This is a genomic window from Waddlia chondrophila WSU 86-1044 (genome assembly GCF_000092785.1).
Taxonomy (GTDB): domain Bacteria; phylum Chlamydiota; class Chlamydiia; order Chlamydiales; family Waddliaceae; genus Waddlia; species Waddlia chondrophila.
The window spans coordinates 1669763-1727433 of record NC_014225.1; the positions used below are offsets into that span (position 1 = coordinate 1669763).

Here is a 57671-nt window from a genome sequence, read left to right on the forward strand (position 1 = left end):
AACACTATATGACCGCTATCTGATCAGAATCAGCGAACAGGTTGCTGAACTGCCTCAGTTTTTCTGGATGCGGGTGTCGATGGGCCTTGCGCTTAATGAAACAGATAAAAATAGTAAAGCCGTTGAATTTTATCACGTTTTATCCTCTTTCGATTATATTTCCAGTACCCCTACCTTGTTCAATAGTGGAACATGCCATCCGCAATTGTCCAGCTGCTACCTTTCCACCGTTCAGGATGACCTAAACGATATTTTCCGCGTCATCAGTGATGACGCCAAACTCTCGAAATGGGCTGGAGGGATCGGCAACGACTGGACAAACGTCCGCGCCACCCAAGCGCATATTAACGGAACAAATGGAAAGTCTCAAGGAGTGATCCCTTTCTTAAAAGTGGTCAATGACACAGCAGTCGCTGTCAATCAGGGCGGAAAAAGGAAGGGAGCTATCTGCTGCTATCTTGAAACTTGGCACCTTGATCTCCCTGAATTTCTCGATCTTCGGAAAAATACCGGAGACGACCGCCGACGCACCCATGACATGCACACGGCAAACTGGATTCCGGACCTCTTCATGAAAAGGGTTGAAGAAGATGGAGAGTGGACGCTGTTTAGTCCCGATGAAGTTCCAGACTTGCACGACTTATACGGCAGGGCATTCGATAAGAGATATGAACACTATGAAAGAGAAGCAAAAGCTGGCAAGATCAAACAATACCGCACATTTAAGGCAATTGATCTATGGAGAAAAATGCTGTCGCGCCTATTTGAAACAGGACACCCATGGATCACCTGGAAAGATCCTTCGAATATCCGAGGAAACCAAAAACATGCCGGAGTCATTCATTCGTCCAACCTTTGTACAGAAATTCTTCTGCCTACCTCCAAAGAAGAAACTGCTGTCTGCAACTTAGGCTCTGTCAATCTCCGCAACCATATCAAGGAAGGGAAATTGGACGTTTCCCATCTTGAAAAAACCATTGCAACAGCTATTCGCATGCTGGACAATGTCATCGATATCAATTTTTATCCGACACCGGAAGCGCGAGAGTCTAATTTACGCCACCGTCCGATCGGCTTAGGGATGATGGGATTCCAGGACGCTCTTTATTTAATGGAGATCCCCTACTGTTCACAAGAAGCAATTGCTTTTGCCGACTCTTCGATGGAAACGATCAGTTATTTCGCAATCAAAGCTTCCTCTTTGCTCGCCAAAGAAAGAGGCTCCTATCCAAGCTTCAAAGGATCGAACTGGGACTTGGGGCTGTTTCCACATCAAACAATGGCTCTTTTAGAAGAGGAGAGAGGAATTAAGATTCCGATCGACCAATGCTCATCAAGGGATTGGAAAACACTGCTAGAAATCATCCGGCAAAACGGCATGCGCAACAGCCACGTTCTGGCCATTGCTCCGACAGCAACAATCAGCCAGATCGTTGGAGTCTCGCAATCTATTGAGCCGCAATACACCAATTTATTTACCAAAAGTAATCTTTCAGGAGAATTTACTTCAGTCAACCACTACCTGGTAGAAACGCTGAAATCGCTCAATCTTTGGGATCAGGAGATGCTGGACGAGCTAAAATATCACGACGGATCCGTTCAAGCAATCCCTCGCATCCCTCAGGAAGTCCGAGAGCGATTCCGCACAGCATTTGAAGTGGGGGCAGAGTGGCTGATCCGATGCGCTGCGGCAAGGCAGAAATGGATCGATATGGGGCAATCTTTAAACCTCTATCTGACCGAACCTTCAGGAAGAAAACTTGACGAAATGTATCGCTTGGCATGGAAATTAGGGTTAAAAACCACTTATTACCTGCGTACAAGGGCTGCAACTCAAGTAGAAAAATCAACTTTAGATATCAACAAATTCGACATTCAACCGAAATGGATGAAGAACAAAAGCGCATCGAGCAGCATCGCTCCCAGACAGGGGCAATGCAGCATTGACGATCCCACTTGTGAAGCTTGCCAATAAAGGAGGAAAATATGCAGCAATTCCACACAAAAAATACAGGACGCTTTCGCAGCGACCAGAAGAAATTGATCAATTGCTCTGAAGTAGACGTTAACCAATTGCTTCCATTAAAGTACAAATGGGCTTGGGAACATTACCTTAATGGGTGTGCCAACCACTGGATGCCCTCCGAAGTTCCCATGACCAAAGATATCGAAACCTGGAAATCTGATTCAATATCAGAGGATGAAAGACTTCTCATCAAGCGCAACTTAGGTTTCTTTGCCACAGCGGAAAGCTTGGTTGCTAATAACCTTGTCCTTGCCATTTTTAAACATGTCACAAACGCTGAATGCCGCCAATACCTCCTGAGACAAGCCTTCGAAGAAGCTCTTCACTCCCATGCGTTCTTGTATATCGTCGACAGCTTAGGACTCGAAGAGCAAGAGATCTTCAATATGTATCGGGAAATCTCCACAATTTCAGAAAAAGATGAATTCGAAATGCAACTGACAAAAGGGTTGATCGACGGCGAAACAAAAACGCTGGCAGGAAAACAGCAGTTTCTGAAAAACCTCGTTGGCTACTACATCATCATGGAAGGGATCTTTTTCTACAGCGGATTTGCAATGGTCCTCTCTCTTCATCGACGCAATATCATGCCCGGCATCGGTGAACAGTTCCAGTATATCTTGCGGGATGAAACAATCCACTTAAATTTCGGAATTGACCTCATTAACGGGATTAAAGCGGAAAATCCTGAAATCTGGAATGAGGACTTGACCGATGAGATCAATGGATTGGTTCAACAAGCTGTTGAATTAGAAATCGCTTACGCCAAAGAGTGCCTGCCCCATGGTGTGTTGGGGCTAAATGCCGGATTATTCGTTGAATACGTCCAATACGTGGCAGACCGTCGCTTAGAAAGAATTGGACTCTCTGCAATCTATAAATCGAGCAACCCTTTTCCCTGGATGAGCGAAACGATGGATTTGACTAAGGAGAAAAACTTTTTCGAAACGCGAGTTACGGAATATCAAAGCGCGGCGGTTTTGAGCTGGGATTAGCTTTTTTCCAACCTCTGGCGCAGGCCATTAAGCTCTTCTTTAATCCCTTCAGGAAGCCTGCTGCCAAACATGCTGAAATACTCTTCCAGTTTGGCCGCTTCCTGTTTCCAAGCTTCTTTGTCTACAGAAAGAAGCTCTTTTAAATGTTTAAAGGAAATATCCAACCCCTCAAGATCCAAACCATCTACAGTCGGCAGATATCCGATTGGACTCTTTTCAGCTTTTCCACCCCCTTCAGTCCGTTCAAAAATCCACTTCAATACACGGCTGTTCTCGCCAAATCCGGGCCATAAAAATTCACCTTCTTCGCTTTTTCTAAACCAATTGACATAGTAAATACGGGGAAGCTTAGAGACATCCGACTGTTTTCCCATATTCAGCCAATGACCAAAATAATCTGCCATGTTGTATCCGCAAAAAGGCAGCATCGCAAATGGATCGTGGCGTAAGCAGCCCACCTCTCCTGCCGCTGCGGCAGTGGTCTGAGAAGAAACGCTAGCCCCTAAGAACGTTCCATGCTGCCAGTTAAACGCCTCGTAAACAAGCGGCACAACAGCTGCGCGGCGCCCCCCGAAAAGAATCGCAGAGATCGGCACACCCTTTGGATCTTCCCATGCAGGATCGATCGTCGGGCACTGGGAAGCAGGAGAAGTGAACCGCGCATTTGGATGGGAAGCTTTCTCTTTACTTTCAGGAGTCCAATCCCTTCCAAGCCAATCTGTTAAATGCTTTGGAGGTTCCTTAGTCATCCCTTCCCACCAAACATCTCCTTCATCCGTTAAAGCAACATTGGTAAACAAGCTATTCTTCCTGAAAGAGAGCATGGCATTGGGATTGGATTCCATAGAGGTTCCGGGCGCAACCCCGAAAAATCCCGCTTCCGGATTGATTGCATACAAACGGCCGTCATCACCGAATTTCATCCAGGCAATATCATCGCCAACCGTTTCGACTTTCCAACCAGGAATCGTTGGAGTCAACATCGCTAAATTCGTTTTCCCACAAGCGCTTGGAAATGCTGCGGCAATATATTTTTTCACTCCTTCAGGGTTTGTTATCCCCAAGATCAGCATATGTTCTGCCATCCATCCCTCATCGCGAGCCATCGCAGAAGCTATACGCAGCGCAAAACATTTTTTTCCAAGCAGAGCATTGCCTCCATATCCGCTTCCATACGACCAAATTGAGCGTTTTTCAGGGAAGTGAACAATGTACTTGTTATCTGAATTGCACGGCCAGGGAACATCTTTCTGGCCGGAATCAAGAGGAGCTCCGACAGAATGAAGACAGGGAACAAATGTGCCGTCTTCCAAAACCCCCAACACCTCTTTTCCCATGCGAGTCATGATCCGCATATTGCAAACAACATAAGGAGAGTCTGTGATCTGCACACCGATATGCGCAATGCTAGATCCCAGAGGACCCATGCTAAAAGGGATCACATACATCGTCCTGCCTTTCATCGACCCTTTGAACAACTTCAGAAGAAGATCCATCATCTCTTTCGGATCCTTCCAATTATTCGTAGGTCCGGCCTCCTCTTTTTTTTCCGAACAAATGAACGTGCGTCCTTCTACACGCGCAACATCGTCTTTCGTCGACCTGCAGTAATAGCTATTTGGACGGAGAGATTCGTTCAACTTGACCAATGTACCAGCCTGTACCATTTCCTGGCACAACTGTTGGTATTCTTCATCCGATCCGTCGCACAAATGAACCCGATCCGGCTGACACAATTCGCGTATTTCGCGAATCCAGTGAGTCAATCCTTCATGTGCTGTCCACTCCTCCAATTGATGCTTTACTGTCATTATGCTGTCGCCTTCCTTTTCTTAAATTTATCCAAATATTCCAACGCCTTGCCCGTCCCTAAGCACACGGCAAGCAAAGGGTTTTGCGCTAAAATGACCGGCAAGCCTGTCTCTTTGATTAAATATTTATCCAAACCCTTAATCAAAGCACCGCCTCCGGCAACAACCATTCCCCTTTCTACCAGGTCTGCCGCTAATTCCGGAGGGCATTTTTCCAAAGTCAGTTTGACGCTTTCAATAATCTGTTGGATCGGCTCAGAAAGGCACTCTCGAATTTCCACAGAATTGATCCTCTTAGTCACAGGAAGACCTGCAACCTGATCGCGTCCGCGAACCTCCATTTCAAGTTCATTTTCTCCTAGAGGATAAGCTGAGCCGATCGTCATCTTAATTTCTTCTGCCGTCCTTGGGCCAATCATCAAATTGTAAGTGCGGCGCATGTAGTTGATGATGCACTCGTCAAATTCATCTCCGGCAATACGAAGAGATCTGGACTCAACAATGCCTCCAAGGGAAATAATCGCAATTTCAGTTGTTCCCCCACCGATATCGATAATCATGTTTGCAGAGGGTTCATGAACAGGAAGATCCACCCCGATCGCAGCAGCCATCGGTTCCTCAATCAAAATCACCTCCTGAGCTCCTGCGTGAAGCGCCGAGTCTTCCACAGCCCTCTTCTCCACTCCCGTAATTCCAGAAGGAACCGCAATAAGAATTTTAGGACGAAACAAGCTTCTAGAAGGCGTCACTCTTTTAATCAGGGCTTTTAGCATCCCCTCGGCGACTTCAAAGTCAGCAATCACTCCATCTTTCATAGGACGGACAGCATGGATTTTCCGCGGAGTCCTTCCCAGCATCGCTTTAGCTTTATGCCCGACGGCAAGCACCTCGTTTGTATTGGAATCAACAGCAACAACAGAAGGTTCTGCAAGGACAATCCCTTTGCCGCGTACGTAAACCAGTGTGTTTGCCGTCCCTAAGTCAATCCCAATATCATTGGAAAATACGCCTCGGAAATTTTTAAAATTTCCCAGAGATGTACGCATTTTGTTCATAGATTCTCTCAATCCGGTTTCCGTTTTTTTATTCATTTTTCACCTTATTATTATGTTTGCAATAACTCCAGCACCTCTTCCCACGTCAGTTTAGAGATAGCTTCTTCATCTGTATTGATCACCTTTTTGACCAATCCTTTTTTTCTTTCCTGAAGTTCAAGAATTTTTTCTTCGATTGTTCCCATCGTCACGAGTTTATAAGAAGAGACCGAACGCGTCTGCCCAATACGGTGAACACGGTCGGTCGCTTGATTTTCAACAGCTGGATTCCACCACATATCGTAATGGATGACCGTGTCCGCACCAACGAGGTTGAGCCCGGATCCCCCCGCCTTCAAAGAAACCAGGAAAACAGGAATATTGTGATCTTCATTAAATTTCTTCACAATGTTCATGCGGTTCTTGGTCGCTCCGTCCAAATACTCGAAGCGAATTCCTAAAGTCTGCAAGTCTTTGCGCATGATCTGAAGCATTTTCGTGTACTGGCTGAAAATGACCGTCTTGTGCCCCCCTTCAATAAGCGTCTGTAGAAGCTCGACTAACATATCATACTTTGAAGAATCCCCATCTTCCGCTTTTTCCTTGGCAAAGATGGCCGGATGGCAGCAAATCTGCTTCAGCCTCGTCAGCGTGGCCAGCACATGGATCTGAACTTTGTCAAATCCCTCTTTTTTCACCAGCTGGGAAAGCTCTTCCCGCGCAGATTTGGCATAAGAACTGTACAGTTCCTTTTGCTCCTGGGAAAGATGGCAATGGTAAACGATTTCCGAAACTGGAGGAAGCTCAGCTAAAACATCTTTTTTCATACGACGCAAAATGAATGGAGAAAGCTTTCTTCTAAGATTTTCCAGATTATCTTTCGCTCCCTGGCTCGGGTGCCGGATATATTTTTCAACAAAGCGGTCATAAGAGCTAAGCAGCCCGGGCATCAAGAAATCAAACAGGCTCCAAAGCTCTTCAAGAGAGTTTTCAATAGGCGTTCCTGTTAAAATCAAACGATGAGCACAATTGAGCATTTTTACAGACTTGGCATTGCGCGTTGCCCTGTTTTTAATGTGCTGCGCCTCATCGAGAATCACATATCCAAAATCAATTTTTTTATATTCTTTAATATCTTTCTGTAGAAGGCTGTAGGATGTAATTGCAACGTCATACTTTTTAAGACCGTCGATCAACTTCTTACGCTGCTGCGGAGTGCCGTCAATAGGCAGCACTTTCAGCTTCTGATTGAATTTTGTGAACTCCTCCTTCCAGTTGTAGACAAGAGAGGTCGGGCAAATGACAATCGACAAAGAGTCCGGATGATCTTTCTTATACTGGGTCAAAGAAATGATCGCCTGCAAAGTTTTTCCAAGCCCCATATCATCTGCAAGAACGCCGTTTAAATGCATTGTCCTTAACTGCTCCAACCAGCCGACCCCCTGCTTCTGGTATTCTCTGAGCTCTGCATTAATCTCTTTGGGAACAACTTTGACCTCGGAAACTTCAGTACTAATCATCTGTTTCTGAATTTCCCTTAGCTTTTTGCTCATTGAAAACTCGATAGGCAACCGCTCAAATTGTTTAAAATTAATGCTGGCTAAGCTCCAAAGCGGCTTTTGCTCCTTGTGGTCGTCCAGTTGATTGATCCCTAATTCGTCAAAAATTTGAACGACCGGCGCAAGACGGTCAAGGTCGAGAACGAGAATTTTATTCTTTTTAGCCTCTCCTTTCTTTGAATTGGACCTATCCATTTCAATGAATGAACGCCTTGACGCCAAACACTCCCAAAGCAGATCCAATGTCAACCCGTTTAGATATCCATTAACTTTCAAATCAACCTCGTAAAGGTCAATGCGGTCAGTCTCTTTCAGCTTTAAGGTAAATGTTGTGTCATCGTAAAGGAACTGATCCAATAAATTTTCCGGACATATGAATTGGACAATCTCCTGATTTTGCGGAATCACTTCCGTCATAAATTCGACGATTTTTTTCTCCGACTTAACAGAGAAACATCCCTGCTTGGCATCAAAAATAAAATCCTGGAACAACGCATCGATAATCCGTCTTTCCTCTGTCAAATTTCTGGCCACAATTCCATCCTCTGTGACAAAAGGATCGACATCGGATAACTCTAAGTGATTCGATGATGCGGGAACCTTGATCTTGTCATAAAGAAAATGGAGAGTCGCTTCAAGTTCGCCGTCGAGGTAGCAAATTTCGCATTCAGCCTCCAATTTGCCCGCAAAAGGAAGGGTCACAAAGTTTTCAATCGTTTCCTGATTGGCAACTTCGGCAAAACGGAGAAGCTCCGGCAAGGAATTTTCGACAAACGTGCCGAAAAGAGGTTCTGGAATGACCATATCCCGAATCGGGAACAGGTTTTTCAAATGGCAACGTCTGATGGCAGGGTCGAATCGATAATACGTTCCCTGATAAATCATTCCCGGTTCAGAGCATTCAAATAGAAGGGCATCTTCGAGGACTTTAATCAGCTTATCTTCGACAACCAAAGTAGGATTCAGCAAAATTTTCGGTGAAGAAACCTCTAAATATTCCAGCTCGAATCTCAGCAAAGCTGAACAGTTCGAAGTTGTCAGCGGCTCTTCCAAGGATTCGCGGTATATTCCTTGTACAACCAGGCTTCTCCTCTCCCCTTCTTCGCTTCCCACTAGCGTCTGAAGGTTCTCAGTTGCCTGTCGATGAGCATGCGCAAGAATACTCCCGAAAGCTTCCATATTCATATATCCGATGCGCGCTGCCTTATCCTCTGTTTCAGAAGAACACTTCAAATGGTCAAGCAAAATTTCAAGAATGCCAAGACCCATTTTGTTGAATGATTTTTTTGAAAAATGAAATCTTTTGTTTCCGATAAAAAGCTTTTCGGAGTATCGGATTGAATCCAGAAACGCAGCGATATTCGGGATATTCAAAGGCTTTGATCGGGAAGGCAGCCTTAAAGCCAGCTGAATATCAACTTTATTAGAAACATTTTTATCGATGGAATAGATCAAAAGAAGTTCTGCTTTATCTTCAGGGATCTGCTCTTCCGGGACAAAAAATGGCGATTGTCCCAGAATCATGGAGGCGCTCACATACTCTTCAAGAAGCTCTTTCTTTTGCTTATTCCCTTTTCTAAGGACTTCTTTGGTCTTCGCTTCTTCAATTGTTTTCATAATCGTTTCTTTTTCGTCGTCATCGATATCTTTGGAATCCTCTATTGAAGACTCGTTCGAATACACCACAACAAGCTTATCAAGATACTCTTCAAGATAAAAGACAACAGCTGCCAAATGTTGGCAATCGTATTTGTAAGAGCAGTCGCAATCAGAGTCGATTACAGAGGAATCAAGACGGTCGATCTCGATTTCACATTCATAAGAATTATCGTAATTGCCAAGCACCCGGCAACTCAGCCGTACAGCATCAGCTGTCAAACTTAGGATTTTCGCAGACAATACTGTTTTCTGCTCGAAAAGCTGCTTGCCTTCATTAAGGATGGCTGGAGAAAAGTCCTTCTTAAGGGTACGAAAGTTGATCATGACTACTATCCTTCCAAACGTAAAAACGGATCATATTACAGGAGTGAAGATAATGTCATTAACTTTGTCCATTCTCTTTTCAGGAGGGGGCTGACATTGCTCTTTAAGTATATTAAGCATATAAAATCATGTTTTTTAATCAATTATTAATAATTTTAATTGATTTTAATAACAAAACAGGTTAAAATAAAACAAAATTCGCCGGTTCTAAGTCAAAGTTTCCTCCATTCTTGGATTTAGAACTGGCTCTTTTTTATACCGAACCAATTCTTGGACGCGGATTTCTTATGAAAAAAATCTCAAAACCGCTTGCAAAAAAACAGGCCATTCAATTAACCTTCTTTTTTCAGTTTCTTGCAAATGCGGGTGTAGCTCAGCGGTAGAGCATCACGTTGCCAACGTGAGGGTCGTGAGTTCAAATCTCATCACCCGCTATAACTGAAATAAATTTAAAAAATTCGAGTAATTTTTGTATTCATTCCACGTAGTTTCTTCCCTTATCAAAAATCAAGGCAATCATGAACGACAAACAAACTGATTCGAATCAAAAAGAAGAAATCTTTGAAAATGATCACCTTAGCGTTTCAGTAAGCCGATCTCCCGGCTGCAAGGTCCGCATGGCAATCCAGGTCACTCCCTTAGCATCTGAAGCCGCTTATCAAAAAGCAATTAAAAAGATCAATAAGGAAGTTTCCCTCCCCGGGTTCCGAAAAGGAAAAGCGCCAGCCAAAATGGTCGAGGACAACTACAGCAAATATGTCAACCAGGAATGGCAAGACATTATGGTTCAGGCAGCTTTTCAAGATGCGATTAAGTTGACAAGCATCTATCCCTTAAGCAGAGAGACTATCCAAAAGCCGGAATTGCAGGACGCCTCCCGAAAAAATGGAGGACAGATTGTTATCGAATTTGAATCTTCGCCCGAAATTCCTGAAATCGAACCAAAAAAACTCAAACTGAAAAAAGTCGAGAAAAAAGAGATCAAGGACGAGGATCTCGGAGAGGCCCTTAAAGACATTCAGCTTCACCATGCAACTTGGGAAGAGATCGATAATCGTGGAGTGGAAAAAGGCGACTATATCGATGTCGACATCGAAGATGCATCTGCTCCCGGAACTTTTATTTGCAAAGACACCCGTTTCGAAGTAGAAGAGGGAAAAATGGGCGCCTGGATGCTCAAGCTTGTGATCGGAAAGAAAACAGGCGATGTCGTAGAAGGCACTAGCGAACGCTCAGAAGATCTGGATCCCGATACGGAATTTACACCAACCGAATGCAAAATCACAATTAAATCGATCAAAACCCCTAATTTGCCGGAAATTGACGAAGAGCTTGCACAAAAAATTGGCGCCGAGTCTGTTGAAGACCTTAAAACGAAGCTGACATCCAATCTCAACTCTCAAGCTGAAGAGGAAGTGAGGCACAAGCTTCGCATGCAGGTGGAAAATTCCCTGGCCAAACACTTTCCATTTGAAGTTCCCGAGTCTTTAATTTTAAGCGAAACCAATAACCGCCTCAACCATCTTAGGCACAAGCTGAAAAACGCTGGAGAAACAGAAGAGGCCATCTCATCTAAACTCAACGAAGACAGAGAGAAAATTCGAGACGATGCAATCCGTGCATTCCGCCTATTCTTTATCTCGCGCCATATCGCCGAAGAAAACAAAATCTCTGTCTCTCAAGACGAACTCGTCCGCGAGCTTGTAGTACAGATGTACAGCCCGTCTTCACCGATCGATACTTCCCTTGATCCTGAAGAGGTTCGCAGCAAAGTTTATGTGAATCTTCTCTCCCAAAAGGTCAAGGACTTTCTCATCGAACAGGCGGCAATGGAAGATTAATTCGACAACATTATTCGATTTTTTTCGTTGCTAGAAATTCTCTAGTCGTGTGAACCTAAAGTGTGTCTTTAAAAGATGAATGTTTTTCTCTATTAAGGGCACTCCCTGATCATGAGAGTATACTTTTAAGGATTAAATCATGCTTAAAGAACAGACATCTGAACACTCTATTCCCTTCCCCGAATTATCCTCTTTGACACCATATGTCATTGAGGACACAGGACGCGGTGAAAGGTCGATGGATATTTTTTCCCGCCTTTTAAAAGACCGCATCGTTTTTATCGGGCAAGACATCGACGACCACGTTGCAAATATCGTTGTTGCCCAACTTCTCTTTTTGCGCATGGAAGATCCTAAAAAGGACGTCAACATCTATGTCAATTCCAGAGGGGGTTACATCACCTCAGGTCTTGCGATCTACGACGTTTTGAAATGGCTCCCCTGCCCGGTTTCCACTTACTGCATTGGGCAAGCCTCTTCCATGGGAGCGCTTCTTCTTACCGCCGGAGATAAGGGAAAACGGTATGCGCTTCCCAATAGCCGCATCATGATCCATCAACCTTCAGGTGGTGTGGGAGGCACATCGGCAGACATCGCGCTTCAAGCTAAAGAGATCCTTTTTCTAAAAAAACGGATGAATGAAATTCTGGCGGAGTGCACGGGGCAAACTGAAGAGAAAATTGCCAAAGATCTGGAAAGAGACCTTTTCATGAGCCCTGAAGAAGCGAAGGAATATGGATTAATCGATAACATCATTGAGAAAAAGACAGGTCAAGATGACAACTAAATCATCGGCTACTAAAGAAATCGCTTCCTGCTCCTTTTGCGGGCGTACTGAAGAGGGAGTTGAAAAACTCATTTCCGGACCTAAGGCGTACATATGCGATAAATGCGTCCGCCTTTGCTCCAGCATTTTGGATAAAAAGAAAGCGACAAATTATGAACTCTCTGTTCTCAAACCTAAAGAGATCAAAGAGAAGCTGGACGAATACATCATCGGGCAGGAAAAAGCGAAGCGTGCCATTTCAGTGGCAGTCTATAATCACTATAAAAGGGTTCAATCCCTCGGCAAGGAATCTGACATTGAATTTAACAAATCCAATGTCCTTTTATTCGGCCCTACAGGTTCCGGAAAAACACTCATTGCGAAAACGCTTGCCCATATCCTTGACGTCCCCTTCACAATTGCCGATGCAACGACTCTGACAGAAGCGGGCTATGTGGGAGAAGATGTTGAAAATATCATCCTTAGATTAGTTCAAGCGGCAGATTACGATATTGCCAAAGCTGAATTGGGAATTATCTATATTGACGAGATTGATAAAATCAACCGTACAACTTCCAACGTTTCCATCACTCGCGATGTTTCCGGAGAAGGTGTGCAGCAAGCTCTTTTGAAAATCGTTGAAGGAACAATTGCCAACGTCCCTCCTAAAGGGGGAAGAAAGCACCCTAATCAAGAATACATCAAGGTTAATACAGAGAATATTCTGTTTATCATTGGAGGCGCTTTTGTCAATTTGGATCAGATCGTAGCCAAACGTCTGGGACGCTCCACGATCGGGTTTTCATCCCAAGAAGGAAAATCTATTGATCCGCACCAAAAATCGCAGCTCCTCTCCCAGGTTGAGCCGGAAGACCTGATACAGTCGGGAATGATCCCCGAATTTGTGGGCCGCTTCCACACAATTGCAAACTGCAATGAATTGACCGTCGACGATCTTGTCCTTATCTTGACAGAGCCTAAAAACGCGGTCATTAAGCAATACATTTCCATGTTTGAAATGGAAGATGTCAAACTGTCGTTTACGGATGAAGCGCTTCAGGAAGTAGCAAAAAAAGCGATTGAAGCGGGAACAGGTGCTAGAGCCCTGCGAATGATCTTGGAAAATGCGATGCGCGACCTGATGTTTGAAGTTCCTTCAGACAAAACAATTCAGGAGATCATCATTGACAAAGAGACAATCACCGACCAAAAGCCGCCGCATATCAAGCATACAAACAAGCGCAAAAAAATCGCCTGAGATAAGCAAATTCTTTTACCTCAGATAGGTTCATGGAAATCATAGTACTCTGTAAGGAAAGTTTTCGGTTCAAATTCCCATTCTGAGCTGTTGGAATGAGTCGATCGCAAGCGCCTTAATATAGTTAATATTAAGGCGCTTGCAAACGGCCCATAACAACGCTCATAATGAAAATTTGTTTCAAAAACTTTCCTTACAGAGTACTAGTCCTGGACACGCAAAATCTTAATCCGGAAAAGAAAAGGAAATACAGCCTTTTTACAACGCCTAAATTCAGATGCTGCCTTGAAGGGAAAGATCCTTACGATATAGGGTTTACTGAGCAAATAGCTATTGGAATCGAAAAGAATTCGGAGCCTATCGGTTTAGCGCTCGCCTCACTATTCAAAGGGCTCGACTACGCAGAAATTCACACTATTAATATAGACATACACTATAAAAAACCGAACATTCTAAAGAATTTTATCTCTGAAATCGAAAAAAAGCTATTTTCACAAAACGCAAACTACATTACTTACCGTTTTTCACCTGACACCCCTATTGTCAACTCCCTTGTTCCTGTTTTAGAGGAAAACAGCTGGGCATCTCCCAAACTTGTCATGATCCGCTACTTTTACGATGCTCAAGCATTTAATCCTCCCTGGTATGACCGCCCTCCACTCCTCCCTTCAGGATATAAAACGTTCAAATGGGAGACAATCAGAGACAGCGAGCTAGAAAAAATAAAGAAAGACTACAAACAAGGCTATTTTACAGATCACGTTTCTCCTTTCTGGGAAGCTGAAAAAATCGAGCCTGTTAACAGCATAGGATTGCGCTACAAGAATCAGGTGATCGGCTGGATGATCTGCCATCGTGTCGCTCACGATACGATCAGATACACCGCTTTTTACGTCAAACATCAGTTTGCCTTTACTGGGTATCCTTTACGCCTCCTTGTTGATTCCATGAAACTTCACCAAACCTCAACGATCAAATGGGCATTATTCGAGCTTAATTTCCAAGACCCTCCCACCTCTTGGATAAATTTTGTTCTTAAACGGCTCGCTCCCCTTGCCCAAGCACAAATCCCTGTTTACGAAACCTGGAAACAAAGAGAAACAGGCTCTTAACGACAACGTCAAAAACCTAGTCTTTGATTCAGTATATATTAATTAATTTAATAACATGTTATAATTATAATTAAGGGAAATGTTACACAACAATTGGTTGCTCACAGCCAATTGATATCTTGCAAAATCTATTCAATTAAGGAGGAAATATGAGTTCAGCACCAATAGGAGGTGAAGGCACGGGAGGAATCATCCCTGTCAACTCTGAATCGGAACAGACTCCGCAAACTCAAGAAATAGATCCTCAGGTTTTTATTGATCAAATCGAACAGATGATCGAAAGCGATGACAACATCCGCCTGCTAGCGAAAGGGCAGATCGGCCTGCCCCCCGGAAGAATTTCCATTGCGGAACTGACTGCATTAATTAACGCCGTTATCCTAAAGCTCAAAAAAGAGATTCAAGCAGCAGAGCAACTCGATGCGCTTATTTCTGAACGATTTCATCGATCTATTGCTCAAACAGCTGAAAGTTTGGAGGGTTTGCATGGAGAGCTAAATGACATTGTCGTTAGCTGGAGGAATTTCACAAATGAAAATGGAGAAACCGTCCACGACGCCTATGACAACTTGCAGCAGGCAACTGACGAATACAACCAAATGATGCAAAATTTATGGGGCGAAGACCGGGCGGCTATCCAAGAGTACAATCAAATCATCCATCAATACAACAACCTTGACTCCGATGGGGTCGATGACATTTATGACAGCCTCTCTCAAGCAGAAAGAGACGCTTTGATTGCAGGGCTTACGCAATCTGAAATTGATGCTTACGGAGGAACAAAGGAAGCTGTTGTCGCTAAGTATTTTGACAAAAAAATTGATGCGTTCAATCAATATGCGGCCAGCAGGCCAAACGTACAGGCGGCGATTAACAACTTGCAGCAAGCAACTGCCGATTACAATAACGTGGTCGATGATTACAATCTTCACATCGACCAGGTGAATGCAGAGCGTGCCGAATATGGATTGGGGCCGCTTCCTTATATGGTCAAAACTCCCACGCCCAATCCCAATGTTGCATTTACAAATTTGTCCCAGCAGCCACATGTTCAAGCTCCGCTGCTTCCCACTCCGAACCGGCAACTGCTGGCTGTCCCCAATGCCTCGCAAAAAGGAACTGTTTCCGAGCCGACTTACCCAGGCGACCCCCCTTCCGTTCCTTCCTACGAAATGATGATTTTACACTTTATCCCAATCGCACTGACCACATTCGACTACCTTGCATCCTTTAACCGCGCGCTCGACCTTGCCGATGCATACGTCCAATGGAATCGATATGCGCTTTTAACAGGAGCACAGCTCACTCTGCCTTACGGAGTGCTCAATCAGATCAATAATGTGTTTCTACAGTCAGTCAACGCAATCGGAGGGGTTGGTTTAGCAGCTCACGCGATCGGCCTTCATTCCAGAAGTCTGGAAATCATCCTTTCCCGAGCCTTATTCCAATCCCTTGCTCAACAACTTTCACTCCCAATTTCCGCTCGGCTCTTTTCAAGGCTGCAATTCACCGCTTTGGAACTGCTCTCTCGCAGCGCTCTCTTAAGCGCTTATCCCTCCATGAGATTCTTAGCTTCCCGATTTGGATTTCTTGCCGCTTCCAGTCCGTCTGTGCAAGCTGCCATTGCTTTAGCATTCGCCGGACAAATAGGAAGCCTAGTTTCAAGCGGCATTGTCAGAGGCATTATTAATGGACAAATCAACCGCCTGGGATTCTATGCACGCCACAATGTAAGATTCTCAGCTGCAGAGGTCGAATATGCAGAAAGAAACTTGGCTAACGCTATCGCTTCAGGAAATCCATTTCTCATTGCAAGCGCTGTCCGCAGGCTGACAAGCGCTCAAGTCAGACTTGCAAATGCTGTTAGATTAAGTCGAACTTTTGGCTCCCTCTCTATCGGAGGCTACGCTGCATTTACGAATCGAGTAGCTGCCGCTCTGAACATCTCTCTTCTTGGAGTCTCCACATCACTATTCGCACGCACTTTAGGACTACCAGGACTTGTCGCGCAAATTTTCGCCCATGTCACCCACCTCTCTCCTATCGATATTTTAATTGCCAGCACGGCAGGATCGAGCATTCGCGCAGTTCTCGACAATCCGTTAAGCGTGCTGTTCATCAAGCAAAATCTGGCCAATCAACTTGTCTACCGACTTGGGTTCTCAAGCAGCTATGCCGCAGCAATCGTAAACAACGCAATCAACAATGCAGTCTTTGCAAGCGTCGGGCTGCATACCTATAGCAGACTGCACAACGAACTCTACCTGCAGTTCAGAGCTGAAGGGCTTAGTCCCTATCATGCCAATAGGCTTGCCAACGAAACAACCTCTCTGATCCGTGGAGACTTAGGGGTGCAGTTTCTGAATGTTGTCTTCGGAATCCATGCAGACACTTCTTTGATTGCCAGCACTGTCGTCAATAGCATTTATGGTTTTGACAAAGGAATTGCCGGTGTAATGCTTTCAAACGCGATTGTTCGCTCTCTTCAATATGGAGGATATGGATCCCGAGTAAGGCTGCAAAATGAATTAACTGAAGTTTTCCAGTCCATGGGTAGAAGAGATGGATCGGAATTAGCTGCCCAATATGTCCGATTTATCGAAACCGTTGGATCTCTTGTCCCATTAACACGTTATCCCGGCCTCGCTTCGGTGCTGTTAGGTAATGGACTGCTTCGAAATCTCGCTCTTGGAGGTGCGTTTGTCAGAAATGAAATCAGGAACGATCTGATCATGCGTGGACTTAGTCCAACGCAAGCAGCTTTTGTTGCAGACCAACTGATCGCTCTTTCAACAGGAAACTTTGTGCGGCCCTCCGACCAGCTATTGTTTGAATTAACTCTGAATGCTGCAATTGAAAGGGCTCTGATCCATAGCGGCAGCTTTGAAACGCATCGCGAATTTAGAGATCAGCTCATTAATGAGCTGCGCAGTGTCGGCTTCCGCTTAAACGATGCGCTGTTTTTAGCAAATAGTATCGCTGCATTTGCCGCCAACGGGGAAGCTCTCTCTCTATTAGGACTAAGCGCCGGCCAGATCAATGGATTGAATATTTCGCTGGTTAACGAGCTTACTGTCAGCGGAATTTCAGGTAGTCAAGCACAAACGATTGTCGACCGAGCGTATGCCAATACCACAGCCAAGGCTCCCTTCTTCTCTCCTGATGACTTTCAAAATACGCTTAAAGAAGAGATTTTTAGACAAACTTTTCTGGCAAGTGGAAGGTTGGATGGGCATGAGATTTTTGATAAAGCTGCAGCCCACGCTCAAGATCCATCGACAATCCTTGACCTGGCAAGCTTGATCGAACAAATCAGCGGAGCTGCGCAAGGTGTCTTTCGTCCCGATCTTGGCTCGGAACTTGCACAAGAGGTGCATAACGCTTTGCTTAACGCGCTTCTGGGAGGCACGACCATAGACGAGATCAGCAACGAAGAGACGAGAAATCCATTATCTGTGTTGAATCAGCTCAATGACCAGATCGATAAGCTGACCAAAGATGAAGAAATTGCCAACTTGATCAAATTGCTCAAGAAGCTGCAAGAGCTCCTAGCAGCGCTGCTAACAGGAAGCCCTGAAGGCCACCTGCTGGGAACAAGCATTATGGATGCTGCTTCAGGGCCATTTTTTGGGGCGGCAAACGTCAGCCAAGGAGGGCAAGATTATCAAGCGATGCAAATCCCTGTATAGGGTAAATTTAAAAAAATTAATTGAAATTTTTGCCGCTTTTGAGTAAAATATAATTAGAGGAGGAGACAATGCATAGCTTCTCCTCCTCCCAAATTTAAGTAAGGAATCCAGGGAGTGTCATTTGTTTAGCTAATTAATGGCATGGCCTAAAGGAGAAAATTATGACATTTCTTCTTCCAGTAAAGATCGACGGAGCTGAATACCAAGCGCATGCCGAGTACACAAGCAATGCCGTCGGCGAATATTATAAGGAAAGGCTTAAACCTTTTGCTGACGTCTTCAACTTGGGACTTAATGATACAAGCCCTGATACTGATGCGATTCGAGCCCTGATTGAAAACGGAACTTACCATACAGAGATGGAGACAGCTTTACAAGAACTCCTCGATCTCGCACAGAATGGAATCACAGATCCGAATGATCCGGTTGACCCCAACCGCAAGCATTATTTAAGTGTTGAAATGTCAGCTTCTCTTAACCAATTGATCAAAACGTTGAAAGCTGCCGGAGCTGATATTGATGTTAGCACCGGCACCGTAAACATTACTGCAAACAATGTCGTCGAGTGGAAAAGTTTATCTGTCAACTCAGACGCCATTCGTCAAGTGATCGCTTTTACACTCGATACAGCAGGAGATCAAAACAGAACCTTGCAGGCACTTGTTGAGCTGATCTATGTGAAAACAGGAAATGAGATTTTGACCCAAAACCTCAACGATTTAGAAACTGCACTCTCCACGACAAAAGACTCTCTAAAAACATTGACGCAGTTGCAAGACCTGCACAATAAAATTGAAACAACAAAACAAGAACAATCATTTGTTTCTTTTGCTTCTCAAAACTACAGCGACGGAAACAATAGCAGACCAACTGCTTTTGTAGAAGGCAGCGGCTTTGATGGAATTGCAGGACAGGCGTCCAAATTTTTTCAGGAGCTGCAGCCAACAGTGGATGTGAACAATTTGACTAATGCCGATACCGCTCTTTTCCTTGAGCTTAGAAACGACCTCGTCCAGCAAATTTCCATCCTGACCCAAACCACTCCGGGAGCGGGCACTTCAGGAGAGGCAGGATCTCTTCTAGACAAATTGAAAACAGTAAAAAGCCATATCGACATGGCAATCGAAAAAGCCGGAGGCGTTGGAGATACAGACCAAATCAAACGAGCGTTGAGATATTGGATCCTCGACAGTCAAACAGACAATGCAGAAATCGATGGGATTGAGCCCGGTCAAATACAAAGAGAAATCACCGCAGCCCTTTCTGCTGGACAATCCTTAAACGATAGCCAAAAAGAAGAGGTTAGGAGGTATTTATTTGTCTTTGAAGAGTACTATAAATCCGCTGCAGCCATTTTAAACAAGATCACCCAACTTCTTGAACGCATGGCTCAAGGAATTGCTCGATAGCAAGATTATGCTTAATGCATAATCTTTTTATACTATATTAAATAAAATTTTATTATAATTAATATAGGGAGAAAAAACAATTATTACTAGTTAAAATACCGGAGGAGGTATGTCACACCAAGACAATGTTTTCAATGGTAAAAATTTCGTTGAAAACTATGAAATATGGGCAGAGGGAAACAATCCTGTTGTCACATCTATCGACACAGACTCCGATTTAATCCACGCTTATGACGCGCTGAACACAGCAACTGGAAATATCGACGCCTTCATTACATCCTTTAACAAAGACAATAAGCCATTCTCATCATGGAGCGCATTTTTAGAAGAGGCATCCGGAGGAGATCAATCAAAAAAAGATGCGATCTTAGCCGGATTTGTCGACTCCTATCGAGCCATCCTGAATATGGGATCCGGGGGTCCGGACGATCCGCCTGCCGGAGAGTGGTCGGATATTGTCTCTGTGCTGGGAAATTTAAATCCGCCGCAAAGTATCAATGTCAAAAACCAATTCATCAACTCGTTTGAAGCGTTTCTTTTTGACTACCCTTATACAGTAAGCAGCCAAACAACAGACCCGGGAACCGGAGATGTGACAGTTGAATACGCGCCCATCGCAGATGCAAACGAGTTTTTTGCTCAGTGGCAACGCTACATGGGAATCACAGCCAGAATTGGATCCACCGGAGGCGATGTACTCGATTATCGACAAGTTTATGATGCTTTTGGATTTGATGCTGCTGATTTTGATGCCAGAATGGCACAGTTTATTCTCGATAGACAGAATGTTTCCGAAGGAGGAAGCCCTTACTTTATTCCCAGCCATAATTTTGATGAGTGGTTTGAGAAACTGAGACAAGACTACATTCATCAAAATTTTGTGTCCTCAGTAGACACTGGAACAAATACTGAACTTCTCGTGATCGACCGCATTTTACGCCTTTTGATTTCGATCATCGACATCTTGCAACGAGTCTCTGCTGTCCAGGCGAACCGGTTGGGATTTTTAACCGATTGGCAATCCGCATATACAGATCAGCTGACAGACGTTCCTCAATTTGCTCAAGGGGACTGGCCTTTAGGAGGCGGCGACACCGATCAAAAGAATTACCGGTCGGAGACAAACGCGAGAATGCAAGCGATCACAGAAAAAATCCGTTCCTGGAGAAGCGCTGTTCAAGACCAGGCAAAGGCGATGCAAAGTACAATCAACCAGTCTCAGGATGCTGCAAACCAGCAAACGCAAATGGCAACGTCAATTATCCAGCAGCTCAGCACGATACTATCGCAGATATTCCGTTAAACGTTCGATGCCTTCACGCAGCTTAAAAAGGCATCCGGGGTGGAATGAACAGAGGTATATACAAGATCAAACGTGGAGGAGATTCACCATGAAGGGGGAACAAAAAGAGCAGGCCAAAAAGGCGATTGAAAGCTTAGGCACCGGTGTCGGCAAATCATCAGGCAAAGGGATCAGCAAGCTCTCAAAAGATGCTTTGATGCAGCAAATGCTGCCTAAAAACGCCTTGGGCTTAAGCGATGCGATGGTTGAAGGCCTATACAGTCAGGCCTACAGGCTGTACAATACGGGTAAGTACAAAGACGCAAGTCAACTCTTTCGTCTGTTAATCATGATCGATTCTTCGGAAGCGAAATTTTCCATGGGATTGGCAGCGTGCTTTCATATGATGAAAGAGTACTCAAATGCGATCAGCACTTATTCGTTGTGCGGCATCATCGATCCGGGAAGCCCGATTCCCCATTATCATGCTTCGGATTGTTATATACAAATGAAAGACTTTCTTTCCGCAATCATCTCGCTTGAAATGGCGATCAAACGCGCCGGAGAGAAACCGGAATATCAATCACTGAAAGACAGAGCGTTGATGACCATAGAAAGTCTAAAAAAAGAAGCGGAGAAGCTCAGTGGAGAACTGCCTGAGAGCGTAAAAAACAGCCCTCTGGCGAAGTTTGCCAAGGAGCCAAAGAAAAAAAATTAATTAACAAATAGATCCCTAATCACCAGATAGATCTGGTTTGATAGGCAATAGTGAAAAAGCAAGGAGAGTCTATAATGGGAGGAGTAACAGGAAGTAACGACCCTACAGTCGCCAACTGGGGAAATATTGGATTTCAGGGTGCACATATCAGCGGCGGCGCTGATGCCAGGCGATTTGAAGGATTTCAAGACGGAACAAGCAGCTTAAACGGCGTTTGGGGCAACACCCCTTACCTTCAAGATATCGGATCGCCCAAGCTTCAGCAGGTGATCCTTGGACTAAGCGATCAACCAAATGGCACTCATGGAGAAACTCAGTATACACCCACTCATGCATACTACGATTCATTCAGTGAAAATCTTGAACAGCTCATTGACAAATACGGATTAAGCGAAGAGCAAATCAACCAACTTGTGATGGCTCATTTAACAGATACGCCTGCAGATGATAACTTCATCAACAGCGTTTTGAATGAATTAGATTCAGCAGTTGCCGGTGATTTAGCCCAATTGTTCGAACTGCCATCGACAGCTGATCAAGCAAGCAACTTACGAGAGAGGGCCGGAAACCATTCGAGCGCCTTAAAAGGCCAAATCAGCGATCTGCAAGCGTATGCAGATTCCCTTCCGGAAGGAAGCGAAAAACAGGCGATTCAGGAAAAAATCAATGAGCTGACTCAAAATTTAGACAGCTTTAATGAGCACTTGGCTTCGTTGCCGGAAAACCCTTCAAGAGAGCAGTTGGCAAAACTCGCAACCGAGTTGGGAATGTCAGGGGAAAACTTAAGATCAATTGCGGGGGAACTTAGCGAACTGGCAGGAGACAGCCCTGAACTGAAATCACTGCTGGCAAATTTCCAGCATTCTGTCAACAGTTCAACAACCACTTTGGACGGTCTACTACAAGAGCTCTACGTCAGCTGGGAAATTTCAACCGGTGACTTTAGTTCGCTGACAAACTCGTTCAAAGAAACATTCGCCAACAAATTAACCCAAGAATTCGACAAAGCATTTGAAGCGGAATTAACAAAGTTTACAGACGATCCCGAACTGCAAGCGCAATTGCGCTTTGTACACTACAATCCAGACGCGGAAATTCCAGAAAATATCAAATCGATGACTCAGACAGTTGAACAAAATGCCATCAATCAAATGAATGCCGAAGGGTGGAATATCCCGCAAAGCTATACTCCGCCGTCGAATGGTCTAAGCTATAATATGCGCATGCAAAACTCTGCTGATGAGATGTTTGAAGGGATGCTGCAAAATTGGGATCCCCCTCTGACGCCGGACCAGCAGAAAGCTTTGCGCAACATGTATTACGGAGTGGAAAAACCAGCCGGAGACCTCGCCGCAGTTCTGCAGCAGATAGAATCCGGAGTTGCAGCCGAGTTGGCGGCAGCCTTTGGATTGCCAGACGGTTTTCCCGTGCCAAAGGGAAGTTTTTCCCATCAGGGAAATATCAACGGCCAGTTTCAAATGAAGTTTTTAGAGCTTCTCAATGCACTGCCCGCAGATCAAAAAGCAGCGGTTCTGCAAGCGATTAATGATCCAATGAATCCAGCGATATCTGCTGAGACAAAAGCGCTGCTCAATAAGCTGTTCAATCAAGCTGCCGGCTCGATCCGAGCTCAATTTGGCCTTCCGGAAGGATGGACACCTTCTGCGAGTGTCTTGCGAGAAATCGGCACCATGTCGCCGGAAAATCAATCCATTGCCACTCAAATCTCCGAAATGGAAACAGAGGTTGCTCTTGCGATCTCCTATGTCGAGCAATGGCCCAACAGTCCAACCAAGGCAGTGTTGCTTAATGTTCTTAAAATTGTCTCTGAAGCGATCGCTACTTTAAAAGCGCAGCTTGCCATCATCATGCAAAAGGATGCGGAACTGGCGACAAAACTTGGCCAGGCACAGCTGGATACCGCATTGCTTAAAGTTCATGAAAACCTGAAAAAACTGGAAGAGATCAAAAACAAACAAGCAAAAATGAAGGCTTTGGGACCTCTATTTAAAATATTTAAAGTGATCTCATTCATTTTTACGGCGGTTTTATGTTTAGCAGCAGGTCCTGTGGGTTGGGCAATTTTAGGGGTGCTGATCGCCGACATGGCAATAAACGGGCTGGACAGTGACAAGAGCTTAATTGGAAAAGCATTTGAAGCAGTCTCAGAGGCAATCACCGGTTTATTAGAATCATGGGGATTTCCTCCAGAACTTGCGCAAATGTGCGCCCTTGTCGTGAACCTGATGATTTGCGTGGCAATTTCAATGGCAGGCAGCCCCATGCTTGGAATGCAAATCTTTTTCGAGCACTCGGGAATCATTCAATCGTTTTTCACAGACGTTTGCGGATGCGATCCCATGGTTGGAGAAATCATCGCCATGGTCACTCAGATGGTCGTTGAAATCGTTGTCATGATCCTTCTGACAATCGTTACCGGCGGTGCGGGAGCTACCCTTCTCGTCGCAAGCGTTGTCGGCAGGGTTGCTATGATGGTTGGAAAAGTGGTGCAGAAGATCGTAACGATCATCATGAGAGTTGCCCAGTTAGTGATGAAAATCGCTCAAGCAGCGCAAAAATTTGCAAGACTTTCTCAAACGCTAATGAAAATTTCTATGGAACTCATGAACTTCGCATTAAAAGTGAATAAGATCGCTACAAAGATTATCCAGTGGGCGCAAAAAACGCTGCGGCTGACAAAACAGGTCACGCAAAGCATGGGTAAGGTCAAATGGACAAAATCATTGAAAAATGCATTTAGTAAAACCAGTAAAACAGGCGTACAACAGTTTGATGACGCCGTTAATGCGCTGAGAAAACAACTCGACGTTGCCAAGTGGTTATTTAGAGGCATAGGCGTCACTTTCGGTGTTTTACAGACGACAGTCGTTGTTGCCCAATTCCGCAACTCGCTGCTTGCAGCAGAAATTGCCCGAATTCGGGGCGACATGGAAGCGATGATGACAGAACTCGAAGCCTTTATTCAAGTACTGAAGAAAATGGTCGCAAAAATCCTGGAAGCTCTCTCAGGCATTGGAGAATGGATCGGACAAATCGGCCAACAGCAAGGCTCGATGTGGAAAGAAGCATCAGAGACAATGGATGCAGTTGCCGCTTCGAATCAAGCCAGCTAGAAAAAAGAGGGAGGGAGAAATGGCAAAAACCAAGAAAAAGGATCAAGGCAAGTTAACAGAAGAGATGGTCGAAAACTTCATTGATGAAAAACTCGAACAGTTCAAAGGAAAACTGAATCAAGAAGAATTGGAGATGCAGAGACAGGCGCTAAAAGAGGTGTTTATCAAAGGAAGACCTCCTCGTCATGCGATGGGGATCTCTCCTGACTTTATGAACGTCCTCTATGCATTTGCCTATAACGCCTACAACGCAGGAAAATACGAAGACGCACACAATACATTCAAGATGCTCAACTTTCTTGAACCTTTGACTCCTAAATATTTGCATGGTTTAGCCGCCTCTCTCCACAAGATGAAGAAATACAATGAAGCTGTCGAAATGTACTTTACGCTTGCTATGGTCGAAGAAGAATCTCCCGTCCCCTACTTCCATATCGCAGATTGTTATGAGAAACTGGGAAATCCCGGAGGCATTCTTATCGGGCTAGGTGGAGCGATTTCCCGCTGTGGAGAAGAGAACAAATACGCCAAGATTAAGCAAAGATGCTATGCCATGATGAGCAAAACGAAAAAAGAAATGGGGATCGCAGACGAAACACCGGTCTTGGAATCAGAAGAAGAGCAGGACAGCGGAATTTTCGAAAGGCTAAAAGAGGAAGCGGGAAGTGGATTAGACACTTAAATATCGTGATTCAAAAATTGGTGTTTGAATCACGATCGCTATAGAAGGAGGAATTACCATGGGTTTTCCAGTGGGAGGAACAGGAGTTGGAGGCTCGCCAGTCCCCCCAGGCATTTATGAATCTCAGACAAGTGCATTCAACGAGGTAATGAAGGATGTGATCGGTATGCTGCCTTTCGACACATCTGTGATTATTCCATTCACTCAGCAAGAATACGACACCGTATTTCATTACCGATCCGAGCCTGGCAAACCTTCGCTGCATCCTCTCTTATTTTTGAGAACATCCAGCGAGTATGAAAGGACTGAGGAAGACACTTTTAATCCCATTTACCAGGAACTGTTAAACCATCTTCCTCCGGATATGGCTGAGTGGCTGAGCAGTCAAATGCAGCAACCCTTTGCGGAAAGGGACCCAGATGCAGTAGCGCTCCATCATACGTTGAGTACAGCAGCAAGCGCTCTCGGCTGGCTGGCTGTTGTCACAGCCCCGATCGCACCGAACAGTGCAAAAGCTGCCAATTTGTTGAGGAATATTGCTCTGCCCTATGTTGCTTTTGGCGAAGCTCTTGGACAAGCCCAATTCATTGTCGGCAAAGCGTTCGGCTTCCTTGACCAAGCAGGGCCTAACAATCGCTATTTCGATTTTTTCAACAACTCGCTGACAGAAATTCAAAACGAAATCGTTGAAGCCATGGCCGCTCAAAGAGAAATTGAAAAAGGGCTGATTACCGAAGATATACGGCAAAGGTTGATCCAATCTGCACACCTCGCGCATGAGATTGCCAGCAGACTGCAATCGCTTTCAACAGAGAACACGCTCACAATCCTTGGCATACAAATGGAAGCCCTAGCCACAGCAACAGCAGCATTAGCGCTATCGCATGGAACACCTTCCCTGGCACTTGGATCTGCGGTCGCGTTGATCGGCATTAACCGGCACAACAGCGTGCTAGGGCCATTCGGCCTTGGATTGGATACAATCATGGATTCGGTTGTCGATGGGATCTTGCACAGTTTTGTTTATGGACCAGAAGCTGAAATTAGCGAACTTACTGCCCTTTACCACGATTTATTGTCATTGAGGGATAGCGGATAGGAGATAAAGCGATGAGTAGACGCGTGATTCTAGCCAAAAGGCCGGATTTAGTGCTTAAATTAGAAAGATACGGATTGCTGCCGCCCTGCAAACCGGGAGGCAAATACGAAGGGTGTGCAAAGAAATGGGCAAAAGAAGGAACTCCTCCTTATGATACTCCTGAAGCACAAGCGCTTGCGGAGCGGCTGCCAACAGGCTGGGAGGAACTGACTGACTTAGAGTTTAACCAACTGCTGCTCCAGCTTGAGAAAAAAATAGGAGAAAAGAAAAAAGAGAAATTTGACACACCGCAGATCGGCTCAGAGCGGATCATGCGAAACATGGTGAAAATCGCATTTATCGGCATTACATCAGTAGCTTCCATGATTGAAACCTCTGGATTGGGAATTCTTCCAGATGAGGACCAAGCGGATAAAAAACTTGCCATGCAACTTTCATTCGAGCTGATTCTGCATTTAATCAACGGAACCAACTTGCTGAAAATTGTCTTCAAAGAGATTGCAGCGACACTGAATACCTCGTCTGAAAATCAGGAAATGATCGCAGAAATCCTCAAACTATTCGCAGTATTGCTCGCCATCTTAGCAGCGGCAAAAAAAGACCGGGAACGCCTAAAAGCACTGACAAGAAGCTTCCGATCCACAATTGCCGAAGGAGTAGAAAAAACAGAACGCTTTGTTTCCGAAGCATTGGCCAATGAAACGATTTCAGGAAAAAAAGCCGAGGAGATTGGCCTACTTCTCAGCCAAGTGAACATTGCATTGGAAAAAGACGATTTTGAAGGCTTTTACGAAGCGTTCAAAGACGCTCTGGGATTAATGGAAATCTCAAAGGAAATGGTTGTCGGCGATTTTGACGACATACAGAAATTTGCAGAAAAACTTCGTTCGGCCATGACTTCAGGGATCAAGGAAGAAACAGCGGCAATCGCAAACGTTTCCCAGGCGATGTAAATAAAATAAATAATCATTTTCAGATATGACACATATCTAAAGGAGAATAATCAGATGGTAGATTTAAATTTAAACATGGATCTCCCGCCACCATCATTTTTCGAAGAACTGAATCAGCAGACAACGCAGCAGCAAATCAACACTCTGTCGGTTGCTTATCCCGAATTATCGCAAGATGAAATTGTGGCCTATGTAGAATTTTACAGCGACCTTGGAATTCCGTTCAACACCGATGCCCTGCAAAACCTTCTAGCTAGCGATCCTATTCTCACTGAACCAAGGGCGGCCAACACGGCGCTTAACGAAATTGTCGCATCAACTAAAAATATATGGTTCAGTCCAAACCCTTTTGCAACGTTTTTCATTTTATTTTTGGAACTGCAAGCAAAATTAACAGAAATTAAAGTTGCAGAAGCGGAAGTGATGTCAACGATGATTAACCTAACTCTCGACATGGCAGAAGACTTAGCAGGCATCATACACGAAATCTACGAAAACGAAGCTTGGAAAGCAATTGCATCTGGAATCTGCAACTTTATTGGAGGATTGGCGTCAGTCGGTTTCGGTATAGCAGGCTTGTCTAAAATCGGCGGAGGGGCAGCAGGAATCGCTCAAGCACAGAGCTTAGGTGCAATCGGTGGTGGAATCGGCCAAATTAGTTCGGCCATCGATAAATTCGTCACTGCCGGCTTCGATTTCAGAAGAGCGGATCTGGAATATTCAAAAACCATTATCGAAAACGCTCTGAAAGTCTTGCAGGACCGCGGAATGGCTTCAGCTTCCGAGGCGCAAAGGACCGCTGATGAATTGATTGCACAAATTTTGCAAAAACTCGATAAGATTATTGACGAAGCGTATCGGGCACACGGATTCCAAGTGCACTAGGTTTAAAATAACTCGGGGGAGAGATGTTGGATTCTTATATGCAAAAACTTGTAAAAGAAATGGAAATTGAGGAATCTTTGGCATCGGATGTTCCAGGTGTTTATCAATTTCCGATCGATGAAGAGACCACGATTCTCATTTCCGAAATCCCCCGAGGATTTGAACTTACCTGCAGCCTTAGTGCTTGCCCAGAAAAGAAACAGGAAGAATTTCTTACCTCAGCCCTATTTGCCAATCTCTTTTCACAAGGAACAGAAGGGTGCATACTCGGACTGGATGCAGAAGGAGAGATCGTTACCCTTTCAAGAGTGATTGATTATGAAATCGACTACCAGGAATTTAGGGATCTCCTTGAAGACTTCGTCAACACCGCCGCTCAATGGAAAGAAGAAGCAGCCTACTACGCGAACGCATGACCCCATCCCGTATCATGAAAGGCGCCTCCTTGCCAAATTCTGCATCCATTTCAGTAGAGTTTCCCGAATGTGGCACAAAACTTGAATAGTTTTACAAAAAGAGTAAAAATAGGAGCCTAATTCTTAATGATGATCGGAATTAGCCACTCCTCAACGCTGGATATGCGGGGAAATAAAGCAAGGTAAAAAGAAATGGGTGCTAAACTTGTCGTAAAAGATGGTGAATCAAAAGGGTTGACTCTCCCTTTGGAAGGAAGAAAGGAATGGGTGATCGGAAGCGATCCGGAAGCTTGCCAATTACTATTGGAAGACCCAATGACTGCACAAAAACATCTGATATGCCGGACTACCCCCGAAGGAATTGAACTTGAAAATCTCAGTGAAGACAACCCCGTTTCTGTGAACGAACAAATCGTTAACCATCCCCTTCTGCTTAAAAATGGGGATTCTGTCAAAATTGGCCAGAATTTCTTTACATTCTATGCCGGAGAAGAAAACGGCGAAGAGGAAAAGCCATCAATCGTCGATGAAGATGCGCCTGAGCAAGACACTATCTATGAAGAAGAATCCGATGAGGACAAAGGGATCTTGGCTGAAATCGATTTCGACCTGAGAGAGTCGGGAAGATGGCTTCTAAAAGTGATTGGCGGTCCAAACAATGGCGCTGAATTTTCTATGCAAACAGGATCCAGCTACATGATTGGAACAGACCCAACCTCTTGCGATGTCGTTTTTCACGATACAAGCGTCTCTCGCCAACATGCAAAAATTACAGTCAGCAAGAACGACGCATTAAGCATTGAAGATCTCAAAAGTCGAAACGGAACCCTAGTCGATGGCAATCCTTTAGAAGGCCAGCAAACATTCGAACCCAACACGCTTGTGACATTGGGAACAACCTCTTTTGTCGTCTATGATAGGGAGGGAGAAATGCAGACCATCATTTCTCCCCTTCTACCGTCTATTGTGAAAGTGCTGCAAGAAGAAGAGGAAACAGAAGAGAAAACTCAAGCGAAAGAAAGCGAAAGAAAAAAACTCGAAGAAGAGCTTGCCACGACCAAGGAGTCGAAAGCGCAAAACGCTCTAGGAGCTTTTATCTTAATCGGCATCATTGCCGGACTGTTCGCAGTTGTCGGTATTGGAACAGTCAGCCTGTTTCAATCATCTCCTGTACAGATTAGGGAAAAAATCGACTATTCAGCAGCTCTTGCACAAGCAATGCAAAAATTTCCGCAAGTGAGATATTCCTACAATGAAAACAGTGGAAGGCTTCTTTTAATCGGACATGTCATGACGCAGTCGGATAAAAACCAGCTGATGTACAACTTGCAAGGGCTGGAATTTCTGAAAGGAGTTGATGATAGCGGCTTAATTATCGATGAATACGTTTGGAGGGAAACCAATCAGATTCTTGCCCGAGGCAATCGCTTCCGCGGGATCAGCGTCCACTCTCCTCAAGCGGGAAAATTTGTTCTATCAGGCTACCTGAAAACACGTAAACAAGCAGAAGAGCTCTCCGATTACATTACAGCGAACTTCCCCTATCTCGATATCCTTGAAAGGCGGGTAATCGTCGAAGAAGACGTTTTGACAACAGTTGAAACCGACTTAAATAACGCCGGCTTGAGAAATTTTAATGTGCAAATCAATAATGGCGAATTGACCATTTCAGGCGGGGCTTCGCAAGAACAACTTGCCAAAGTTGATCGTCTGGTGCGTAAATTCAGGGAAATTCCGGGTGTGCGCAACGTCAAGACATATATCAACGAGATTGCTCCTGAACAGACAATGGTCAATATCAGCGACAAATACACAGTTTCAGGCTTTTCCAATCAGGGAGGAGTGAATCTCAATGTTGTGATCAATGGACGCATCTTAACAAGAGGAGATGTATTGGACGGCATGACAATTACCAGTATTCGCCCTGACGCGATTTTTTTAGAAAAAGGCGGAGTGAAATACAGGATCGACTATAATAATTGACTTATACCGAATCAACTTCAAGAATTGGAATTTTGACAAAGAGTTGCCTTGAATTTGAGTCAGGCGAAGCCGGCGTTGAAGCAACTCAACCTGAATAGGTTGAGTGATGCAAACGGGTCTCAAAATCAAAGGCTAACGATGACGTCAAAAACCGAATCTTGAAGTTGATTCGGTATATATCGATCATTATTGAAAAAATAATGCAAAATATGCTACAATAAATATTAGAGAGAAGGAAGGGGATTAACGCATGTTTGGACTTGAGGGTCACAAAAAGGGAAAGAAAAGAGAATTTGAATTTGAGCTTGAAAAGGAGTTGCTAGACCCCAAGAAGCACAAAGAACTCAAGCAGCATGTCGAAAATCGCATTCAAGAAATAAAAAAAATACTTAGAGATGGTGAGAACAAAAAAGAATTTGAACGATTTGGTCTGATTCTTCACGGATACACCTCTCTTTTAAAAGTTTTTTCCAGATTCGATCCCAAGTAAGGAGTCGGTCTGAAAATCGTCGGGCCTTAAGCTAAAAACGGAAGAGCGATTGCGAGTTTTTCCGGTAAATTTAGGCAAGACAAAATAAGTATTGAGGAGATTCAGAAACGCCGACTGTATGAGTCGGCAAGAAATGAAATTTCTAGTATGGATCCCTAGTCAAACTTATTCTCTTAAAACCAATAAACTTAAGAGTTTAGGAGGATTAGTTATGACCGCAACAGTCAATCCAGGAGATGCTGCTAACAGAGACTTTATCGGTAGTGTCAAACAGTCGGGTTTTAGCGTACAAAACCTGTTTAGTTTGGTCAACATCGCGACAACAAGCGCCAAGGCAAAGCTTCTCGAAATCCAGCAAAGACGTAGCGCCATCAGTATCGGCGATATGTTTGAAATGCAGATGTTAATGAACCACTTATCTCAGCTGTCTGAGATGTCAACATCAGTGGTCAGTGCATCTAATACAGCAATTTCATCAATGGCGAGAAACGTCAAAGGATAATTGATTGGATTGTGGGTGACTTTTGTGGGCAGGCTTGCCAAAGTCTGTCCAGGATTTTTACAAAAGCTGCCGATCAATGAAGGGTCGGTAGAATCAAAGTTTTTGAGAGCCTGAAAGTAAAGATAACAGAAGGATGACCTGAATGGGCGTTGAAGAAAAGATCGAAGAGCTGAAAGAAGATTTCTCATTGCTGATCGAGGCAGGTTTTGTCGCCGTAAAGCAATTAGATGCCATCAGCTCAAGCAGAATATTTGTGGCTGGGCAAATGATTAGTCCCGGACATACAGCACCTCAAATTGGATTAGGGTATATTGCCTTAAACCAATTAAATATGAAGGAAGCAACGCATATATTCGAAACGATCAACGAAAAAGAGCCAGAAAATTTACTGGCAAAAACGTTCCTTGGGATCTGTTACCTCCTTTCAAAGCCAAAGCGTAAAAAAGGTGAGAAAATCATCAAAGAGGCCATAGAAAAAACAGACGATTCTACCATTAAAAACCTGGGCGAAATCTCTCTAGAATGGGCGGACAAGGACCTGAATAAGGCCAAAGCCCCCTTCTTTGAGCAGCCCAAACCCGAAAAGGATTGAGCGCTTAAGCTTCAGTAAAAATCAAAAGGCCCCAATCTCAAATAAACGAGGATAATCAAATGGCCTTAGAAAAAATCGATAAAATAAAAAAGGTCTCCACAAAGCTTGAGCCGCAAACACGCATCCATGAGCCTAATAAGGATTATTTCGATGCGTTGATGCAACAACAGCGGGTAACCGCAGAAAAAGTAGAGGCTTCAAGCAAGGATGCTTCTGAGAAGGCCGGCGCTACACTGTTCGATGAGGTCCAAAACCTAAATCGGAGGCCTGATATAGCAACTCGTTCATCTCCAAATGAACTGGTGGCTCAGGCAGAAGATGTCATCGCTCAGATCGACACGCTCAAGACAAAATTGGAGACGCCAGAGCTCAACATTAAAAGCTCTGTGCAGACCTTGTTGCGTAATAAGCTCAATCATATTGACGAGAACTTAAAAGTTGCTCTGGACAAGACAGGAACCGAAGTTGCCAAACCAGAACGATCCGACGGGATGTCTAAGCCTATCGACCGCTTTTTGGGATTGTTGACACATTCTCAAAACCAACTGGAAACCCTGGCATCTGATGTCAAGGCAATGGCAGTGGAAAACGAAATGTCTCCGGCTAGCATGCTTTTGATTCAAATCAAAGTGGCAAAAGTCCAACAGGAAATCGAGCTTTTTACCAGCATGTTGAACAAAGCGTTGGAGTCTACGAAGACGATTATGAACGTTCAAGTCTAACTTGTCCGTTCACAAGGGGATGATCACTGAAAAGGAGGTGGGGAGGTTTTTTTAGCCTCTCATCATCTAGAGGAAATTGCATGGGAATCACTGAGGATTTTGACACCATTCTTAGGGAACTTGACGAAGTCCAGCTGACGACCGTCAATGGGCGCATTACCGAAACTGTGGGAATGCTGATTAAAGCAGTTGTTCCCCAGGTAAAAATCGGCGAAGTGTGCCTAATCAAACGGGAAGGCGAGCCTTTAAGAGCAGAAGTGGTGGGATTTACAAGAGACGAAGTGTTTCTCTCCCCTCTTGGAGAAATGACCGGAATTGGACCTTCTTCCGAGGTTATCCCAACCCGGCTGCCTCTTCATGTCAAAGTTGGCGATGCTCTCTTAGGACGCGTGCTTAATGGCCTTGGGGAACCCTTAGACACCAACACTAAGGGACCTTTGGTTTTAAACGAAACCGCTCCTGTCATTCAAAGCCCTCCCGACCCGTTAAAACGGCAAAGGGTCAGCGAACCCATCTCTGTTGGGGTCCGAGTGATCGATGGCACACTGACTACAGGGCTTGGACAGCGAGTGGGTATTTTTGCTGCCGCCGGAGGAGGTAAATCAACGCTGCTCGGCATGATTGCCCGCAACGCCGATGCCGACATCAATGTCATCAGCCTGGTTGGTGAACGTGGACGCGAGCTGCGCGACTTCATTGAAAAAGACCTTGGACCGGAAGGATTAAAAAAGTCCGTCTTAGTCATCTCGACTTCCGATCAATCAGCCCAGCTCAGGCTGAATGCGGCATACGTGGCAACGGCGATTGCCGAGTATTTCCGAGACAAAGGAAAATCTGTCATTTTAATGATGGACTCTGTCACTCGATTTGCCCGCGCAATCCGTGAAGTGGGACTAGCAGCCGGAGAGCCTCCGGCTCGTGCAGGCTACACGCCGTCTGTATTTTCCACTCTGCCCAAGCTTCTTGAGAGGTCAGGCCGTTCCGATGTTGGTTCGATCACAGCCTTTTATACCATTCTTGTAGCAGGAGATGATATGAATGAGCCTGTCGCTGATGAGGTGCGTTCCATTTTGGACGGTCACATCATCTTATCTGCAGAACTTGCGCACAAGTACCACTATCCGGCAGTCGATGTGCTCGCTTCAAAAAGCCGTGTCATGCAAACGATCGTATCCGAGGAGCACTTATCTCTAGCAGGTAAAATCAACGAAGTGCTGGCCAACTACAAGAAAAATGAACTGCTCATCAAGATCGGAGAATACAAACGCGGCTCAGACAAAGCTGGAGATTTTGCCATCGACCACATTGATAAAGTGAATAACTTTCTGAAGCAGGGAATTGAGGAAGAGTGCAGTTGGGACGAAACAATGCAGCTTCTTAGATCCCTATTTAAATAATTTCGAGGCTCGCGTGACAATTCCGGAATATCCCCTTGAAAAGGTGATGGACATCAAAAAAAAGCGCGTTGATGAGGCCGAAAAAGTTGTTGCCGCAAAGAAGCGGGAACTTGAGGCCGAACGGGAAAAACTGCGTAAATGTGAAGAGGAACGGGACAAAGCCGTTCAACACAAAATTGATAAACTCAATCAATTACGCGATGAATTGGACAGAGGGACGACAACCGATAAAATTCAGCAAATGAAGAACTACCTCAAAGTTGTCGAAGAAAGAATCCTCGTGGAAGAAAAAAAAGTGCAAGAACAAGAGGAGCAGGTCAACATCGCTAAGAGGAATCTTGAAATTGCTCAAGAAGAACTCAAAATGAGACGGCAGGAAGTTGACAAGCTCCAAAACCACAAGAAAGACTGGATCAAACAAATGAAAAGGGAACTCGAGCTCGCAGAAGAACGCGAGATGGACGAAATTGGCCAGGTCCTCTACTTGCGGAACATGAGAGACGCACCTTAAAAAGAGGAGTTTTAATCCCATGACAGACAGAACGCAAAACCTTAGCTTCAACCCAAACAAGCCCGAAGACCTCAAAACGGAAAAAAGCACTCCTACACCAAGAAAAGACAAAAAAGATTTCAAGAAGATCTTCGGTGAAGAGGAGCAAGAAGGGCAAGGAAGACCCAAAAATCGGGAATTTTCTGGAAAGCCCGAAACTAAAGATTCTGACTCTGCCTACGAAGATGTCGAACTTAAACTTGAGGCTTATGATCAAAAACCTAAAACTAAAGGTCTTTCCCTTTTTGATATCGCTTCAACTCCCGTAGAAAAAGAAGAAGCTGTCGAATCTCAAGCATCCGAAGGGCTTCCTCTCAGCGACATGCCTGAAGATCTGCAAAAAGAGTCGCTGTCAGCCTTGTTTAAGGGCTACGGCACAAAAGAAAAGCTTGCAATGATCCAAAAAGAAGTGAAGGAACTGCCAAACCAACCTGTAGACGTCCAGATAGAAGCTCTAAAGAAAAAAGAGACTTTAGTTGAAGGGCTGGGGGGAAACAGAACAATCTCTGCGTTAAGCACAGCAAACACCCCTCAAGACGACTTGCAAAAACCCCTAGAGAAAGCTCCGGAAAACCGTGAAAAAACAGACGCTTTTCCAAGAGAGCAAGTCGACCTTGCTGCAATCAATCCGGCAGCTGGAACACTAGCAACAGCTCCTGTTGCTCAAACACAAAAAGTCGAGCCCCCCCCCATCCGTGCTCAAGAGCTGCAAGAAGTTGTTGACCAAATAGTCAGTAAGTTGTACACCCTAAGCTCTGAAGGAAAAACTGACACGCTAATTCAACTCAAGCATCCCCCTTTATTTGAAGGATCAAGCGTTGTGATCAGGTCTTTTGACTCTGCCAAAGGAGAGTTTAACATCACTTTTGAGAACCTGACCCAAGCCGCTAAGCAAATGTTGGATATGCAAGAAAATCAAAATTCTTTAAGGTTAGCGTTAGAACAAAAAGGGTACACAGTACATATCCTTACTGCAACGACCCTATCAGAAACAACGCAAATTGTTGAAAGCCAGGATGATGGAAGAGAACGCCACGAAAATAACGACGAATCTTCCCGAGAAAGGCAGCAACAGGAGCAGGAAGAAGAAACAACTTAGGAAAAGCCGCTTGTGAGAAAAGACCCCCAACCTTATGCGTGGGTAAAAAAGATTCCCGAATCCATTGCCAAAGCAGACACGATCCCGCTTCTAGGCGACCTGCCCCCATTCCCTTGGGAAGATTTGGCTGAAAACCTCAAAAATCTTTTAGAGTTCCAATCTCTTGAGATCGTTCCTTCTGAATTTGTATGGGCAGAAGAAGGCGCTGCAACCAAAGGGATGGGGAGCCCTTTATCCATCGTCAAATTTTCCATTGCTTCCCTTGAGGGAAATGTTTACATCGCAATCCCGCAAGAAGAGATCAGGAAAATCATGGATCTGTTATTGCTGAAGGGCAGCGAACCTGCTCCTATTGACGATGATTTCCAAATCGCTTTTCTGGACTTTCTTACACTTGAAGTCATGCATGCCGTGCGGCAAATCGACTACCCCCCAAATTTACTGCCCAGGCTTGAAAAGAATGCCGAGATGCCAAACACTCCAATGCTTGTGATGAACTTGACAGTCACAGCAGACAGTTTCGTGTTTTCTCCGCGCATCATGATCTCGGAAGAGATGAACCGATCATTGAAAGAACACTACGTAAAAAGCAAAGAAAATGCCGTCTTTAAGCGTCCATTGTCAGATCAATGCGATGTCATTGTGCATCTGGAAGCTGGAAAAACGACCCTTTCCCAAGCTCAATGGAAAGAAGTCAAGCCGGGAGATTTCATTCTGCTCGATCGCTGTTCTTTAAAACCGGGAGAGAATTCCGGAACAGTCACATTGACCCTGAAAGGGCATCCCATCTTGCGCGGCAATATTCAAGATGCTAATATCAAGATTTTAGAAAATCCTTTATTTCGCGAGGATCATTAACCATGCTATTGAATTTGCCAGACGAAGAACTCGATGACGAAGATTCTGAAAATGACTTTGAGGATGATTTCGAAGAGGATTTTGAGGACGAAGAGGAAGATGATCTTGATTTCGACGATGACGAAGAGGAAGAGGAAGAGGAAGAGGAAGACGGCGATGAAGATGAAGATGAAGAGCTGACTGAGGAAAAGGAAGAAGAAAAAGAACGCCCTATCGAAGAATCTGAAGAACCGGCTCTTGCAGCTGCACAAATTGTGCCCGATGAAGAGAAGCTTTCAGCAATTTCCCCTAACGATATTCCTCTCTCCATTATCCTTGAAGTCGGCCGTTTGAAGATGTCAATGCAAACATTAATGGACCTTCAACCCGGCAACACAATCGAGCTGGATATTCGTCCCGAAAGCGGCATCGACCTAGTCGTCAACGGAAGCCGTGTGGCCAAAGGAGAGCTGCTCCAAGTAGGAGAAAATTTAGGGATCCGGATCCTGGAGCTCGGATAGACTTAAGAGTATTCGATGTCTGGTGAGAAAAAGCTTACTGAACAGTCTGCGACTGCTAATCAACTTCCCTTGCCCAAAAAAATCGGACCCTACCGAATCGAGGGTTTGTTAAGCAAAGGAGGAATGAGCGACCTCTATTTAGGCATTCATCCGACATCAAAAAATCCCATTGCGGTCAAAGTTCTTTCGCAAAAATTCATTACAAATACAGAGGTTGTGCAACGTTTCCTAAACGAAGCGGAAATCATTTCGATGACTAATCATCCGAATATCGTAAAAATGCACGGCCATGGAGAATGGGAGGGGGGCCTTTTCATTGCGATGGAATATATTGAGGGAGCCTCCCTTCGAGAATATCTTCTAAGCACTCCCCTTTCTTTAAAAAGAGCTCTGGGGATCATCATCGACATTGCTTACGCGCTGTGCCATCTGCATACTCACGGCGTGATCCATCGGGATCTTAAACCGGAAAATATTTTGGTCACAGAATCGGGCGCCATCAAGGTCATCGATTTCGGCATTGCCCAGCTATTGACAGAGAAAGTCAGCCCTGAACAAAATCTTGCACCCAGGCTCATAGGGACTCCTATCTATATCAGCCCTGAACAAAAAAAAAATCCGGAAACAGTTTCTTTTCCCTCCGATATCTATTCCTTAGGGATCATCTCTTATGAACTCATTTTAGGAAAACTCAGCCAAGGGCATTTACATCTCTCTTTGATGCCTACAGGCATGCAAGGAATCCTGCAAAAATGCCTGCTTCCCAATCCCGATGAGAGATATCAGGACATTGTCGATTTTATCACCGATGTTTCTTCCTATCTCAACTCCCCCTCTCTTCAAAAAGAACGGATGACTGGCGACCAGCTTAGTGAATTACAGGAAGATCTGAAAAATATTCAGAGTCTGCTAGTCAACAACATCCCTTCCGAATGGGAAAATGTCAATATCGGACTCTCTTCGCATAAAACCATGATGACTCCAGGAATCTACCACCATTTTTTTTCGATTGACGAGTTTCAATATGCCATCATTCTTGGAGAAATTTCCTGCGTCGGAGCGGAAAGTTACATGAAAACAGCGATATTTAAGGGAATCCTCTTAGCTTTACTCTCAAACTACAAAGAGCCAGGAGAATTTTGCTACACACTTAACCGCTTGCTTGTTGAGCATCAGATCGGCCCCATCCTCAACTTCACTTTTCTCATTCTCAATATCAAGAACCATACATTGACCTATACATCATGCGGCACCGGTCACCTCTGGATGATACAGGATGAGAGATTAACTCTCCTTCCCAGCAATGAAGATCCGCAAGCTTTAGGAATCGACCAAAATACTGTTTTTAATTCTCGAGTACGTCCTTGGAAGCCAGGAGAGATCCTATTCGTCTCAATGATTCCAAAGCTGTTGAAGAAACCCCCTCAAGCCTTATTCCAGGAACTCCTCAAGGAATATTCCCCCTCGCCTCCCCAACAGTTCGTCGACCATTTGATCAGAAACTTACGCCTTTCATTAGGCGAACAGATCAAAAGCCGGCCCATTTCCCTTCTCGCGATTGAACATATTCAAAAACCGAATTCAGTATAAAAAAGGTAGAAAGAAAATCTCCATATTTGGGATAAATGTCATTTGCATTTTCAACAATCCGGCGAATTGTTAAAATGTAAATTCATTTTTAAAATTTCGCTAAAAAAACTTTTCCGGAGAGTTTTTTCAGTTGACGCAAGATAAAATCATGATGATCAAAAATATCACTCGCAAGATATTAAAAACCAGTGCACTAATCTCTATTATTGCCCAATCTGTTTTCCTGCCTAACGCATTGTTTGCCTTAGATTCGAAACGTCAAACCTCCTCCGAACATCTCTTCGAAATTTCAGATCACCCGACAGATTTTTCGAGAAAAGATCTGCAAGAGACGGGAAAGAAGGAACCTGCTCCCTTGGAGCTGAGAGATGATCCTCATCCTTTAGGTTCTGCGGACGACTGGAATATTGGCTGGGAAAATGATGCTGCTATTGATGAAAGCGACCCCGTCACTTTTTTCCCTGAATCTGAGCAAAACCATCCATTTTCCGCATCAAAGGAAGAAACGCCCCCTGCTTCTCAAAAATATCTTTCAGACCCAGACCGGCTTGTCCCCGTCGATCAACCTCTCAATAATCCTCTTGTCGAAAAAGTGCTCTCCCTTTCCAAAAAACGAAGAGTCCCCGATTCCCCTTCTTCAGCTGATCGTAGCGAGTTTCACTTAGACAGCCAACAGCGAGTATCCAACAGCACAGCAGACATTTCATCTGTCCGAACCTCAGCTTATACAGTCGCTGAAAAGAAACCCCATCAACCAAAAGAGATCGAGGAAAAGCCCGTCTTTGCAGAACCTGTTCAACATCAACTGGGCAAAAAAATCGTCACTGTCGATCCCTACATTTCGTTGCAGGAAGATCGACAAAAAAATAAAAAACAAAAACACCCTATCAGCCCATCTAAATCACAAGAAGCGCCAGAGGAAACAGCCTTCGAGGGCTCCCTTTCAGGCTCCGCTGCTCTAAAACAGGAAATCACGGAATCTGCGGAAGACAAAGAGATCATTGCTCAAGCGCTTCCAGGCATTTCCCTCCCCTCTACCCAAGGGAGAACACCTCCAAAAACAATCCTGATCAATTTCAACAATGTCAGCATCATCGAGTACATTCGATTTATCAGCAAAATCACGAACCGCAATTTCATTTTTGACGAAAAAGACCTTCAGTTCAATGTGACAATTATCTCTGAAGAGCCCACTACCATTGAGAATGTAATGACCGCATTGATCCAGGAGCTGCGCATTCACGGCTTGCGCCTGATTGAACAGGACAACAACCTGATCATCCACAAAAATGCGCAGGAGCGCAGCATTTCGCGAGTCAACACAAACGGAGCTCCCGAAGTTTCCCCTAGGGAATCCGAACTTGTAACGCAGGTTTTCAGGCTCAATACTCTTGATCCTTCGCGTGCTCAACGGATCATCGTTCCTCTGCTATCGAGCAATGCCATCATTGAAGTTGCCGAAGACACCCGCCATCTCATCATCACAGACATTGTGACGAACATTAAAGAAGTGGAGATCTTAATCAAAGATATCGACTCTCCCAATAGCGGCATGGTGATTGGACAATACGTTGCGAGAAATGCTTTTATCGACAATCTCATTGAGCTTGCCCAGCAAATCATGGAACCGATTGCCCAAGACCAATCTCTGACGTTTGTGCCTCATCCGGCGGCAAAGAGCATTTTTATCGTCTCGTCCCCATTCATTGTGGAACGAACAATTTCCGTTCTTCAGCACCTCGACCAGTTTCAGGGAACGACGCGCATCTACGATCTGGATGAATTAAAATTTCAACAAATTGCTCCGAAAGAATCCGCTCCGGGTCTTGCTCCCGATGGAGGAGGGGTGCCAACCCCTCAACAAGGAGAATTTCCCTTGGGGCAGCCCTCTTTGCCTTCGCTTCCGCAAAGGCCAGGCCTGCCTGGATCCGGCACAGAACGCGGCAAATGGGAGCTTGGTCCGGAAGGAAACTGGATTTTTCGTCCCGGTTTCCCTGAGCAACAGAAAACATCTAAAGATCTTCCTCAAGGTCAATGGTTATTGGACCCTCAAGGCAATTGGTATTTCCAACCTGCAGGAGGGAGCGCCCCTTTCTCAAGGGAAGGCGAAGCGCCTTCCAGTCTGGGTATTCAACGAGGTACGGGACAGCAACTTTTGCCTGGAAAAACCCCTAGAGGGCGCTGGAATCTCGATCCCAGCGGATACTGGATTTTCCAGCTTGATCCCAGCGAAGAGATCAAACCGGCCCGTTTCTCCCGTCCTGCATTTACTGAGGAAGAGCTGCCTGTAGGAAACATTGAACGGACCCAGTTTTATATCCATAAACTGGAATTTCGCCGTGGGGAGGATATCGTTGATGCATTGCAAAGAATTTCCGAAAGTCTCACGCAATGCGGAAATGCCAACGAAGATCTCATCTGCACCATTCAAAGCGCACAATGGCTGGAAGCCTCCAACTCCCTAGTCTTTGCAGGAACTGCGGCATCTATTGAAAAAGTGCGTGAGCTGGTTAGTGAGATCGACAGGCCATTGAGGCAGGTCTTTATTGAAATGTTGATTTTGGAAACAACACTTGAAGACTCGCTAGATTATGGAGTGGCTTGGGGCTCGCATTCCGGAGGAGGAAGTACAGCAACTGCTCAAGCATATATCGGAGGAGCCTCCCCTCTTGTCGGCGCTTTAAACCGAGACCTTTCCGGCACCAATACTCCAGACGCTTCCAATCTCATCACAGATGTCGGCTACACGCTTGGAATCATTGGCAGACGCCTTACCCATAACGGAACGCAATTTGCAACACTTGGAGCTCTTGTCACCGCTCAGCACAACAGGCAAAATTCCAAAGTGATCCTCAATCCGAAAATCATCACCGAGGATAATAAAACAGCGGAGTTATTTGTCGGGATCAACACCCGCTTCCAAACAAACTCCATCTCTAACGATGAAGGGAGCGTCATTACCACAAACTTTGAATACCGCGACGTTGGGACAACAATTCGAGTCACCCCTTTGATCGGTAATGGCGATATTGTGACATTGGAAATTGAAGAGGAGGTCAGTCGTGTCGCTCCGCAAGCAGTGCAGGGGGGATCGGATATTCAAGATCCCAATGCTCCAACAACAAGCATCAGCCGCACATCGACAACTGTCCACGTTCCCGACCGCCATTTTGTGATCATCAGCGGCCTGATCCAGGACGAAAAAATTCACAGCCGCAACCAGTTTCCCTGTTTAGGCGGTATTCCGATCATTGGAGCAGCTTTCAGCGCCAAAATAAACGATGACGTTAAGCGCACTCAGATGCTTTTCATCAGACCTCAAATTATTGACACAGATGAAGAGATCAGGCAGCTGACCAGTGAACAGCAAGAGATGTACAAACAAAAGAGCCGTGTAAAGAAAAGCTGGAAATACGAGGTTGATGAAGGAATGGACTTCCTCAATATCAAGCCTCCATGCTGCGATGAATGTGAATAGCAAGCGCACCTTGTGTGCTCATTTATTTTTTTGCCTGCTGCTTTTTTGTAGCTGCAATCCTCGGAGCTGCAGCCTTGAGCCGCGCATCTGCTACACACCTCATCCAAAATATATGGATGCCTTGCCTTCCGCATTTTCCCCTTTAAATGAAGAGGATTTGCGTCAGGAATGGGGAAAAGAGCTTAAAATCGCGCAAGCGTTAGCTCGCGAAGGCGATCTTTACCGGGCAATTACAGGGTTTAAGCGAGCACGCATCCTCATGCCGCAGGACAATAAAGGGCGCTTGCTACAGGCGGATTTTTGCATCTTTCAAGCTTACTGGCAAGGAAGCAGATATTGCGAGGCAATTGAACAGTTCGAAAACACGCCTCTCTGTTCTGTTTCCAGCTCGTTTCCTTCATTCCGGGAAATGTTAATCATGCTCTTTGACGCTTATCATCGCACAAACCAACTGGAAAAAGCACACGCCGTCATGCTCTTAATGGATAAAGGCGACCCGGAATCAGCCTTCACCCTTAAACTTTTTTCCAACCTCGATCAAGGCAACCTCAATGCCGCGCTCTCTTATGCATACAATACTGAGGAGCAAGAAGAGATCGAACGGTTCAGCCAAACCTACAGCCTATGTGCAAAATCGGTGCGCAAAGCACAAACATTGAATGCCATCCTTCCGGGTGCCGGATACTATTACGTCGGGCAAAAAAAATCAGCATTAACCTCTTTTGTGATCAACACAGTATTTACCGCTTCAGCCTACTATTTTTTCAGAGATGGCAACTGGGGTGCCGGGATCATTGCAACAAGCCTTGAGTTTGGCTGGTATTTCGGAGGGATCAACGGCGCCGGTTTGGCAGCAAAAGAGTGGAACGAAAACCTCTATGAAAACCTGGGCCAGGAGTTGATGATTCGAAAAAAATATTTCCCCGTTCTCATGCTGGAGACCTCATTCTGATGATGGCAAAAACCGTGCTATGCTGCATTTTTCTTCACTCCGCACTCATCGCCGAAGATCCTTGGGGAAAAGGGTGCGCACTCGTTTGCAAGCCCTATGAACGGTCGAAAAAGCCGCGTTCCTTTATAGGGGAAAACCTGATCCGATTCCATAAAAGAGTAATCTCTCCTGCAGACGGCCCTCGCAGCCATCATAAGCCCAACAGCTCTCAATACACCATCGATGCCATGCGCAAATACGGATTCTTTCAAGGGTATCTTATGGGCTGCGACCGTTTAATGAGAGAAAATGAAGATCCTTGGATCTATCAAACAGTGATGGATGAAAAAGGAGAAACTTTTAAATGGGATCCGGTAAAATAACCGCTGTCCCTGGCACTTCCTCTGAGACTCTCACCTCTTGTTGTTCTTCCACCTTTGCAAGAGTTTTTGCCCGTTGCACCGCCTTATTGAAGTAAGCATTGGGATTGGCGTCATTGATGACAAAAAGATTCTCTTTTCCAATCAGCTTCACAAGACCGGATCCACTCATCACTTCCCAAACATGAAGCGTCAAACCGGATAAAATCAGGTATCTTCCGGAAGAGAGCAGATAATCGTGCAGCTGCTGCAAAGCCATGCAAGAGGTGGCATCGATATCGCGGGCATTTTTCAATTGTAAAATAATCACTTTTGTCGATGATTCATCTTCAGCAATCGATTTCAACGCTGCTTGAAAAAGATCTGCTGCACCAAAAAACAACTCCCCTTTGACTTTAATGAACCGGATCGCTGTCATTTCATCTTTGGAGCAAAACTCCAAGCTTTTGATTCTTCCGTTATCATCGACAAGATATTGCTGCACTTGAGGCACAGCGGCTTTTTTCAAATACAGTGTAATGGATAAGCTGACACCAATAAAAAACGCGACATCGATACTGAAAACAAGACAAGAGAGGAAAGTGGTCAGAAAGACAAAGGCGTCCGAACTAGTTGCTTTTAAGCAAAGGAGCAGCTGCCTTTTTTTAATAAGATTTCCAGCTGTCATTAAGAGCAGCGCAGACAACGCCGCCAATGGAATTTTTACAACATAATCTCCAAATACATAGAGAATAAAACCTACCATGCCTGCACCAAACATAGCAGCCAGCCGCGTTTGCGCTCCGCTTTCGAAATTGAGGGTTGTGCGCGATGTCGATCCTGAAATGGGCATTGCTCCGCACACTGCCGATGTTAAATTTCCCATCCCCAATCCAAGAATTTCCTGATTAATGGAAATCCGCTGCCCTGAGTTCGATGCAATTGTCTTAGCGACAGCGCTCGTTTCAAGAATGCTCAGCAACGCCACTGCAAATGCGATAGGGAGCAGTTTGTTCATGATTTTAAAATCAAAGTAGGGCAGCATCAATTTCGGCGTCAATTCACCAATATCTCCGGTATCTCCGATTGTAGCTACCTGGTCTACACCACCAATCATCAGATAGCTGCAAAGAGATAAGATTGCGGTGGTCGCGATGTAGGTGATCAGTGCATAGGGAATTCCCCTTCCCATTCTTTTCAGGCTGACAAGCAGCAGCAAACTGCCAAGACCGACTGTAAGCGTTTGCCAATGTGTTTGATGCAGATAAAAAATAAAGTAAAACGCTTTGGCAAATAGAGAGTTGACCCCTTCCATTGGAGGGATGCCGAAAAATACAAATAATTGGTTGATCACGATCGCTGCAGCAGCTCCCATAACATATCCCAATACCACGGAATAGCTGATAAATTGGGTCAGGCGTCCCAGCTTAAAACTTGCTGCCAAAAGATGGATCACTGCCACCAACCCCGCAAGCTGCGTCATCACCTGAAAGGCGATCATGTCCCTTTCAGCTCCGGTCAACTCCCGGAAATGGGCGTACAAAATCTCAGCTGTTCCGTATTGGATTAAAATCGCAATTGCATTGCTTGGTCCGACCACTAGATGTTTGGAAGAGCCGAAAAACGCAGCGATCATGCATGAAAAGATCGCTGCAAAAAGTCCTGTTGAAAGAGGGAGTCCGGCGACTAGGGCATAAGCCATCGCTTGCGGCAGCGTCAAAAGAGAAACAGAAATCCCTGCCATGAGATCTTTATGCAGCTTTTTAAAGCTGTATCCCTTAAACTCGTTTTTATACGGAAAAAAGGAGATGTCGTCAAAATAGTGGAATTTCATGCCATCGATTTCCGAGAATAATAAGTAAAATTATACGTATTACGCTAAAAATCATCAAGAAATTTTATCTTTAATTTTATTATCTATTCATTTAAAATCCCCTATAAAAATTATTATCCGCATCCTTATGTCAAACAAACCTAAATTAGCTATCGTCGGCCGCCCTAATGTGGGGAAATCTTCTTTATTTAATCGCATTTGCAAGAAGCGGATGGCTATTGTAGATGAAGCTGAAGGGATCACCCGGGATCGTCTTTACGCTGAGGCAGACTGTTTTGGCAAAGAGTTTGAGGTGATTGACACAGGGGGGATCAATCCCCGCTCTCAGGTTCCATTTAACGAACAGATCATGAGACAGGCTGAAATCGCAATTGAGGAGGCGGACGGTTTAATTTTGGCAGTGGATGCGCATACGGGAATTACCGATTTGGACCACGAAGTAGCTCGAGTACTACTCCATACCAATAAGCCTGTGACGGTAGCAGTAAACAAAATCGATCATTTGGGCCAGATTGATTTGGTTCATGAATTTTACGGATTAGGTTTTGAGCATTGTGTGGGTGTTTCGGCAGAGCAGAACTTTCAGATTGCGGAGTTATTGGAAAGCATTGTTTCACGCCTCTCTTCCCCTATTGAAAAAGAAGAAGAGCTGGACACATCGATTAAGGTAGCAATCATTGGCCGTCCTAATGTTGGGAAGTCGACATTGACAAATTACCTGCTTGACGAAGAGCGGTGTCTAGTCAGTCCAATTCCTGGAACGACACGCGACAGCGTGGATGTGCGGGTGTCTCACGATGATGAGATTTATACATTCATTGATACGGCCGGGATTCGGCGCAAAGGTGCTGAGCATGAAGCTGTGGATAAATTTGCGGCTATCCGTACCCAGAGAGCGATTGAGCGGTGTGATATTTGTCTGTTGATGGTGGATGCGCAGCAGGGGATCACAGCTCAGGAGAAACGGATTGCGAAGATGATTGAAAAGGAAGGGAAGTGCTGCATTGTTCTTCTCAATAAATGGGATTTGGTCAAAGGCTTCCGGATGGAGCATTGCTTCCGCGAGATTGAGGAAGAAATCCATTTCCTGCGTTATTGTCCTAAAATTATTCTTTCTGCTGAAACGGGGCGCAATGTAGAGAAGATTTTTCCGACAATTCGCGAGGTGCGGCAAGAGTCTTTAAAACGGGTCTCAACGGGTGAGTTGAACAAATTTGTGGAAGAAGCGATCCGGCAGAACCATCCTCCGATGATCCGAGGCAAGCGTCTGCGCATTTACTATCTGGCGCAAGTGTCTACTGAACCTCCAACATTTGTGTTATTTATCAATCATCAGGATTTAATGGCGGAGTCCTGGCGCAAGTATTTGATCAATCAATTTCGCAAAGTGTACCGATTTACAGGAGCGCCTTTAGTCTTTTATACGAAGAGCAAGCCGAAGGAATCTAAGAAGCGCGGAACGCATTCCCAGACAGCTTTAGGAGAAGCTTAAAACAGTATACTATTTTTCTAGACCTGTAAAAGAAAGAAGCTCGATCAGCTCCTGGCGATCGAAAGCTTTCATAAAACGGTGGTCATCCACGCCAATCACCTCTTCCATCAATCGACCCTTGCGCGTGATCATCTCATCGATCCGCTCTTCAAATGTTCCCAATGTCACCAACTTGAACACCTGCACCCCCCTCTGCTGACCGATGCGATGCACGCGGTCTGTCGCCTGATCCTCGCGAGCAGCATTCCACCAACGATCATAATGAATCACGACAGAAGCTGCAGTAAGATCAATCCCAAGACCTGCCGCCTGCAAGGAACCAAGAAAAACCTTGCATCGGGAATCTGCATTGAAGCGCCGCACAACCTCTCCCCGATCAAGCGTCGCTCCACGAATCGTCGCATACCCAATCCTTTGCTCATCCAGGTACTGCTGCATAATATCCAGCATGGCAAGATACTGAGAAAAAACAACGACCTTCTGATCGCTCTCAAGCGCTTCAGAAATCAATTCTTTAAATAATTCCCATTTTCCCGATTGATATTTGTCATAATCTACAGGGTTTTTTAAATAAGCTGCAGGATGATTGCAAATTTGCTTCAAACTGGAAAGGAGACTGAACACATGAAGATAAGGGATAGGAGAAGTTTGGTCGTTTAACTCCCTGATCAAATTCCCGCGCATCTTGTCCAATAACTCCGCATAGAGGATCTTTTGATCAAGAGAAAGCTCGCAATGTGCCACCTGTTCAACCTTTTCCGGCAAATCAAGCAGCACCTCCTCTTTTCTACGGCGTAAAATAAACGGCTTGATAAAGCGGGAGAGAAGCTCTCGACGTTCCTGACTCTTCTCTTTTTCTATGGGAATGACAAAAAAATCTCTAAAAGCTTTTTCCTGCATCATGTAACCCGGCAAAATAAGATCGAAAAGCGATTTTAACTCCCGCAAACGGTTCTCAATCGGCGTTCCCGTTAAACCAACTTTCACGTTTGCCCGTACATCCTTCAACGAGAGGTGAATGCGGCTTTTTTGATTCTTTGCAGACTGGATTTCGTCAAAAACCGCCACATCAAAACGAATTTTAGAAAGCGCCTTTACCTCTCTGCGCCAAATCCCGTAAGAAGTGAGCAGGATATCGTCTTCCTTATGAAATCCTTCCATCGAACGCCCTGTGCCATGGAAAGTTCTCACTGTCAACTGCGGCAAAAACTCCTTTAATTTATCTTCCCAATGATAAATCACCGAAGTGGGGCAAACGATTAAAAAAGGCTGCGGACGAACCTGCGATTTTCTGGCAGCAGCGATCAACGCCATCGATTGATGAGTCTTTCCCAGTCCCATATCATCGCATAAAAGGCCGGATAAACCGCTTTGGTAGAGAAACCAGAGCCATTTCACTCCCAATTCTTGATAAGGCCTTAATTGGCTTTTCAACAAAGAACAGTCAGGAAAGATAGCGGTTTGAGAGGAAATCAGTTCATCCAACACTCCTTTTCCACTCAAAACAGTTGGTGGATCAAATGCAGCAAGGCGGATGAGATCCAATGGCATCAAACGCATCGGCTCGCCAACTGAAGCCTCTTTCATCCATTGAAACCTTGCCTGCTTTGTATCAACAAGCCCAGCATTTGAGAAGAGAAACCGCCTTCCGCTTTTCAAAGTTTCGCAAATATCTTTAACCGAAATTCTGCCGGCAGTTGTTTGATAATACGCATTGACTTCATAAGCTTTTCCTTTTTTTACAACCGCTTCGATGACAAGCTGCATAGCAGCATCTCTTCTCAGCTGAGGATCAAGTTCTAAAATCGAATCTTTCATCTGCTCGATTTCCAAAGTCAAAAAAGCAGGGAAAGCATCTTTTGTAATCGTCACAATATGCATAAATCGGTCAGGAAGGCGCAGCTCAGGAGGAAGAACTGCAAACCCTTTTCCCTTCTGATAAACGAACTCTTCGAAATACTGGATATGCTCAGGGTCTACTCCATCGTGAAGCTTAAACATCGGCGTAATGATGATCGTCTCCGGATTGAGGAGCTCCACTTTCAATCCAGATTGCTTTACGGGACAATTTTGAGAAAACATTCCGGGAACCGCTTCTAAGTCCTCTCTGTGCTTTCTGAGAAAAAAAGGAAGCTGCGCGGAAGGGATCACCAACTGATCTTCAATCGGGAGTTGAAGATGGGACAAGGATTTTGGATAGAATCCCCTCTCCTTCAAATACACCCACTGACCAAAATCTTTTCCTTCTTCCCCATCCTCGATTAGAGCTGCCCGCGACAAAGTCAACTCCCCTTTATCAGACATTTCATAAACAAGTGTCGTTTCAATTCCAGCCAAATGGATTTGAAATCCGGGTTGCTGATCAAGCCAATGCTTATGAGAGGAAACGAAGGAAACTACCTTGTCCGCTTCAATCTCTGTTTTAACCCGATTAAAAATCACCCCATCAAGATAAAAAAAGCCTCCTGTCTTGCTATATCCCCAGTGCCCGAAAATAGCGTCAAGCATCCCAACACCGGGAAGGGTCATTTTGATCTGCAAATTCCATTCAGAATCAAAAGATAAGTCATAAGCAACATCCATAGGATGTAAATGCAGCGGCTTTGAGGTCATCAGTTCCGCAACCAGGTCTCCGTATTGATCAAGCACTTCCTCTACAGCCAATGATTTTAATAAAAGAGGGTGCTTTTCTTTCAGATAGAAACCGACCTTGGGAAGATAGATCCATTGCCCGACAACAACCCCTTGACTGATCAGTTCATCGCTCCGATCCATCGAACCAGGGACGATCTGAAACTGAAGGCGTTCGTCATCAAATGTGATCGCTTTAATGGATTCCTGCATACTCTGCACAACGAGGGGAGCATTGACAGACTCCAATACAGGAACAAGATCGGGCCACCATTTTCGATCAATCTCAATCCATCCTTCCATATCGGTAAAAAAAACATTGATACGAGAAGGAAACCCTTCTTCATCATAATTGAAGGTGACCTCAAAGGGGCGGTTCAACTCTTGTTCCAGCATCAGCCAATGAGCAAGGTCATTCCAGAATGAAAGCTCAAAACTTAAGCTTCGACTAGGTCTTCCCTCTTTCCATCGCTGAATCTCGTGAATGGACAGATTGGAAAACTTAAGAGAAGTCTCTTCTGTTTCCACCGGCCTTTCCAACAACCTTTCACGCAACTCCTTTTCTCCTTTCTCTGTCAACGGCATGATTTCGCAAAAACTGCCGATACGGATCAGCTTCCCTTGACGGGAAACCATAGAAAGGTCATCACCAAATTCCTGGTAGGCAATTTGCGCTAATGCATGCCAAAACGAACGTTCGAATCGGACGTGCAACGGACGTCGATGAGAGCCATAAATCGCAAGAAGAGCTGCCGCTAAATGCGGACAAGCGGCAACATCCCCTCTGTCTTCGCAAGAGCAGAAACAGTCTTTTAATTTATGCTTATCATCAAACTGGATGAACGACCAAACGGAATTGCCTTCTTTTGGGAGCACAATCTGGACTTGATAAGTCCCTCCGGAAAATTCCATGGCTGCCACGCAGGTTTCCGAAAGAAGCTTGAGCGCTTCCTCTTTAAAGGGCTGGAATTTTTCCGGAAGTTTTGAAGCCAACTTAGCACCTAATCATGAGAATTTTTTTCAAAAATTTTCATAGCTGGGTACTAGAGGATCTCTTGCGGCGGAACGTATGCATACCCTAAATCATGCGCAACAGAAATGTTGGTCACGCTGCCGTGATGCACGTTCAGTCCTTCAAGCAGTCCAGAATTCTCCTTTAAAGCCTTGCGGTAGCCTTTGTTTGCAATTTCCAAAGCATATTCCATTGTTGCATTCGTCAAAGCCATGGTTGCAGTTTTTGCGCATGCACCGGGCATATTTGTCACGCAATAGTGGAGCACTCCCTCTTCCACATAAGTGGGATTACCATGCGTTGTTGGCCGGGATGTCTCAGCACACCCCCCCTGGTCAATTGCAACATCAACAATCACCGATCCGGGAATCATCTTGCGAAGCATCGAACGAGAGATTAGCTTAGGAGCTTTTTTTCCTGGAATTAGCACAGCTCCGATCACTAAATCTGCCCACTTCAGCACATTTTCCAATTCTGCTGCGCTCGAATAAAGGGTTTTTAATTTCGGAGCGTATTGCGCGTCCAGATATCTCAAACGCTCAAGGCTTCGGTCTAAAATCGCCACATTCGCCCCTAAGCCCATTGCCATGCGGGCAGCTTCTGTTCCAACAACGCCTCCGCCGATCACGACAACATTGGCAGGAAAAACGCCTGGAACTCCTCCAAGAAGCAAGCCTTTGCCACCATTATTCATCTGCAAAGAAACCGCTCCTGCCTGAATGGCAATCCTCCCGGCAATCTCACTCATAGGGACAAGAAGCGGCAGCCTGCCTAGAGCATCGGTGACCGTTTCATAAGCAATTCCCACCACTTTTTTTTCCAAAAGCGCTTCGGTCTGCTCCGGATCGGGAGCAAGGTGGAGATAACAAAAGAGGATCTGGCCTTCAAAAAGAAGGGGAAACTCGCTTGGCTGCGGTTCTTTGACCTTAACGATCATCTCCGATTGATAGACCTCTTTCGGACCGGCAACGATTTCCGCGCCAGCCTCCTGAAATAAAGCATCGCTGAAACCGATTTTCTCGCCGGCGTTTGCCTCAACGACAACCCGATGGCCGGCATCAACGAAAGCGCGCACCATCTGAGGCGTAGCTCCAACGCGATATTCATGTTCCTTGATCTCTTTTGGAATCCCTATAATCATAACTTTAACCTCAATGATAAAAATGGAGATATAGTATAACTGAAAAAAGATCCGAATGTCCAGAGAACGATCTAAGACACTAAAACCGGCTCTCTTACTTCCCGTTTATCAAATTCCAGAGATAGAATTTTTGAAACCCCCCTTTCTTGCATGGAGACTCCAAAAAGGCGGTCGGCAATCGCCATGGTACGTTTATTATGCGTAATGATAATGAATTGGCAGCGATCGGTAAATTGCTTAACAACATTTAAAAAACGTTCAACATTTATATCATCCAACGGAGCATCGATCTCGTCCAAAATGCAAAACGGCGATGGCTTTACCTCGAAGATTGCAAACAGCAGCGCAACTGCCGTCAAGCACTTCTCCCCGCCGGAAAGCAAGCTGATAGAGCGCATTTTCTTGCCTGGAGGCTTGGCGGCAATTTCAATTCCAGCCTCCAAAATATCTCCAGACTCGGTGAAATGCAAATCCGCTTCGCCGCCCCTAAAAAGGATTTCAAAGTTCTTCCTGAAATTTGCCTGGATCTGATCAAATGTCTCTTTGAAAGTTTTGCGGCTCTCTCCATCAAGCTTGGTAATAATCTCAACAAGCTCCCCTTTCGATGCCGTTAAATCTCTGATCTGCTGATTGAGGAACTCGTAACGCTCCTTAAATTTCTCGTACTCATCAATCGAAGTCATGTTGATATCTCCAGCCTCTTCAATCTTCCTTCTAAGAGACCGGATCTTTCTCTCGGTCTTTTCCATCGATTCTTCGAGCTCTTTAGCACGGAACTCAGCATCCCTCATCGACATTTGAAATCTCTCGGTGAACTCAGTTTCCAGAGCCTGACGGGCAGAATCGATCTGCGCACGCTGGAGTCCTTGTTCATGCAGCTCTCTTTCAAGACGCCGAATGTCTTCCCGCTTTTGCTTAGATCTTTTTTCAATCTCTTCTACATCGCCTTGCCTGGCTCCTACAGACTCGTCCAGCTCTCTGCATTTCTCCTGAACTTTCAGCAAGGCTTGTTCAACTCTTTCGATTTTCTGCTCATAATCAGCTCGATTGAGCTGGATTCCGGCTTTCTTCTCCTGAATGCTGAGAATTTCCTCCTCAAGCCGCTTTTCCCTTTGCAAACTCTCTAAATTTTTAACTTCTAAAAGGTTGAGTTGATGTTCAATATTCCGCTTTTCAACAGCTGCCTTCTGATAAACAGACTCTTTTTCTTCCATTTGAGACTGCTGCAATCTGAGCCGCTCGAGCTTCTCCTGCAACTCAACATTTAAAACTTCTACCAACTCCTGACGCCGCTCAAGCTTAGCCCGCTGCTCAATATAGCTGGCATTAAGCTCAACCAACACCTCTTCAACTTTCCCGCTTAATTCCTGTAGAGCCGACATTTCTTCCTGTTCCTTCTCGCTCTCGATCCGGAACCTTTCCCTGTCTGCCTGCATCCTTTCGAGAAAATACCTTCTTTCGACATCTTCCCGTTCAGCTTGACGAATCTCTTGATCTGCTTCCTGTTTCCGTCCGATTAGCATGCTGTGCTGTTCGGTAAATGCATGCAACGACTCTGCGAATTCCACCTTCTTCCTTTCGCATTCTGCCAGCTTTTGATCAAGAGATTTAAGCTCTGCTTCGCGGACAAACGCATTCTCTTCCCCTTCTGAGGGAAAAAAAACAACGCGGTGCCGATCAATATAGGCGCCATCCTCCGTCCACACCTCTAGCTCGCATTTCTCACACCCTCTCGGTGAATCTAGACAATCTGCTCGACCACCTTCGCTTTCACCCCCCCTCACCTTGTCAGTTTGACAATATTCTCGGGGATTTGAAAGCAAATCTAACCGAACATCTTGCCCATCTTCACTCAAGATTCTGTGAGAAATGCGAGCTAGGCTTTCAGCATTCCATAATTCCTCCGACCTCTCTTTAACAATCACATCCTTAAGAAAAAAATTAATCAGAGGATGGTCAACCATTCTGTCGAGCAGCGAATGCTCGCGAGAAACTTTCTTAACTTCAGGAATCATTTCCAGGCAAAGAAGAGAAAAGCCGCGCACATTGTTCTCTTCCGCAAAAGCGGCGACCGCTTTAAAATCTTCAAGAGACTCAACAACAAGGGTCTCTGTGTAACGTTTCATCACAACAGAGATCGCTTTCCGATCACACCCTTCAGTAGGAAAATCCTCGTAAAGCCCCCGCACCTTTTTATACAAAAAGCTGCCTACCTGCCCCGCCTCACGAATAATCCTCTTAGCACCCTTAGAGAACCCGTCCATTTCCTCTCTTAATCTAAGAAGGGCGTTTTGGCGCGCTTTGATCTCTGCACGCTCTTGAGAAACGTGGTTGAGCTGGTGCTGCGTTTGCTTGATCAAAGCGGCTGTTTCTTCGATCTGGCTTTCAAATAAACTGAAGCGCTCTTTCAATTCGGCGATGTGATCGGCGCCTTCCGCAATCTCTTGATGCTTCCATTCAATCTGTTCATGAAGATGAGTCAAACGCTCTTTGAGCATCTGTTGATTTTCCTGCAGCCGCTGAATCTTTTCCTTGTGATGCTCTAGACGAAGCGCTGTTTGCTTGCGCTCGCTTTCAATCTTATTCTCCTCCTGTAGACACTGCACCCTTTCCTGCTGAGCAATGTGCTGGCGATCACGGATCTCGTTAACTGCGTATTCGATCTCTCTAAGCTGCTCTCGGAACTCGTTCCTAACCTGTTCCAGAGCGGAAAGCTCTTTATCGACCTTCTTTTTTCTCGCTTCAATCTGCTCAGCTTCCAACTGCCGTGCTTTACGCTTTCGGATCATTTCCTCAAGCTCTTGCTGCCACTCGCTCCCTTTGCATACCATCTCTTCAAGACGATCTTCTTGAGATTTCCACGCTTTGATTTGAATCTCTTTTTGGCTGCGCGTCTTGAACATCTCTTCTTTTTGCACTTGCAGCTCTTTAATAACGTGATTCAAATAGATATTGGCGTCCTGCCGTTCAACCTCCATTTTTTCCAAATCAAGCGCTGCCGCTTCCAGCTCACACCCTTTTGCCTGCTCCTTTTCAGCAAAGGCATCGTGTCTATTTTTAAAGTGGTTCCACCTTGCTACAGCCAAAGAGATTTCCAACTCTTCCAACTCCATTCGATTTTCTTTATACACCTTGGCTTGCTCTGCCTGCCGTTCCAGAACAATGATCTGCTTTTCCACTTCCTGATGGATGTCGCGCACCCGTTCAATATTGCTCTCCGTCTGCTCAAGCCTCCGCAAAGCTTCTTTCTTGCGCTGCAAGAAGCGAAGAATTCCTGCCGCCTCTTCAAAAATGTAACGCCTTTCCAGCGGGCTAAGCTGAATCACCTGCTCGATCTTTCCCTGCTCAAAAATGGAAAATGCGTTTTTACCAATGCCGGAATCCATAAACAGGTCGTAAACATCTCTCAGCCTCACAGGCCGCTTATTGATCAGGTAATCCGACTCGCCGCTGCGGTGGATGCGGCGGGTCACGGCAACTTCATCATATTCTGTTTTGAGTGCACTTCCTACATCCCCCAATGTGATCGTCACCTCCGATAGATTCAGCGGTTTCCGTTTGGCGGTTCCGGCAAAAATCACATCGTTCATTTTGCTCCCGCGCATCGATTTGGCCGACTGCTCGCCCAACACCCAGCGGAAAGAATCGGAAATATTGGACTTTCCACACCCGTTAGGCCCCACAATTGCTGTGATCCCCGGATGGAATTCCAGCACAGTGGAATCTGCAAACGATTTAAACCCTAGAATCTTAATCTTTTTGAGGAACAAGAATGATCTCCGAAAATGCATTTATACCGATTCATTGTTATCATAATTGCCGTTTTTTTTGAATTTAATCACAAGCTTATCTATATTTTATCGTTCAATGAGGTAAACACGCATGATAGATATCAAACTGATTCGGGCAAACAGGGAAGAGATCGAGGAAAAACTTAAGAGAAAAGAGCCTGGAATTTCTCTTTTTCCAATCTTAGAGCTCGATCAGAAAATTAGAGGCTTGAAAACAAAAGTTGAGCAGCTGAAATCCGAACGCAACCATGTCTCGAAAAAAATCGGAGAAATGAAACGCAAAGGGGAAGACTCCTCTGCGATGATGTCTGAAGTTTCCGGAAAATCAGCCGAAATTCACGCCATCGATCACGAGCTTGGCCCATTGGAAGAAAAATTCCGTCTGGAGCTCGCTAAGCTTCCCAATCTCCCGATGGATGATATCAAAATTCACGACGACCCTGCCGAAAACGTGATGATCAAGGAATTTGGAGAGAAGCGCGAGTTTGATTTCCCATTTAAAAACCACGTCGAACTCAACGAACAATTGAAGTTATTTGATTTCGTCCGCGGCGCGAAAATCGCCGGTTCAGGCTGGCCGATCTATCGTGGCTGGGGAGCGCGCTTGGAGTGGGCTCTTTTGCATTACATGATGAGCGTCAACATTAAAAATGGCTTCACGCAATGGATGCCGCCTGCGCTAGTGCGTCCCGAAGTGATGTTTGGCTCTGGGCAGCTGCCGAAGTTTGCCAATCAGCAATTTGCGATCCATGACGAAGAGTACAATCTGTTCCTCATTCCAACAGCTGAAGTCCCTTTAAATGGCCTCCACGCCGATGAAATCCTTGAAGAAGAAGAACTTCCACTTAAATATTGCGCTTACACTCCTTGCTTTAGAAGAGAAGCCGGGGCTGCAGGATCAAATGAACGCGGACTGATCCGCACTCATCAATTTAATAAAGTAGAAATGTTTTGCTTCTGCAAACCCGAAGAAAGCGGAAAAATTTTCGACGAAATGATCGCCAACGCCGAAGAGATTTTAGAAGGATTGGGCCTTCATTATCGCAACATGCTGCTTGTGACAGGAGATATGTCGTTTGCTTCTGCACGCACAGTCGACATCGAAGTGTGGCTTCCCGGACAAGATCGCTACTACGAAGTCTCTTCAGTCTCCAATTGCACCGACTATCAATCACGGCGTTCGCAAATCCGCTTTCGCAGAAAGGGGGAAAAACCGGAGTTACTGCATACGTTGAACGGCTCCGGCCTCGCCACGTCGCGGCTCATGGTCAGCCTCATTGAAAACAACCAAAACAGCGATGGCTCGATCAACATTCCAACAGTTTTGCAGCCCTACCTTGATGGAAAAACGGTACTGAATTAGAGAGAAAACCGCTTACTGATTTCCCTGTCAATCGTTCTGATCTGAGAATCGGATAGAGTCGTTTCAGACATCAGCTCACGTATAAGGGTGACTCCTGCGCTCTTCTGAATTTCTTGGTACAACGCCTTGGCCGCCTTCCAAGCCTCTTGAGGGGAAACATCCTGTTTAACGCTTAAAATTTCTAAATAGAGGCTGGCCAACAGGCAGCGCATTGGCTGTTTAATCCAACAGTTGCCCGTTTTTTGCGTGTAAAGCTTCACATTGCTTAAGAACGTCAATCCTTCTAATATCCTTCGGGCATTCGGGCCAATCCGCAAAGATGTCTTTTCAAGAAAAACCTCTGGATTTTTCAAAGAAGAAGAATAATAGATAGGATGAGCAACTTCCCCGGGAAATAATTTCAGCCCTGATAAGACTGCGCGCCTTTTATCCAACACCTTCTCATTATCATGAATCGTCACATAAAAAGGTTTGCAAATTTCGCTATCAATGCTCTCTTTAGAAGAGTTTACAAGGATTTCAAAAAACGGATAATCGGAATGATAGTTGCTGGCAATATTACCAACCATCCGGCAAACCGCATGTTTTTGCCACCCTTTCACATCTGCATCATAGCGAACCCTGTTTGTTTTCGGACGGTAACCTTCTTCAGGCTGCTTTTCCCAAAAAGGAGACTGAATCAGATCTCCGATATTTGCGAAACA

40 protein-coding genes and 1 tRNA gene (2 of these 41 running past the window's edge) are annotated in these 57671 nt (G+C 45.1%); 33 read left to right on the forward strand and 8 right to left on the reverse strand.

What is annotated here, in order from left to right; translation table 11 throughout:
• Together WCW_RS07665 and WCW_RS07670 are read left to right on the forward strand one after the other, a co-directional pair.
• Positions 1–1975, forward strand: the 3' portion of a protein-coding gene (locus WCW_RS07665; RefSeq protein WP_013182643.1) for a ribonucleoside-diphosphate reductase subunit alpha. Its footprint begins 782 nt before the window's first position; 1975 of the gene's 2757 nt are visible here — the last part of the coding sequence; its start codon lies off the left edge, out of view; its stop codon occupies positions 1973–1975.
• 11 nt (positions 1976–1986) lie between these two features.
• Positions 1987–3021 (forward strand): ribonucleotide-diphosphate reductase subunit beta, encoded by a 1035-nt coding sequence (locus WCW_RS07670; RefSeq protein WP_013182644.1) that lies wholly within the window; start codon positions 1987–1989, stop codon positions 3019–3021.
• On the opposite strand, the gene WCW_RS07675 is transcribed toward WCW_RS07670, so the two are convergent.
• From WCW_RS07675 to WCW_RS07685, 3 genes are read right to left on the reverse strand one after another with little or no spacing between them, the layout of a single operon-like run.
• Positions 3018–4832, reverse strand: coding sequence for a phosphoenolpyruvate carboxykinase (GTP) (locus WCW_RS07675; protein WP_013182645.1), 1815 nt, complete (start codon positions 4830–4832; stop codon positions 3018–3020). The two genes, WCW_RS07670 and WCW_RS07675, sit on opposite strands and share 4 nt — an antisense overlap.
• Positions 4832–5887: a rod shape-determining protein gene (locus WCW_RS07680; protein WP_338063166.1), complete on the reverse strand. Its 1056-nt coding sequence runs from the start codon at positions 5885–5887 to the stop codon at positions 4832–4834. The genes WCW_RS07675 and WCW_RS07680 overlap by 1 nt, the downstream gene beginning before the upstream one ends.
• Before the next feature lie 50 nt (positions 5888–5937).
• On the reverse strand, positions 5938–9408 hold the full coding sequence (locus WCW_RS07685) for a DEAD/DEAH box helicase (protein ID WP_013182647.1): 3471 nt from the start codon (positions 9406–9408) through the stop codon (positions 5938–5940).
• Between the two features lie 362 nt (positions 9409–9770).
• Between WCW_RS07685 and WCW_RS07690 the strand changes: the two genes are divergently transcribed.
• The 29 genes from WCW_RS07690 to yidD all read left to right on the forward strand — a co-directional run bounded on the left by WCW_RS07690 (position 9771) and on the right by yidD (position 43727).
• Positions 9771–9842 (forward strand) — tRNA-Gly (locus WCW_RS07690).
• Positions 9843–9926: 84 nt separating this feature from the next.
• Positions 9927–11249, forward strand: a complete 1323-nt coding sequence (gene tig / locus WCW_RS07695; RefSeq protein ID WP_041941587.1) for a trigger factor — start codon at positions 9927–9929, stop codon at positions 11247–11249.
• A gap of 139 nt (positions 11250–11388) precedes the next feature.
• Positions 11389–12036: an ATP-dependent Clp protease proteolytic subunit gene (locus WCW_RS07700; RefSeq protein ID WP_013182649.1), complete on the forward strand. Its 648-nt coding sequence runs from the start codon at positions 11389–11391 to the stop codon at positions 12034–12036.
• Complete coding sequence (gene clpX, locus WCW_RS07705) at positions 12026–13273, forward strand: ATP-dependent Clp protease ATP-binding subunit ClpX (protein ID WP_013182650.1); 1248 nt, start codon at positions 12026–12028, stop codon at positions 13271–13273. The genes WCW_RS07700 and clpX overlap by 11 nt, the downstream gene beginning before the upstream one ends.
• A 167-nt stretch (positions 13274–13440) precedes the next feature.
• Positions 13441–14385 (forward strand): hypothetical protein, encoded by a 945-nt coding sequence (locus tag WCW_RS09775; protein ID WP_013182651.1) that lies wholly within the window; start codon positions 13441–13443, stop codon positions 14383–14385.
• A gap of 149 nt (positions 14386–14534) precedes the next feature.
• Positions 14535–18074 (forward strand): hypothetical protein, encoded by a 3540-nt coding sequence (locus WCW_RS07715; protein ID WP_013182652.1) that lies wholly within the window; start codon positions 14535–14537, stop codon positions 18072–18074.
• A gap of 161 nt (positions 18075–18235) precedes the next feature.
• Positions 18236–19483 (forward strand): hypothetical protein, encoded by a 1248-nt coding sequence (locus WCW_RS07720; protein ID WP_013182653.1) that lies wholly within the window; start codon positions 18236–18238, stop codon positions 19481–19483.
• 109 nt (positions 19484–19592) lie between these two features.
• Positions 19593–20786 carry a hypothetical protein gene (locus WCW_RS07725; protein ID WP_013182654.1) on the forward strand — a complete coding sequence of 398 codons (1194 nt, stop codon included), beginning with the start codon at positions 19593–19595 and terminating at the stop codon, positions 20784–20786.
• A gap of 88 nt (positions 20787–20874) precedes the next feature.
• A complete protein-coding gene (locus tag WCW_RS07730) occupies positions 20875–21483 on the forward strand; it encodes a SycD/LcrH family type III secretion system chaperone (RefSeq protein WP_013182655.1) in 609 nt (202 codons plus the stop codon).
• A 74-nt stretch (positions 21484–21557) separates the two neighbouring features.
• Positions 21558–24617 carry a hypothetical protein gene (locus tag WCW_RS07735; protein ID WP_013182656.1) on the forward strand — a complete coding sequence of 1020 codons (3060 nt, stop codon included), beginning with the start codon at positions 21558–21560 and terminating at the stop codon, positions 24615–24617.
• A 19-nt stretch (positions 24618–24636) separates the two neighbouring features.
• Entirely contained in the window at positions 24637–25299 is a 663-nt protein-coding gene (locus tag WCW_RS07740; protein ID WP_013182657.1) for a SycD/LcrH family type III secretion system chaperone, read from the forward strand.
• Between the two features lie 58 nt (positions 25300–25357).
• Entirely contained in the window at positions 25358–26398 is a 1041-nt protein-coding gene (locus tag WCW_RS07745) for a hypothetical protein (RefSeq protein ID WP_013182658.1), read from the forward strand.
• Between the two features lie 11 nt (positions 26399–26409).
• Complete coding sequence (locus WCW_RS07750) at positions 26410–27351, forward strand: hypothetical protein (protein WP_013182659.1); 942 nt, start codon at positions 26410–26412, stop codon at positions 27349–27351.
• A gap of 54 nt (positions 27352–27405) precedes the next feature.
• Positions 27406–28236 carry a hypothetical protein gene (locus WCW_RS07755; RefSeq protein ID WP_013182660.1) on the forward strand — a complete coding sequence of 277 codons (831 nt, stop codon included), beginning with the start codon at positions 27406–27408 and terminating at the stop codon, positions 28234–28236.
• A 38-nt stretch (positions 28237–28274) separates the two neighbouring features.
• On the forward strand, positions 28275–28652 hold the full coding sequence (locus tag WCW_RS09780; RefSeq protein ID WP_162268154.1) for a type III secretion system chaperone: 378 nt from the start codon (positions 28275–28277) through the stop codon (positions 28650–28652).
• 192 nt (positions 28653–28844) lie between these two features.
• Positions 28845–30635 carry a type III secretion system inner membrane ring subunit SctD gene (sctD, locus tag WCW_RS07765; protein ID WP_013182662.1) on the forward strand — a complete coding sequence of 597 codons (1791 nt, stop codon included), beginning with the start codon at positions 28845–28847 and terminating at the stop codon, positions 30633–30635.
• 250 nt (positions 30636–30885) lie between these two features.
• A complete protein-coding gene (locus tag WCW_RS07770; protein ID WP_013182663.1) occupies positions 30886–31125 on the forward strand; it encodes a DUF5398 domain-containing protein in 240 nt (79 codons plus the stop codon).
• A 211-nt stretch (positions 31126–31336) separates the two neighbouring features.
• Complete coding sequence (locus WCW_RS07775) at positions 31337–31627, forward strand: DUF5407 family protein (RefSeq protein WP_049767163.1); 291 nt, start codon at positions 31337–31339, stop codon at positions 31625–31627.
• Between the two features lie 142 nt (positions 31628–31769).
• On the forward strand, positions 31770–32219 hold the full coding sequence (locus WCW_RS07780) for a CdsG family type III secretion system protein (protein WP_013182665.1): 450 nt from the start codon (positions 31770–31772) through the stop codon (positions 32217–32219).
• Between the two features lie 59 nt (positions 32220–32278).
• Complete coding sequence (locus WCW_RS07785) at positions 32279–32941, forward strand: hypothetical protein (protein WP_013182666.1); 663 nt, start codon at positions 32279–32281, stop codon at positions 32939–32941.
• Between the two features lie 80 nt (positions 32942–33021).
• On the forward strand, positions 33022–34338 hold the full coding sequence (gene fliI, locus WCW_RS07790) for a flagellar protein export ATPase FliI (RefSeq protein WP_013182667.1): 1317 nt from the start codon (positions 33022–33024) through the stop codon (positions 34336–34338).
• 13 nt (positions 34339–34351) lie between these two features.
• Positions 34352–34849, forward strand: coding sequence for a hypothetical protein (locus WCW_RS07795; RefSeq protein WP_013182668.1), 498 nt, complete (start codon positions 34352–34354; stop codon positions 34847–34849).
• A 19-nt stretch (positions 34850–34868) separates the two neighbouring features.
• On the forward strand, positions 34869–35987 hold the full coding sequence (locus WCW_RS07800; RefSeq protein WP_013182669.1) for a hypothetical protein: 1119 nt from the start codon (positions 34869–34871) through the stop codon (positions 35985–35987).
• Between the two features lie 12 nt (positions 35988–35999).
• On the forward strand, positions 36000–36845 hold the full coding sequence (locus WCW_RS07805; RefSeq protein WP_013182670.1) for a hypothetical protein: 846 nt from the start codon (positions 36000–36002) through the stop codon (positions 36843–36845).
• 2 nt (positions 36846–36847) lie between these two features.
• Positions 36848–37345, forward strand: a complete 498-nt coding sequence (locus WCW_RS10330) for a FliM/FliN family flagellar motor switch protein (RefSeq protein WP_013182671.1) — start codon at positions 36848–36850, stop codon at positions 37343–37345.
• Between the two features lie 15 nt (positions 37346–37360).
• Entirely contained in the window at positions 37361–38935 is a 1575-nt protein-coding gene (locus WCW_RS09790; RefSeq protein WP_013182672.1) for a serine/threonine-protein kinase, read from the forward strand.
• 148 nt (positions 38936–39083) lie between these two features.
• Positions 39084–42413 (forward strand): hypothetical protein, encoded by a 3330-nt coding sequence (locus WCW_RS07820; protein WP_049767135.1) that lies wholly within the window; start codon positions 39084–39086, stop codon positions 42411–42413.
• Positions 42358–43365, forward strand: coding sequence for a tetratricopeptide repeat protein (locus WCW_RS07825; RefSeq protein WP_013182674.1), 1008 nt, complete (start codon positions 42358–42360; stop codon positions 43363–43365). The genes WCW_RS07820 and WCW_RS07825 overlap by 56 nt, the downstream gene beginning before the upstream one ends.
• Positions 43365–43727 carry a membrane protein insertion efficiency factor YidD gene (yidD, locus tag WCW_RS07830; RefSeq protein ID WP_013182675.1) on the forward strand — a complete coding sequence of 121 codons (363 nt, stop codon included), beginning with the start codon at positions 43365–43367 and terminating at the stop codon, positions 43725–43727. Before WCW_RS07825 ends, yidD begins: the two co-directional genes overlap by 1 nt.
• On the opposite strand, the gene WCW_RS07835 is transcribed toward yidD, so the two are convergent.
• Positions 43705–45537 (reverse strand): SulP family inorganic anion transporter, encoded by a 1833-nt coding sequence (locus tag WCW_RS07835; protein WP_013182676.1) that lies wholly within the window; start codon positions 45535–45537, stop codon positions 43705–43707. The two genes, yidD and WCW_RS07835, sit on opposite strands and share 23 nt — an antisense overlap.
• A gap of 127 nt (positions 45538–45664) precedes the next feature.
• Between WCW_RS07835 and der the strand changes: the two genes are divergently transcribed.
• Entirely contained in the window at positions 45665–47029 is a 1365-nt protein-coding gene (gene der, locus WCW_RS07840) for a ribosome biogenesis GTPase Der (RefSeq protein ID WP_013182677.1), read from the forward strand.
• Positions 47030–47038: 9 nt separating this feature from the next.
• Here der and WCW_RS07845 read toward each other — a convergent pair whose 3' ends face one another.
• The 3 genes from WCW_RS07845 to WCW_RS07855 form a co-directional block, all read right to left on the reverse strand.
• Entirely contained in the window at positions 47039–50653 is a 3615-nt protein-coding gene (locus WCW_RS07845) for a DEAD/DEAH box helicase (RefSeq protein ID WP_013182678.1), read from the reverse strand.
• Positions 50654–50703: 50 nt separating this feature from the next.
• Positions 50704–51813, reverse strand: coding sequence for an alanine dehydrogenase (ald, locus tag WCW_RS07850; protein WP_013182679.1), 1110 nt, complete (start codon positions 51811–51813; stop codon positions 50704–50706).
• A 71-nt stretch (positions 51814–51884) separates the two neighbouring features.
• Positions 51885–55583, reverse strand: coding sequence for an AAA family ATPase (locus tag WCW_RS07855; RefSeq protein ID WP_041941590.1), 3699 nt, complete (start codon positions 55581–55583; stop codon positions 51885–51887).
• Between the two features lie 112 nt (positions 55584–55695).
• On the opposite strand from WCW_RS07855, the gene serS reads away from it, so the two are divergent.
• The gene (serS, locus tag WCW_RS07860; RefSeq protein ID WP_013182681.1) at positions 55696–56967 is read left to right on the forward strand and encodes a serine--tRNA ligase; all 1272 of its coding nucleotides are present in this window, start codon (positions 55696–55698) and stop codon (positions 56965–56967) included.
• Here the strand turns inward: serS and WCW_RS07865 are convergent.
• Positions 56964–57671, reverse strand: partial view of a hypothetical protein gene (locus tag WCW_RS07865; RefSeq protein WP_013182682.1) — the 3' portion only. 336 nt of this gene lie beyond the right edge of the window; 708 of the gene's 1044 nt are visible here — the last part of the coding sequence; its start codon lies beyond the right edge, outside the window — the gene reads right to left on this strand; the stop codon is at positions 56964–56966. The genes serS and WCW_RS07865 overlap by 4 nt on opposite strands.

Excerpts from the sequence above, each read along its gene's own strand:
- WCW_RS07670 (WP_013182644.1), top strand. The coding sequence starts at position 1,987 with ATGCAGCAATTCCACACAAAAAATACAGGACGCTTTCGCAGCGACCAG.
- WCW_RS07675 (WP_013182645.1), bottom strand. The coding sequence starts at position 4,832 with ATGACAGTAAAGCATCAATTGGAGGAGTGGACAGCACATGAAGGATTG.
- WCW_RS07680 (WP_338063166.1), bottom strand. The coding sequence starts at position 5,887 with ATGAACAAAATGCGTACATCTCTGGGAAATTTTAAAAATTTCCGAGGC.
- WCW_RS07685 (WP_013182647.1), bottom strand. The coding sequence starts at position 9,408 with ATGATCAACTTTCGTACCCTTAAGAAGGACTTTTCTCCAGCCATCCTT.
- tig (WP_041941587.1), top strand. The coding sequence starts at position 9,927 with ATGAACGACAAACAAACTGATTCGAATCAAAAAGAAGAAATCTTTGAA.
- WCW_RS07700 (WP_013182649.1), top strand. The coding sequence starts at position 11,389 with ATGCTTAAAGAACAGACATCTGAACACTCTATTCCCTTCCCCGAATTA.
- clpX (WP_013182650.1), top strand. The coding sequence starts at position 12,026 with ATGACAACTAAATCATCGGCTACTAAAGAAATCGCTTCCTGCTCCTTT.
- WCW_RS09775 (WP_013182651.1), top strand. The coding sequence starts at position 13,441 with ATGAAAATTTGTTTCAAAAACTTTCCTTACAGAGTACTAGTCCTGGAC.
- WCW_RS07715 (WP_013182652.1), top strand. The coding sequence starts at position 14,535 with ATGAGTTCAGCACCAATAGGAGGTGAAGGCACGGGAGGAATCATCCCT.
- WCW_RS07720 (WP_013182653.1), top strand. The coding sequence starts at position 18,236 with ATGACATTTCTTCTTCCAGTAAAGATCGACGGAGCTGAATACCAAGCG.
- WCW_RS07725 (WP_013182654.1), top strand. The coding sequence starts at position 19,593 with ATGTCACACCAAGACAATGTTTTCAATGGTAAAAATTTCGTTGAAAAC.
- WCW_RS07730 (WP_013182655.1), top strand. The coding sequence starts at position 20,875 with ATGAAGGGGGAACAAAAAGAGCAGGCCAAAAAGGCGATTGAAAGCTTA.
- WCW_RS07735 (WP_013182656.1), top strand. The coding sequence starts at position 21,558 with ATGGGAGGAGTAACAGGAAGTAACGACCCTACAGTCGCCAACTGGGGA.
- WCW_RS07740 (WP_013182657.1), top strand. The coding sequence starts at position 24,637 with ATGGCAAAAACCAAGAAAAAGGATCAAGGCAAGTTAACAGAAGAGATG.
- WCW_RS07745 (WP_013182658.1), top strand. The coding sequence starts at position 25,358 with ATGGGTTTTCCAGTGGGAGGAACAGGAGTTGGAGGCTCGCCAGTCCCC.
- WCW_RS07750 (WP_013182659.1), top strand. The coding sequence starts at position 26,410 with ATGAGTAGACGCGTGATTCTAGCCAAAAGGCCGGATTTAGTGCTTAAA.
- WCW_RS07755 (WP_013182660.1), top strand. The coding sequence starts at position 27,406 with ATGGTAGATTTAAATTTAAACATGGATCTCCCGCCACCATCATTTTTC.
- WCW_RS09780 (WP_162268154.1), top strand. The coding sequence starts at position 28,275 with ATGCAAAAACTTGTAAAAGAAATGGAAATTGAGGAATCTTTGGCATCG.
- sctD (WP_013182662.1), top strand. The coding sequence starts at position 28,845 with ATGGGTGCTAAACTTGTCGTAAAAGATGGTGAATCAAAAGGGTTGACT.
- WCW_RS07770 (WP_013182663.1), top strand. The coding sequence starts at position 30,886 with ATGTTTGGACTTGAGGGTCACAAAAAGGGAAAGAAAAGAGAATTTGAA.
- WCW_RS07775 (WP_049767163.1), top strand. The coding sequence starts at position 31,337 with ATGACCGCAACAGTCAATCCAGGAGATGCTGCTAACAGAGACTTTATC.
- WCW_RS07780 (WP_013182665.1), top strand. The coding sequence starts at position 31,770 with ATGGGCGTTGAAGAAAAGATCGAAGAGCTGAAAGAAGATTTCTCATTG.
- WCW_RS07785 (WP_013182666.1), top strand. The coding sequence starts at position 32,279 with ATGGCCTTAGAAAAAATCGATAAAATAAAAAAGGTCTCCACAAAGCTT.
- fliI (WP_013182667.1), top strand. The coding sequence starts at position 33,022 with ATGGGAATCACTGAGGATTTTGACACCATTCTTAGGGAACTTGACGAA.
- WCW_RS07800 (WP_013182669.1), top strand. The coding sequence starts at position 34,869 with ATGACAGACAGAACGCAAAACCTTAGCTTCAACCCAAACAAGCCCGAA.
- WCW_RS10330 (WP_013182671.1), top strand. The coding sequence starts at position 36,848 with ATGCTATTGAATTTGCCAGACGAAGAACTCGATGACGAAGATTCTGAA.
- WCW_RS09790 (WP_013182672.1), top strand. The coding sequence starts at position 37,361 with ATGTCTGGTGAGAAAAAGCTTACTGAACAGTCTGCGACTGCTAATCAA.
- WCW_RS07820 (WP_049767135.1), top strand. The coding sequence starts at position 39,084 with ATGATGATCAAAAATATCACTCGCAAGATATTAAAAACCAGTGCACTA.
- WCW_RS07825 (WP_013182674.1), top strand. The coding sequence starts at position 42,358 with ATGAAGGAATGGACTTCCTCAATATCAAGCCTCCATGCTGCGATGAAT.
- yidD (WP_013182675.1), top strand. The coding sequence starts at position 43,365 with ATGATGGCAAAAACCGTGCTATGCTGCATTTTTCTTCACTCCGCACTC.
- WCW_RS07835 (WP_013182676.1), bottom strand. The coding sequence starts at position 45,537 with ATGAAATTCCACTATTTTGACGACATCTCCTTTTTTCCGTATAAAAAC.
- der (WP_013182677.1), top strand. The coding sequence starts at position 45,665 with ATGTCAAACAAACCTAAATTAGCTATCGTCGGCCGCCCTAATGTGGGG.
- ald (WP_013182679.1), bottom strand. The coding sequence starts at position 51,813 with ATGATTATAGGGATTCCAAAAGAGATCAAGGAACATGAATATCGCGTT.
- serS (WP_013182681.1), top strand. The coding sequence starts at position 55,696 with ATGATAGATATCAAACTGATTCGGGCAAACAGGGAAGAGATCGAGGAA.